46 protein-coding genes, 1 pseudogene and 1 riboswitch (1 of these 48 running past the window's edge) are annotated in these 57,671 nt (G+C 49.2%); of the genes and pseudogenes, 24 read left to right on the top strand and 23 right to left on the bottom strand.

The genetic code is table 11. The features are described from left to right. The 4 genes from BLR73_RS13735 to BLR73_RS13720 form a co-directional block, all read left to right on the top strand. Positions 1 to 1,362, top strand: the 3' portion of a protein-coding gene (locus BLR73_RS13735) for a glycoside hydrolase family 97 protein (RefSeq protein ID WP_091862955.1). 498 nt of this gene lie to the left of the window's left edge; only the last 1,362 of its 1,860 coding nucleotides appear in the window; the start codon falls outside the window, past its left edge; it ends in the stop codon at positions 1,360 to 1,362. A 166-nt stretch (positions 1,363 to 1,528) separates the two neighbouring features. Next, positions 1,529 to 3,019, top strand: coding sequence for a cysteine--tRNA ligase (cysS, locus tag BLR73_RS13730; protein WP_091862952.1), 1,491 nt, complete (start codon positions 1,529 to 1,531; stop codon positions 3,017 to 3,019). Between the two features lie 22 nt (positions 3,020 to 3,041). Further along, positions 3,042 to 3,572: a peroxiredoxin family protein gene (locus BLR73_RS13725; RefSeq protein WP_091862949.1), complete on the top strand. Its 531-nt coding sequence runs from the start codon at positions 3,042 to 3,044 to the stop codon at positions 3,570 to 3,572. A gap of 13 nt (positions 3,573 to 3,585) precedes the next feature. Continuing rightward, entirely contained in the window at positions 3,586 to 3,963 is a 378-nt protein-coding gene (locus BLR73_RS13720; protein ID WP_091862946.1) for a RidA family protein, read from the top strand. Between the two features lies 1 nt (position 3,964). Here BLR73_RS13720 and BLR73_RS13715 read toward each other — a convergent pair whose 3' ends face one another. The 8 genes from BLR73_RS13715 to BLR73_RS13680 are packed head-to-tail and all read right to left on the bottom strand — an operon-like array spanning position 3,965 to position 15,651. Further along, entirely contained in the window at positions 3,965 to 5,899 is a 1,935-nt protein-coding gene (locus BLR73_RS13715) for a TonB-dependent receptor (protein ID WP_176763703.1), read from the bottom strand. 16 nt (positions 5,900 to 5,915) lie between these two features. Then, on the bottom strand, positions 5,916 to 6,875 hold the full coding sequence (locus BLR73_RS13710) for a FixH family protein (RefSeq protein WP_170857884.1): 960 nt from the start codon (positions 6,873 to 6,875) through the stop codon (positions 5,916 to 5,918). Between the two features lie 16 nt (positions 6,876 to 6,891). Beyond that, positions 6,892 to 7,488, bottom strand: coding sequence for a C-GCAxxG-C-C family protein (locus BLR73_RS13705; protein ID WP_049769197.1), 597 nt, complete (start codon positions 7,486 to 7,488; stop codon positions 6,892 to 6,894). Further along, positions 7,488 to 8,723, bottom strand: a complete 1,236-nt coding sequence (locus BLR73_RS13700; RefSeq protein ID WP_091862940.1) for an OsmC family protein — start codon at positions 8,721 to 8,723, stop codon at positions 7,488 to 7,490. The genes BLR73_RS13705 and BLR73_RS13700 overlap by 1 nt, the downstream gene beginning before the upstream one ends. Before the next feature lie 21 nt (positions 8,724 to 8,744). Then, positions 8,745 to 10,013 (bottom strand): OsmC family protein, encoded by a 1,269-nt coding sequence (locus BLR73_RS13695; protein WP_091862937.1) that lies wholly within the window; start codon positions 10,011 to 10,013, stop codon positions 8,745 to 8,747. 21 nt (positions 10,014 to 10,034) lie between these two features. Further along, positions 10,035 to 11,666, bottom strand: a complete 1,632-nt coding sequence (locus tag BLR73_RS13690) for a RagB/SusD family nutrient uptake outer membrane protein (protein WP_091862935.1) — start codon at positions 11,664 to 11,666, stop codon at positions 10,035 to 10,037. Between the two features lie 20 nt (positions 11,667 to 11,686). After that, a complete protein-coding gene (locus tag BLR73_RS13685) occupies positions 11,687 to 14,755 on the bottom strand; it encodes a SusC/RagA family TonB-linked outer membrane protein (protein ID WP_091862932.1) in 3,069 nt (1,022 codons plus the stop codon). Positions 14,756 to 14,772: 17 nt separating this feature from the next. Further along, on the bottom strand, positions 14,773 to 15,651 hold the full coding sequence (locus BLR73_RS13680; RefSeq protein WP_143010967.1) for a hypothetical protein: 879 nt from the start codon (positions 15,649 to 15,651) through the stop codon (positions 14,773 to 14,775). Positions 15,652 to 15,958: 307 nt separating this feature from the next. Between BLR73_RS13680 and BLR73_RS13675 the strand changes: the two genes are divergently transcribed. The 12 genes from BLR73_RS13675 (at position 15,959) to BLR73_RS13620 (ending at position 29,617) form a co-directional block, all read left to right on the top strand. Further along, on the top strand, positions 15,959 to 16,711 hold the full coding sequence (locus BLR73_RS13675; protein ID WP_091863079.1) for a tRNA threonylcarbamoyladenosine dehydratase: 753 nt from the start codon (positions 15,959 to 15,961) through the stop codon (positions 16,709 to 16,711). A 150-nt stretch (positions 16,712 to 16,861) separates the two neighbouring features. Then, positions 16,862 to 17,503 carry a response regulator transcription factor gene (locus BLR73_RS13670; protein WP_091862927.1) on the top strand — a complete coding sequence of 214 codons (642 nt, stop codon included), beginning with the start codon at positions 16,862 to 16,864 and terminating at the stop codon, positions 17,501 to 17,503. 119 nt (positions 17,504 to 17,622) lie between these two features. Continuing rightward, positions 17,623 to 19,377, top strand: coding sequence for a carbohydrate-binding domain-containing protein (locus tag BLR73_RS13665; RefSeq protein ID WP_176763702.1), 1,755 nt, complete (start codon positions 17,623 to 17,625; stop codon positions 19,375 to 19,377). A gap of 54 nt (positions 19,378 to 19,431) precedes the next feature. After that, entirely contained in the window at positions 19,432 to 20,586 is a 1,155-nt protein-coding gene (locus BLR73_RS13660; RefSeq protein WP_091863076.1) for a sensor histidine kinase, read from the top strand. Next, positions 20,583 to 21,302 (top strand): LytR/AlgR family response regulator transcription factor, encoded by a 720-nt coding sequence (locus BLR73_RS13655; protein ID WP_013063659.1) that lies wholly within the window; start codon positions 20,583 to 20,585, stop codon positions 21,300 to 21,302. Before BLR73_RS13660 ends, BLR73_RS13655 begins: the two co-directional genes overlap by 4 nt. Before the next feature lie 111 nt (positions 21,303 to 21,413). Then, positions 21,414 to 22,694 carry an autotransporter outer membrane beta-barrel domain-containing protein gene (locus BLR73_RS13650; RefSeq protein WP_369821153.1) on the top strand — a complete coding sequence of 427 codons (1,281 nt, stop codon included), beginning with the start codon at positions 21,414 to 21,416 and terminating at the stop codon, positions 22,692 to 22,694. A 30-nt stretch (positions 22,695 to 22,724) separates the two neighbouring features. Next, complete coding sequence (locus BLR73_RS13645; RefSeq protein WP_091862922.1) at positions 22,725 to 24,059, top strand: imelysin family protein; 1,335 nt, start codon at positions 22,725 to 22,727, stop codon at positions 24,057 to 24,059. 74 nt (positions 24,060 to 24,133) lie between these two features. Further along, a complete protein-coding gene (locus BLR73_RS13640; RefSeq protein WP_091862919.1) occupies positions 24,134 to 25,846 on the top strand; it encodes a di-heme oxidoredictase family protein in 1,713 nt (570 codons plus the stop codon). Positions 25,847 to 25,876: 30 nt separating this feature from the next. Beyond that, entirely contained in the window at positions 25,877 to 27,037 is a 1,161-nt protein-coding gene (gene ccsA / locus BLR73_RS13635) for a cytochrome c biogenesis protein CcsA (RefSeq protein ID WP_091862916.1), read from the top strand. 139 nt (positions 27,038 to 27,176) lie between these two features. Continuing rightward, positions 27,177 to 27,551, top strand: coding sequence for a DUF2023 family protein (locus tag BLR73_RS13630; RefSeq protein ID WP_028908099.1), 375 nt, complete (start codon positions 27,177 to 27,179; stop codon positions 27,549 to 27,551). Positions 27,552 to 27,575: 24 nt separating this feature from the next. Continuing rightward, a complete protein-coding gene (fldA, locus tag BLR73_RS13625; protein WP_013064475.1) occupies positions 27,576 to 28,070 on the top strand; it encodes a flavodoxin FldA in 495 nt (164 codons plus the stop codon). 158 nt (positions 28,071 to 28,228) lie between these two features. Beyond that, complete coding sequence (locus BLR73_RS13620) at positions 28,229 to 29,617, top strand: DUF1593 domain-containing protein (RefSeq protein ID WP_176763701.1); 1,389 nt, start codon at positions 28,229 to 28,231, stop codon at positions 29,615 to 29,617. Between the two features lie 103 nt (positions 29,618 to 29,720). On the opposite strand, the gene BLR73_RS13615 is transcribed toward BLR73_RS13620, so the two are convergent. Further along, the gene (locus BLR73_RS13615) at positions 29,721 to 30,116 is read right to left on the bottom strand and encodes an NADPH-dependent FMN reductase family protein (protein WP_036908982.1); all 396 of its coding nucleotides are present in this window, start codon (positions 30,114 to 30,116) and stop codon (positions 29,721 to 29,723) included. A gap of 46 nt (positions 30,117 to 30,162) precedes the next feature. Further along, positions 30,163 to 30,348, bottom strand: a riboswitch (cobalamin riboswitch). Positions 30,349 to 30,652: 304 nt separating this feature from the next. Between BLR73_RS13615 and BLR73_RS13610 the strand changes: the two genes are divergently transcribed. From BLR73_RS13610 to BLR73_RS13590, 5 genes are read left to right on the top strand one after another with little or no spacing between them, the layout of a single operon-like run. Further along, entirely contained in the window at positions 30,653 to 33,361 is a 2,709-nt protein-coding gene (locus BLR73_RS13610) for a TonB-dependent receptor plug domain-containing protein (protein ID WP_233456475.1), read from the top strand. Further along, entirely contained in the window at positions 33,358 to 33,738 is a 381-nt protein-coding gene (locus tag BLR73_RS13605) for a hypothetical protein (protein ID WP_091862909.1), read from the top strand. Before BLR73_RS13610 ends, BLR73_RS13605 begins: the two co-directional genes overlap by 4 nt. A 2-nt stretch (positions 33,739 to 33,740) precedes the next feature. Further along, positions 33,741 to 35,240 carry a DUF6850 family outer membrane beta-barrel protein gene (locus BLR73_RS13600; RefSeq protein WP_091862907.1) on the top strand — a complete coding sequence of 500 codons (1,500 nt, stop codon included), beginning with the start codon at positions 33,741 to 33,743 and terminating at the stop codon, positions 35,238 to 35,240. Positions 35,241 to 35,258: 18 nt separating this feature from the next. Further along, positions 35,259 to 36,476: a DUF4876 domain-containing protein gene (locus tag BLR73_RS13595; RefSeq protein ID WP_091862905.1), complete on the top strand. Its 1,218-nt coding sequence runs from the start codon at positions 35,259 to 35,261 to the stop codon at positions 36,474 to 36,476. Positions 36,477 to 36,482: 6 nt separating this feature from the next. Beyond that, the gene (locus tag BLR73_RS13590; RefSeq protein ID WP_091862902.1) at positions 36,483 to 39,290 is read left to right on the top strand and encodes a M16 family metallopeptidase; all 2,808 of its coding nucleotides are present in this window, start codon (positions 36,483 to 36,485) and stop codon (positions 39,288 to 39,290) included. A 47-nt stretch (positions 39,291 to 39,337) separates the two neighbouring features. On the opposite strand, the gene cysK is transcribed toward BLR73_RS13590, so the two are convergent. Further along, the gene (gene cysK, locus BLR73_RS13585; protein ID WP_013064323.1) at positions 39,338 to 40,285 is read right to left on the bottom strand and encodes a cysteine synthase A; all 948 of its coding nucleotides are present in this window, start codon (positions 40,283 to 40,285) and stop codon (positions 39,338 to 39,340) included. 176 nt (positions 40,286 to 40,461) lie between these two features. Beyond that, entirely contained in the window at positions 40,462 to 41,754 is a 1,293-nt protein-coding gene (locus tag BLR73_RS13580) for an O-acetylhomoserine aminocarboxypropyltransferase/cysteine synthase family protein (protein WP_013065213.1), read from the bottom strand. Between the two features lie 178 nt (positions 41,755 to 41,932). Here BLR73_RS13580 and BLR73_RS13575 point away from each other — a divergent pair, with 178 nt between their 5' ends. Then, a complete protein-coding gene (locus BLR73_RS13575; RefSeq protein ID WP_091862900.1) occupies positions 41,933 to 42,400 on the top strand; it encodes an Lrp/AsnC family transcriptional regulator in 468 nt (155 codons plus the stop codon). Between the two features lie 3 nt (positions 42,401 to 42,403). Here BLR73_RS13575 and BLR73_RS13570 read toward each other — a convergent pair whose 3' ends face one another. The 7 genes from BLR73_RS13570 to BLR73_RS13540 all read right to left on the bottom strand — a co-directional run bounded on the left by BLR73_RS13570 (position 42,404) and on the right by BLR73_RS13540 (position 50,518). Then, positions 42,404 to 42,847, bottom strand: coding sequence for a MarR family winged helix-turn-helix transcriptional regulator (locus BLR73_RS13570; RefSeq protein ID WP_036908985.1), 444 nt, complete (start codon positions 42,845 to 42,847; stop codon positions 42,404 to 42,406). A 22-nt stretch (positions 42,848 to 42,869) separates the two neighbouring features. Beyond that, positions 42,870 to 43,415, bottom strand: a complete 546-nt coding sequence (locus BLR73_RS13565; RefSeq protein ID WP_091862897.1) for a glutathione peroxidase — start codon at positions 43,413 to 43,415, stop codon at positions 42,870 to 42,872. A gap of 129 nt (positions 43,416 to 43,544) precedes the next feature. Then, entirely contained in the window at positions 43,545 to 44,162 is a 618-nt protein-coding gene (locus BLR73_RS13560) for a nitroreductase family protein (protein ID WP_052173541.1), read from the bottom strand. Positions 44,163 to 44,171: 9 nt separating this feature from the next. After that, positions 44,172 to 46,799 carry a beta-glucosidase gene (locus BLR73_RS13555; protein ID WP_091862894.1) on the bottom strand — a complete coding sequence of 876 codons (2,628 nt, stop codon included), beginning with the start codon at positions 46,797 to 46,799 and terminating at the stop codon, positions 44,172 to 44,174. A 79-nt stretch (positions 46,800 to 46,878) separates the two neighbouring features. Beyond that, positions 46,879 to 48,234 carry a protoporphyrinogen oxidase gene (gene hemG / locus BLR73_RS13550; RefSeq protein WP_091862891.1) on the bottom strand — a complete coding sequence of 452 codons (1,356 nt, stop codon included), beginning with the start codon at positions 48,232 to 48,234 and terminating at the stop codon, positions 46,879 to 46,881. A 2-nt stretch (positions 48,235 to 48,236) separates the two neighbouring features. Next, a complete protein-coding gene (hemN, locus tag BLR73_RS13545; RefSeq protein WP_091862888.1) occupies positions 48,237 to 49,601 on the bottom strand; it encodes an oxygen-independent coproporphyrinogen III oxidase in 1,365 nt (454 codons plus the stop codon). Positions 49,602 to 49,654: 53 nt separating this feature from the next. Next, positions 49,655 to 50,518, bottom strand: coding sequence for an AraC family transcriptional regulator (locus BLR73_RS13540; protein ID WP_033150429.1), 864 nt, complete (start codon positions 50,516 to 50,518; stop codon positions 49,655 to 49,657). 248 nt (positions 50,519 to 50,766) lie between these two features. On the opposite strand from BLR73_RS13540, the gene BLR73_RS13535 reads away from it, so the two are divergent. After that, positions 50,767 to 51,162 carry an L-rhamnose mutarotase gene (locus tag BLR73_RS13535; RefSeq protein ID WP_013064670.1) on the top strand — a complete coding sequence of 132 codons (396 nt, stop codon included), beginning with the start codon at positions 50,767 to 50,769 and terminating at the stop codon, positions 51,160 to 51,162. Continuing rightward, positions 51,155 to 52,975 (top strand): L-fucose isomerase, encoded by a 1,821-nt coding sequence (locus BLR73_RS13530; RefSeq protein ID WP_091863070.1) that lies wholly within the window; start codon positions 51,155 to 51,157, stop codon positions 52,973 to 52,975. The genes BLR73_RS13535 and BLR73_RS13530 overlap by 8 nt, the downstream gene beginning before the upstream one ends. A 226-nt stretch (positions 52,976 to 53,201) precedes the next feature. Here BLR73_RS13530 and BLR73_RS14430 read toward each other — a convergent pair whose 3' ends face one another. From BLR73_RS14430 to BLR73_RS14650, 5 genes and pseudogenes are all read right to left on the bottom strand, one after another. After that, on the bottom strand, positions 53,202 to 53,303 hold the full coding sequence (locus BLR73_RS14430; RefSeq protein ID WP_176763700.1) for a smalltalk protein: 102 nt from the start codon (positions 53,301 to 53,303) through the stop codon (positions 53,202 to 53,204). Positions 53,304 to 53,376: 73 nt separating this feature from the next. Then, positions 53,377 to 53,901, bottom strand: a complete 525-nt coding sequence (locus BLR73_RS13525; RefSeq protein WP_091862885.1) for an HU family DNA-binding protein — start codon at positions 53,899 to 53,901, stop codon at positions 53,377 to 53,379. A gap of 467 nt (positions 53,902 to 54,368) precedes the next feature. Then, positions 54,369 to 55,814 carry a DKNYY domain-containing protein gene (locus BLR73_RS13520; protein ID WP_091862882.1) on the bottom strand — a complete coding sequence of 482 codons (1,446 nt, stop codon included), beginning with the start codon at positions 55,812 to 55,814 and terminating at the stop codon, positions 54,369 to 54,371. An 18-nt stretch (positions 55,815 to 55,832) separates the two neighbouring features. Next, the gene (locus BLR73_RS13515) at positions 55,833 to 57,467 is read right to left on the bottom strand and encodes a DUF4153 domain-containing protein (RefSeq protein ID WP_143010966.1); all 1,635 of its coding nucleotides are present in this window, start codon (positions 57,465 to 57,467) and stop codon (positions 55,833 to 55,835) included. 90 nt (positions 57,468 to 57,557) lie between these two features. Continuing rightward, positions 57,558 to 57,671 (bottom strand): annotated as a pseudogene (locus BLR73_RS14650) (nucleotidyl transferase AbiEii/AbiGii toxin family protein); the annotation flags it as partial.

The following is a 57,671-nucleotide window of genomic DNA, read 5'->3' as shown; positions in this document are numbered from 1 at the left end:
ATGGCTGGTGTAGTGAAATCCGACGAGGGTTACAACCTGCGCTGGGGATTCCCCACACTGGTTGAGCCACAGGAGGGTGTATTCATGCTGTTATCCGAGGCTAACATCGAGCGTAACCAGGCTGCAGCATGCCTCTACACCGAAGGCGATCTGCTGCATGTAACTCCCGATGTAAACGAGGTAAACCTCAAAGGCAAGTGGCACTCGCCTTGGCGCATCGCTATCATCGGCAGCATGCAGGACCTGATTCAGAGCACCTTGGTAACCGACGTAAGCGAGCCTTGCAAACTAAGCGATACCAGTTGGATTAAACCTGGTGTTGTATCGTGGATCTACTGGGCATACAACCATGGTTCGAACGACTACAACATCATTAAGAAGTACGTGGATATGGCCGTAACCCTGAAGCTGCCTTACGTGCTGATTGATGCCGAGTGGGACCAGATGCAAGATGGCAAGACCATCGAGGATGCCGTGGCCTATGCCAACTCGAAAGGCATCAAGCCCATGATTTGGTATAATTCTTCTGTAGGATGGATTGACGGAGCCCCCACACCTAAGTTCCGCCTGAACAAGCCCGAAGACCGTGAAAAGGAGTTTGCCTGGTGCGAGAAGATTGGCGTAGCAGGCGTGAAGATTGATTTCTTCTCTGGCGACTGTCAGCGCGATATGACTTACTGTATCGACCTGCTGGAGAGTGCCGCCAAGCATCATCTGCTGGTTAACTTCCATGGTGCCACCGTACCTCGTGGATGGCAGCGCACCTACCCCAACCTCATGTCGACCGAGGGTGTGTATGGTGCCGAGTGGTACAACAACGTGCCCACATTTACCAACGTAGCAGCCAGTCATAACACCACACTGCCCTTTACCCGTAACATCATCGGTCCGATGGACTACACACCATGTACCTTCAGCGATTCGCAGCATCCACATATTACCAGCGATGCCCACGAACTGGCTCTGACCGTACTGTACGAGAGTGCCCTGCAGCACCTGGCCGACAAACCCGAGAGCTATCTGGTGCAGCCTCAGCAGGTACAGGATTTCTTCGGAAAGCTGCCCACCACATGGGATGAGACCCGCTACGTGAGCGGTTATCCCGGAGAGAGCGTAGTACTGGCCCGCCGCAGCGGCGAAACCTGGTACGTGGCTGGTATCAACGGTACCGACAACAAGAAGGTGCTTGATGTAGATTTGAGCTTCATCAGTGGCGCCAAGTGCGTACAGACATTTGCCGATGCCGACCCAGCCCAGTATCAACTGTCAGGCAATAAGGGTTGGCTCATCACCAGCGGCAACCAAATACCCAAGCAAATCGCCACCCAACCCCGTGGTGGTTTCGTGCTGGTCATCAAATAAGCAAACGGTTTTGATGCGCAACAAAACTGCTAAAAAAATTACGCGAATTAACACGGATTATGATTCATTTAAAGCAATTTTTCGCTCTTTATATAAAAAATCTGTGTTAATCCGTGTAATCAGTGCCAACTTTTTATTACCTTTGCACCCAAAATTTAAGAGCATTATGGAATCTAAGTTAGTAATTTACAATACTTTGACACGACAGAAGGAGCGTTTCGAGCCCCTTCACGCCCCCAACGTGGGTATGTATGTTTGTGGTCCTACCGTGTATGGCGATCCCCATCTGGGGCACGCACGTCCTGCGATTACTTTCGACCTGGTGTTCCGTTATCTGAAGCACCTGGGTTATAAAGTACGTTATGTACGTAATATTACCGACGTAGGTCACTTGGAGCACGATGCCGACGAGGGTGAGGATAAGATTGCCAAGAAAGCCCGCCTGGAGCAGCTGGAGCCCATGGAGATTGCCCAGTACTACACCAACCGCTATCATGCGGCTATGGATGCACTGAATGTACTGCGCCCCTCTATCGAGCCCCATGCCACTGGTCATATCATCGAGCAGCAGCAACTGGTTCAGCAGATTATCGACAATGGCTTTGCTTACGAGAGCAACGGCTCTATCTACTTTGATATCGAGGCTTACAACAAGAAGTTCCAGTATGGTATTCTTTCAGGTCGTTCGCTCGAGAACGTGAAGGATGCCAGTCGTGAGCTCGACGGTGTAGGCGAGAAGCGCAACCAGGCCGACTTTGCTCTGTGGAAGAAGGCTCAGCCCGAGCACATCATGCGCTGGCCAAGTCCTTGGAGCGACGGATTCCCTGGTTGGCACTGTGAGTGTACTGCTATGGGTCGCAAGTACCTTGGCGAGGAGTTTGATATCCACGGAGGTGGTATGGACCTGGTATTCCCACACCACGAGTGCGAGATTGCACAGGCACAGGCCTCGATGGGTCACCCCGCTGTAAAATACTGGATGCACAACAACATGCTGACCATCAACGGACAGAAGATGGGTAAGTCGTATAACAACTTCATCACCCTCGAGCAGTTCTTCACCGGCAATCACCCATTGCTGAAGAAGGCCTACAGTCCGATGACCATCCGTTTCTTCGTGCTCAGCGCTCACTACCGTGGCACGGTAGATTTCTCGAACGAAGCGCTTGAAGCTGCCGAGAAGGGATTGGAGAAGATGATGAACGCCATTGCCGACTTGGAGCGTATTCAGGTAGCCGACAAGTGCGATGCCGAGACTGAGAAGGTAGTTAAGGCTCTGCGCCAGAAGTGCTACGATGCCATGAACGACGACCTGGCCACCCCACAGGTGATCAGCCATCTGTTCGAAGCTTGCACCGTGGTGAACAAGCTCACCGACCACAAAGCCACCATCTGTGCCGACTGCCTGAAAGAACTTTCAGAAACCATGCACCTCTTTGCCGAGGATATTCTGGGCTTGAAGGCTGAGAAGAGCGGCACCAACGATGAGCGCGAGGCTGCCTTTGGTAAGGTAATGGACATGGTGCTGGAACTGCGTGCTAAGGCCAAGGCCGATAAGGACTGGGCTACCAGCGATAAGATTCGCGATGAACTCGCAGCAGCCGGTTTTGAGGTGAAGGACACCAAGGATGGTGTTACCTGGAAACTGAACAAATAGATAAAACAAACAAGTATCTCTTATGAAGCTCAAAACACTATTGGCAGCCCTGCTCTTAGCGGGGTTTGCCATTAACACAAAAGCGCAAACCACCGACGAAGATCTGGATGCCAAGTATGCCACCAGTCTGGTACAGCCTGGCACTGTGGCTCCCGACTTTACAATGAATACGCCCGACGGCAAACCCTTCAGCCTCAGTTCGCTGAAAGGTAAGACTGTAGTACTTGATTTCTGGGCCTCGTGGTGCCCCGACTGTCGCAAGGATGCGCCTGAGGTAGTTCGCCTGTACAACGAGTACCACTCCGACAAGGTTGAATTCGTTGGCGTATCGATGGACACCAACGTAGAAGCCTGGCAGAAGGCCATCCAGCAGTACGGCATCAGCTATCCCCAGGTGAGCGAGCTGAAGAAGTTTAAGGAAACAGATATTTCTAAATCCTACGGTGTACAGTGGATACCTTCGATAGTAGTTGTATCACCCGAAGGCAAGATCCTGCTCTCAACCGTACAGTACCAGAAGGTAGAGAAACTGCTGAAAGGTATCAACAAATAAACATGATAAAGGTATGAAACAAGTTATCAGCACCCATCAGGCACCAGCTGCCATCGGTCCTTACAGTCAGGCCATCCGTGTAGGCAACCTGCTCTACACCTCAGGTCAGATACCCATCAATCCTGCAACAGGAAGTTTTGTAGAGGGTGGCATCAAGGAGCAGACCCGTCAATCGCTCACCAACATCAAAGCCATTCTTGAAGAAGCAGGCTTAACCATGGCCCATGTGGTGAAGACAACCGTATTTATGGCCGACATGAACGACTTTGCCGACATGAATGCCGTTTATGCCGAGTTCTTTGCTGAGCCATATCCAGCCCGTTCGGCTGTGGCTGTAAAAACACTCCCCAAGGGTGCTTTGGTTGAAATTGAAGTTGTAGCTGCTGAATAAGCTACAACTTCACCGATAGATTAACATAGATATTACGCCCCTTCTGGGGGATATGGTTCCAATCCGAATAGGTTGAATAGTAACGATCGAACAGGTTATCAACACCCACATGGATATTAGCTACAACCGTATGGATGTTAAACTGATAACCGGCACTGATATGCCATACAGCATAGCCTGGTGTAAGACTCTCGCCATACTTATTGCTGTAGTTGCTCTGTTTGCCAACCAGTTCGCCACCCAATTCTCCTTCCCAGTTCTGATGGAACAGTTTCAATGCCGTAAGATAGGTAAAGGGAGCAATCAAAGGCAGATGAGCCCCAGTGCTCTCCTTGCCATAACTGTAACTCACCTTATTGTCCCAACGCAACCAGGAAAGAGGGGTGACACTGAATGTAAACGCAGTATTCACAATCTGCGCATGTTTTAGGTTCTGGTAAACCTTCACACCCGGAGCTCCGATAGTCATGGCCGACAATCGGTTATCGGGTGTACCGATAATGTAGTTATGGAAAAGAAATGCATTCACCTCTAGGCGAGTATCTATCACATCATTCTGCCACGAAGCCGATGTATTCAACTCAACCGCACTTTCATTCTTAAGGTGGGGATTACCAATGTAATCATAACGGTCGAAGGCATTATTCAGGAAGTATCCAAACGACTCGGTAACCGATGGTGCACGATTACCGTATCCTGTTCCAGCAGCCAATCGCCAACCATTTTTCTGCCAGGCATAGCTTACAGACACACGTCCCATAAAAGTACGCTTGCTACGTTCCACACCTGGGAAAAATATTTCCAAGGCGTGGTAGCCTTCATCGCTGTTAATACGTTGCTGCTGCCAAGAGCCTTTTGCCGACAGATGGATACTATGCGTATCAGACAAACGGATATTATCAGACAACGACAAACCGCTGTTGAAAGTACCCACATCAGGCCACGTAAGCATGTACATGGGTTTGGCCCCCTCAACATACATGGTCATATCAGCAAAAAGGGTATTGTAATAGCAATCAAAATTAAGCTGATACTGATGTTTACCCCTTGAGCCCTCGAGCAGACTATAAAGTCCGGCCGTACTGCTTTTACCAGGCATATCCATGTGAATAATCACGTCGGGGCGTGTGCTATCATCCATATTATGGGTGATATGATTATAGTACACCTTGGTTTCCCATCGGTAGAAAAGCCCCGCAAGCTGCTCCCTGCGATAAGAAAGTGACGTGATAAGTCCTGTAGCATCGCTAACATCCATATTCAGGGCCGGATAGCCAACATCGGTGGCACGGTCGAAAATGACCGTACCCTCTACGATGTGGTTTGGGGCTGGACGGAACCCCAGGTTCAGAAACGAATTGACTTTATGGAACTTGGAAAAAGGAACATCCTGATGTTCACCAGCCCTGTAATTATCTGCATCACGATAAAACGCGCCGAAGTTGGCATAGAACGTCTGCGACGAGAACGCAGCATCGGCACCATACACCTGCAGATGGCCGTTGGCTTCATACCCAGTAGTAAGGTTAAACTCCTGAGGAGCAGCATCAAACCCCGACTTACGGAGTTTCAGATCAATACTTCCGCCAATATTACCTGTTGCCTGTGGATTGCCATCAAGGCCCGAATCCAGTCTTACGCGCTGCAGGTTACCACTTTCTACATACGACGTTACAGGATCCATTTTATCGGTACAAGCATAGAATATCTTCATACCATCGATAGTTGTACTCAATCGCTCGGTAGACATATTGTTTACCACCGGTTCCCAGGCATATGCGCCTCGTTTCACCATGGCAACATTGTTCAACTGCAACAGATGCTCCTCTATCGATGCAGTACGACCCTTGCCAGCCACCTTGCGCTTGGAACCGACAGTCGAGGTGATAGTCACCTCGTTAATCGATGCTTCTTTCTCGATACTGTCGGTTGGCAAAGCGGTCAATACATTACTATAATATAACGCTCCAATAAATATTGCTATACCCGCTGTCATTATTCTCTCCTCCTGCTACGATGTTACCTTCTTTGTCCTTTACAACCAGATGAATATCCCACAGGCCTGTCATGGTAAGGTTTAGCTTACCTTCGTATATGCCTGATGGTTGTTTGGTAAGAGCCACATTATCGGGCGAAGAATGATTGCCCATATCGGGCATAGTGGGTATAATTTCGATAGTAAACTCCTGATCAGCCAATGGCCAAGGTTTGGCTTTCTCAGCATTCTGCTGCGATACGTATGCCTGAATAGTGTTTATACCAGTCTGGAAATCATTAGGATTTACCAGCGAGAGGTAATAATTTACATCCTGATATTTGAACGACTTAATCCACTCCTGGCCTGTAGCATTGGCCGAAACCTCGATAACACTACCGGTATGGGCAACTGTTTTATTCTGGGTAGTTGCCTTGTATCCCAGTTCCCAATAGCCCATACTGCTACTACTCATTACGAAAGATATCCACGCGTGCTGTACGGCAGGGAATGTTTCATCGTAAAGGCTGCTCTCTGTAGCCGTTGGTGTTGAGTGCTTCATACCTTTCTCGGTCATGGTCATCACGGGACTTATCTCTGTGACAGAGAAATCACGAACAAAACCTTGATTAGAGATTTTTGTCAGCGCAAAAAACACATCATTATAGCCTGCATGCAGTTTGCCACCTCGCGAGTAAACGCTCAGGGCATATTTCTCATCGATTGTGTCGCGTAGCGATTCAATCTCTTTCAGATAACCGTTGTGCAGGAAAGTATATGCCAGAAATGTCTCTTCGGCATTGCAGCATTCGTCGTCTTCGGTTGGTATATTGATAGGTACTACTGGATCGTCACTACCTCCGCAGGCAGTGAGTGCGAAACCTGAAAACAGCCAAAAAACTATCGCGCTAATTCTTGTAAAAACTCTCTTTTCCATAATCATCATCTCCTTTTTATTTCTTTTCTTCTGTTAACTGCTGCCATGGGGCGATGGTACTTGTGTGGATATCACCCTCACGGTAAAGAACTTCTATCACTTTCTGTATCGCACAGAGATTACATCCGTCGCAGTGACTAAAATGATAACGGGCGTAGATATCACCACACGTAATGGATCCCTGTTGTTTCTTAAACTCATCATATACTTCAGCTGCCAACCGCAAATGTTTCTCCTTATCGCCACTGGCATAAAAACCTAAGGCTGCAATGGCACCGGTAAGTGCACCACAAGTACCTTCACCAAACTTATGCCCGATACCACCAGAGAACGCCTCCGACATGCTTCGAAGTTGTTGCTCGCTTAGTGGACTGCCCAGTGTAGCGGCGATAGAGGTTAGTGAGAGTGCCGAGCACCCATAGTGCTGTCCGTACCGCTGCTCCAGTTGCAGCTTCACTTCTGCTTTCAGCGAGTCGAGCGTCTGATGTCGGCTTACAGCAGGAAAAGCGGCCGGACGAGCTATGCGTAGTGAGTCTGCCTGTGCATTGGTAGCACAAACGGTTACCGGCCAAGTAGCCAAAGCGAGTAAATATGCAGGCTCATACTTCATCATTATTGTCTTTTAAAACTACCACGTACGATGCGATGCTCGAATGTCTGTGTATCCTTAAAGAGGTTGTACATGGGGCAAATCTTCTCAACAGCCTCGATCCACTCTTTCACGGCCTGAGCACTTTCGGGTGTCTTCACATGCAAAGTATAACGCACATTCTGCGGAGCAATCGACACCTTCTCAAAGCCCTTGCGACCTGCTCGTGGATCCCATTCTGCCTCGACGGTCAGCGAGATTGAATCCACGTCGAGTGCGCGTTCTGCTGCCTGTCCCAATGAGATGTGAGTGATACAGGTGCCCAGAATGCCCAGCACACCCTCGATTGAGGTAAAACCGAGATTGGTACCACCCAGATAAGCAGGATTATCGTGCAGAATGAGATACTTATCATTTACGGTAAGCTGACGAACACCATTGGGGAAAACCTTTACCCATGGGCCCTGCTTTGGAGCAAGTGCTTTACGCAAGGCATCTGCGTCAGCCTTTGGATTCTTGGCTTTTGCTGCTTCTGCTTTCGCCTTGCTTGCCTGCAGCGCCTGACGCTTACCCCAGATATACTCGCGAAGTCCAGCCAAGGTGGCGCCTTCAACCTTCTTCTCGCGTGGTGACGACTTCTGATCGATAATCAGTTGAGGTACTACGGCAGCCTTCACCAGAGTAGCCACAGCCGAGTTCTGCTCTGCCAATACTGCCAACTTTTCCAACTCAGCATCCGAGGCAGGTGAATCAATATAGATGGTGTAGAGGAAGTTGCGTGGATACCACACACGATTGGTCTTCACCTTGTCGGGCTGACCGTGGATTTCGATAGTCAGCGAGTCGATATCGATACCCAGCAGCGCAGCCTGATTCAGATAGCTGTCGGCAAGGTCGGAAGCAAATACGGCCTGAGCTGTAGTTGGGGTGTCCACACCCGAATCCTGTCCACCATGTGCATAACCACAGTCGCCAATATAATGAAACTCTCTGATTCGGAGTTCACGCACGCCCGAGCGGTTCTTGGCGGTGACGTTAGCAGTCAGCGTCACAGGCTGCAGGTCGCTGGCAGGAATAGCCTTCCAGGCTTCGAGGGCCACCTTACGCTCCTTCAGGTGGTTACGCAACGAAGGGGCATTCTGTTCCAACTTGGCTTTCTGCTGAGCCGACTTAAAGATGTTGAGAGGCCCCTGTGCGAGTGCACTACTAACCTGCAAAGCAAGGGCTGCTGTAATGATAACAATCTGATTCTTTTTCATAACTCTTTCTATTTTTTATGATTACTTATTCTTTGCTATTACTCTTTTTATACCTCCTTTGATTTCCTGCGCATTGGTTACCAGATTGTAGATGGGGCATCCACGCTCGGTATCGGCAACCAGCTGACGGATCTCAGCCTCACTGCGTGGACTGCTTATCACCACACGCATCTGTATGTCGGTAGGATAAAGTGGCGTTTGCTCATATCCCTTGCGACCGCTGCGTGGGTCGAACTGGGCAGTGAGTGCCACGTTAAGGGTGTCAAGCGGAATCCTATTGCGAGCTGCGGTTCCCTCTGCCACATGGGTAAAACACGAACCAAGCAATCCGATATGACTCTCAACAGCTGTAGGACCAAGGTCGTTACCACCAAAAATCTGTGGATGATCCTGCAACACTCTGTGATGGCGCACTTGAAGTACGGTTACACCTGATGAGGGATTGATGAAAGCACTTGGACCGTCAGGATTCAGATAGCTCTCGCTCTGAGCAGGCGTAAACTCGTTCTTACGAGAGTAAGGATAGTCGTAGGCATAGCCACCAAACTTTGCCTTATCGGGACGCTGACCGCTTTCACGCAATTGCTTGTTAGCCTCGCCTTTACGCGTTTCCCACTCAATGAACTCACGCAAACCTGGCTGATAGGTTGGTGGAATCACCAATTCTTCGGCACTCTTATGCAGTTCAACTGTTGTGTTTACCTTATGCGCACGGATAGAGAACTGATAAAGTGGTGAGTTTTTCTCGGCCAGGACACGTAACTCCTCAAGTTGCTGGTCAGAAGCAGGCGAATCAATAAAGATGGTATAATCCAGTCCCCAGTTCTGCAGCGAATGCCCAGTCTGCTTGATATTGATGGCAAGCGAGTCGATGGCAACGCCCTTGATAGCAGCCTGTGTGACGTAGCTGTCGATGATATCACCGGCAATAGCTGCAATCACATGGTCGGGAGTACCAATTCCCAGGTCGAAGCCACCATTGTTGTAACCACTGTCATTCAGATACTGATGCTCACGTATAATCACATGACGTGTGCCGGCACGCTGCTCTGCTGTGGCAAAAGCTCTGATAGTGATGGGTTGCAATGCTGCAGTAGGGATAGCCCTGAACTGATTGACTGCTGCCTTGCGACGCTTAAGCAGGTCGCGAAATGATGGTGCACTCTTCCAGGCTTTCTGAAAATAGGCCTTATCGGTGATGGCCTTATTCAAACGCTGATCGCTTTGTTGAGCAAGTGCCCCCGTGAGGGTAGCACTTGCAATTACGGCTGACAAAATTAATCTTTTCATATTGCTCTCTCTTTTTTTTGTTTATTCTCTGCCTACATAGGGGTTGGTGGTGATGTCGGAACCATCGTAGCCATAGTTTTGCCAGAGATTGGGGTTAACTACTCGCTGTGCTTGTGGGATGGGGAAACGATAATGCTTGAAATCAATCGTCTGCTTGTTATACTCTGGGAAGTTCTTGGCCAAAGCACTATTCTTAATGGTCTTCACCAGAATCTTCCAGCGCTTCAGGTCGAGCAGATGTTTCTGCTCCAGGGTGAACTCCCATGAGCGCTCCTGAATGATTGCATTCTTAAAGCCATCGTAATCCAGCCCTGCCTGCAGGTCGTGTACCTGTGCTGTGGCGCTGTTAGCCTCTTCGCGGAATGCACGGCGACGCACCTTGTTGAAGGCATCATAGGCCTGTTGATTAGGCTGTCCGTCACGCTCGTTGATAGCTTCGGCCAGTACCAGATACACCTCAGCCAGACGGATCACCTGACGGTTCATAGCACGGTCGGCAGCACTTGTCTCAGGGCTGTCATGGTCGATATACTTGTTATAGCGCGAGAAGCCAGACTCACGGGTACCATCGCCATCAGCATCGAAGTAGAAGTGGAAATAACTCTGTGTAGAAGGACGCCAAAGTGAGTCGGCAAATGATACCTCCTTGCGCTGATCGCCTGGGAGATACGAATTCTCAACAGTGTTATCAGGACCTGGTGCTATATGTGGCAGCGATACACTGTAGCTGGTTGAGAATGAGCAGTGGCACAGGTGGTTATTACCCGAAGCATCGCCATCGCGTGTGCTTGATCCCAAATAGAACTGGATGGCAAATATGCTCTCCTTACCATTTCGGTTCTGGTTGTTCCAGTTGTCGTAGAAATCCTCTTCCAGACTATATTCATTCGAGTCGATCACCTGCTGGGCATACTGAGCCGACTTGCCGAAATACTCCTTGCGCTGCGCATCGGTCAGGTCGTCATCCACCTGAGCCCAGGTCAGGTAAACCTTTGCCAAGGCAGCCAAGGCTGCACCACGCGAGGCTCGACCGATATCACCCAGACTCTGCTTACTGCGTTCAGGCAGTCGGGCTGCAGCATCCTCAAGGTCGGCAACTATCTGCTGATAAACCTCGGTTTCTGAGTTGCGCACAGCATTTGTACCACCATTACTGCTGGTGATGACAGGCACTGGTCCCCACAGCTGCACGGCATAGTTCAGATAGTAAGCACGCAGAAACTTGGCTTCGCCTATCACCTGCGATGCAATCTCGGGTGACACACCTGCAGGATTAGTCTGCAACTTCTCGATGGTATCGTTAGCACGTGCCAGCGAGGCATATACTGCCTGCCACAGGCGCACCAGATAGGAGTTGGTTCCATCCCATGAGAGCAGTCCTAACATGCCACCTCCGCCATTGGGATTCTCGCCGCTCACAGTTGTTTCGGTAGTGAGATCAATAAGATACATATAAGTAGTGGCCAGTTCTATATCCGAAGCATAAACGGCATTAACAAGTGCCTTGGCATCTGCATCGCTCTGAGGAAGATTGCTTTCGGCCAGCTCGCTCAGGTTACCCTGATCCAACGACTCGCACGATGCAAGTGTCAAGCCGAACACCACGCCTGCCAACAGAGATTGCGCTGTATGATATATCTGATTCTTTTTCATTTTTCTTATACCTTTAAAGATTAATACGACAGTTTAACACCAAATGTAAATGTACGAGATGCAGGATAGGTTCCACGATCTACGTAGCCGCTGTACTCAGGATCATAACCACTATAATTGGTTATTGTAAGCAGGTTCTGGGCCGAAGCATAGAGGTAAACACCCAGTTTCTGATTGTTACCCACTTTGGGCTGGAAATTGTAGCCAATCTGAATATTCTTCAGGCGCAGATAACTGGCATCTTCAATAAAGCGGCTATCCAGATAAGCGCTATAGTTATTCTGAGCTACGGCACGTGGGATGGTAGTGCTGGGATTCTCGGCTGTCCAACGGTTCAGCAGCTTGGTGGAAGCATTATAGCTGGCATTGGGCGACTCGAGTGCCTGTTCCATCTGGTTATAAAGCTTATTACCATATGAACCCTGGAAGTTAAGACTCAAGTTCCAGTTCTTATAACGCAGTTGGGTGGCAAATCCGTAGGTGAAATCGGGCTGTGCTGAACCAAGAACCACACGGTCGTTCTCCTGATCTACCACACCATCACCATTCTGATCGACATACTTCACGTCGCCATATTCTACGACCGGTTTGTTGGATGGTGAAGGAACCGACTTCAAATCCTCGGATGTCTGCACGATGCCATCAAACTGCCATCCATAGTAAGTACCGAGTGCTTCGCCTGGACGGATAATGGTCTGGTTGCTGTTGATAATCTCACTCTGTCCGGTACCGATGCTTGTCACCTCATTGTGGTTGTGGGCAATATTGGCACTCACCTGCCATGTCAGGTCCTTGGCCTGCCAAAGGGTGGCATTAACAGCAAACTCAACACCATCATTGGTGACGTTGCCTACGTTTGTAAGCTGACGATCGAAACCTGTAGTCTGCTCAACAGGAATATTCAGCAGCAGGTCGGAAGTTTTCTTGTGATACACATCGAAAACAAAACCCAGTTTACCCTTCAGGATATTAAAGTCGAAACCCAAATCGTACGAGGTGGTGGTTTCCCACTTCAGGTCGTCGTTACCCAGCGCCGAGCGGTAATAGGCTGTATTCTTAGTACCACCAAGGAAATAATGGGTAGCTGCATAAGTTGAGAGGAACGTATAATCGCCAATCTCCTGGTTACCCACAGTACCAATGCTGGCACGCAGTTTCAAGTCTTCAATCCACTTGATGTTCTTCAGGAACTTCTCTTCGTTCACATTCCAGGCAAATCCAAGTGAGGGGAACCAACCCCATTTCTTATTCTTGGCAAAGCGACTCGAACCATCGGCACGCAAGGTGGCTGTAAGATGGTAGCGATCCAACAGCGAGTAGTTGATACGACCGATACCAGAGTAGAGTACCGATGTAACAAAATCGGTCTCGGTAGCGATGAGCTGCGAACCTGACTGAAGACTCTTGTAACTCAGGTTATCATTGGCATAATCGGCAGTACTGCCAAGCAGTCGCTCGCTTTTTTCCTGCTGATAGGTATAACCACCCAACACCTCGAACTCGTGGATATTACCAATTTTCTTGTTCCATGTCAGGGTGACCTCAACCTGGTCGCTCTCCCAGCGCTTTGAACCTACGGCGCCATAGCCATCAGAGTTGAAACCAATCTGTGAGGTGGCTGGACCGAACACACTCTGACGGGTATTCAGGATGTTAACCGAACCCTGTGTACGCAATTTCAGCCCTTTGATGATTTCCCACTGTGCAAAAGCGCTCACCAGCGTATTATCAACACGTGTCTGTGCATCAACCTCGCTCAGGTCGGCAATGGCATTAGGAGTCAGGCCATTGCGCACAAAGTCGCCTGCCTCAAAAGGATTAGCATAGTTGTAAGTGCCATCGGCATTATAAATAGGTACTGCAGGCGATGTACGCAAGGCCAACTCCAATAGGCCGCTCACACCGTTCGACTGTCCGCGGAACGACTGAGAACCGGTCTGAGTGCTCTTTGAGAAGCTCGACTTCAGACCTACGGTTACGTTCTTCAGAATGTCGCGCTCGTAGTTCAAACGTGCCCCCAAGCGGGTAAAGCCAGTGCCGCGAATCACACCATCCTGATTGGTATAGTTGCCCGAAATATGGAAGCGCTCATTATCCGAACCACCACTTACCGATACCTGATGCTGCTGGGTGGTAGCAGTACGGAACAAAGCATCCTGCCAATCGGTGCCCTCGCCCCAAGTCTTAACCAACTCAGGTGTAACACCCGAAGCCTTCTTCTGGGCATCGGTTGCCAACTCCAGATATAACTCGCCCCACTGCTCAGCGTTGAGCACATCCAAACGCTTACGGACCGACGATACGCCAATAGAATAACCGTAATCCACCTTAACCTTACCATGTTTACCACTCTTGGTGGTTACGATTATTACACCATTGGCACCACGCGAACCATAGATAGCCGAGGCCGATACATCCTTCAGCACCTCGATCGACTCGATGTCGGATGGGTTGATTGAGGCCAAAGGATTAAAGTTTGTACCAGCCACGCTATTGCCGGCATTAGTGGCCGAACTACTATTGTACAGCAGTACACCATCAATCACATAAAGGGGCTCGTTACCGGCATTGATAGAGTTACCACCACGGATGCGAATATTGACTGATGCACCTGGCTGACCAGATGATGCAGTAGCATCAAGACCGGCAACGGCACCACCCAGGATGTTATCGAACGAGGTTGAGGTATTAAGCAACTCATCATTCTTTACGGTAGTTACAGCACCAGTAAGCTGCTTACGCTTCTGTACACCATATCCTACTACTACCACCTCGTCCAGACGGTTCGAGTTATCTATCAGGGCTATCTCTACTGGCTCATCGAAATCGTAAACATCTACATCGAGGGCACGATAGCCTACGTATTCTACTTTCAGGGTCAGTGGGGCTTCTACCTTTGTCTCAAGCTTAAAGTTACCATCCACATCGGTCACTACACCTCGTCCCTTATCAGTTTTCACTATCACCGAAGCTCCTATCAACGGCTCACCAGTACGGACATCGGTGATGTGTCCGGTAATCAGGTTCTGCGCAAAGGCCACTAAGGGTCCTATTGCAACAAGCGTTGCAACTAACAATCTTTTTCCCATAAGACTAATACTACTATTTATTTAAGATTCAACAATCCATATTCGTGGTTGTACTTGGTACCCTGTGCCAGCACCCATTCCAAGAACTTGTTCACCTCGTCATCGGCATTGTTCACACTGATGCCGACTTTCTCGATGGCCACTTCCGACTCCTTACTATTCTCGAGTGCTGTAAGCAGTTCGTCGAGTGTGCCGTTATCGCTGAAACTGTTGGCCAAGTCCTTCTTCACGTCAAGACCTACCAGCGAGAGATCATCTTTCAGGTGGCGGCTCTTCAGATCAAAGATATTAGGAAGTGCGTTGAACGACACGCCCAGAGGATCCTTTGCCAAAGCGGTGTTCAAAAACAGGTCGTCGCCTGATATACGCTTGCCACGGAAATTGCTGCTCTCCTCGCCAAAATTGTGAGCGAACGACGAAGCAACCGATGTGGCATTGCTGCCGCTATAAACAGTGATGGTTTCGAAAGCCTTGTTCTTCTTTACTTCCTCGTCAAAATCCTCATTCAGGAAATAAAGCTGCTTTAGTTTCTTGTTGTTCAAGTGTTTACCTTCGAGCAGTCGGGCTGCCTCAGAGCTACGTGCGGTGATAGGCAGCACGGCTGTCTCTCCGAAATAAACAATCTGGCTAAAGTTTTTATCATCAAGTACTACATTCAGGTCGGAATTACCTTGTCCCTTTGCAATCTGGAACTCAACGCCTGGCTGAGTTTTTGCGTATTCTTTAATCCACTTTTCAACCAATGGGCGTGCAAAGCGTGGCGCCTTAATGGTGCGTACGGTTGTATTGTTGGTGCCCTTAACTTCGTTGACATCGTTCACACCGTTACCTTCAGCCCAAATATTGCTGATGCTGATACTGAATAATACTGCTATTGTTAATGCTATCTTTTTCATATTGCTTCTTTTTAATTTTGTTTATACCTATTATATATATACCCTCCTTCATCATCATTGTCATCATCATCTGGCGACAACAAAAGACATCTTGCATACGCATTCGCATTGTTCTTTTCATACCTTTATAACCCTTTAAATAATTAATTAATGTTTCTGGGTGCAAAGGTACGGCGTTTTCTGCATTCCTACAATCCCTACCCTATGGCATTCCATATACCACATTGATGGTATATTGGTATTTTTCGACCTATTTTGTTATTTATTTGCAGGAAATATGTTAATTTTGCAGCCAAAATATAACGATATGGCAACAGATGATGCAATATTCCGTCGCTCCGAACTGCTCTTAGGCCATGAATCTATGGAGCGCATCGCCCAGAAAAGGGTGATTATCTTTGGCGTGGGAGGCGTAGGTTCATGGTGCGCAGAGAGTCTGGTACGTAGTGGTATCAGGCATTTGACGATTGTGGATAGCGACCGTGTTTGTATCACCAACATCAACCGCCAGCTGATGGCTACCACAAAGACCGTCGGTCAGGTAAAGGTAGATGCACTGAAAGAGCGCTTGCTAACAATCAACCCTTCAGTAGAGATTAATGCCCTACAAAAGATTTTCACGGCAGAGAATGCAGATGACTTTGCACTTGATACTTACGATTACATCATAGATGCCATCGATTCGCTGAAAGATAAGGCTGCGCTTATTCTCCTGGCTTGTCGTACTAATGCCAAACTGTTCTCATCAATGGGAGCTGCCTTAAAGCTGGATCCTACACGTATCAAGGTTACAGAGTTCTGGAAGGTACAGGGCGACCCATTGGCACGCGCCATCCGAAAGAAATTCAAGCATCAGGGGCAATTCCCCGAAAAGAAGTTCCAGGTGGTGTATAGCGATGAACTTCTTGAGAATCTTGGTTGTCCACCTGATGATGGTGAGGTGCCATCAACCTTTAACAAGCCACAAACCAATGGTTCGCTGGCGCATATCACTGCCATCTTCGGCTTTACTATTGCAGGTCTGGTTATTAAAGATATCACATCAACACCATCGCTTTAGAATAATATTCTAATATATAAGGTATAATATGCCATATTATAGAATATCAATCCAAATATTACTCACTCAAAGATATATTATCTAAATATCGCCAGATATTTGGAGGTTATATCTATTCTTTGTATCTTTGCACCCAAAATCTGAACAGTTATGGCAAAGTATATAATAGCAGATAACCAGGAGATAACAAGGTTCGCGCTCGAAAGTCTGCTCAAGCAGAACGACGAGAACCAGATATACCGAGCATCCGACAAAACAAGTCTGGTTGCCCAGCTAAAGGAGCACGAGCATGCTGTGGTTATACTCGACTATACCCTGTTTGATTTTGCCGACGAAGACCAGTTGCTGATTATAAGCGAACGCTTTGCCCTCTCGCAATGGCTGCTCATCAGCGATGAGCTGACGCCTCAATTCCTGCGTCGTGTTATCTACTCATCGCATCAGTTCAGTATTGTTTTTAAAGACGGACCGATGAAGGACGTGCGCGATGCCCTGCACGCTGTAAGTCACCATCAGCGTTTTATCAGTCAGCGTGCGCTCGAGGTCATCATCAGTCAGCAGCAGGATGAAGAGAAGCCCGACATCCTGACGGCCACCGAGGCTGAGATCGTGAAAGCCATCGCTCAGGGCAAGACCACCAAGGAGATAGCCGAGGAGCGTTTCTCCAGCATCCACACCATCACCACCCATCGCAAGAATATCTTCCGCAAATTAGGCATCAACACAGCCCACGAGCTCATCAAGTACGCCATCCGTGCCGGCTTGATTGACCCTTCGGAGTTCTACATCTAATCCGCAATTTAGTTGATTGTTTTACTGCGTTCGTTGAATAAATTAGCACGATAGGTTTTATCATGCTACCTTTGCACACCAAATAATTCACTAAAACGCATTAAAACATGAAAAAAGCAATGACCAGAATGATGCAGGTGGCATCGGTAGCACTTTTGATAAGCTGTTCGGCCGGCGACCCATTCAGCGATTACACTAACAGTTGGGGAGATAACTGGGGCAACGACACTCCCAGCGAGAATAGCAGCGGCAGTTCGACCACCACTGGCGATCTAACCACATTTACCGTAAACATCGACCAGACATCGGCCGAACCAACTGATGCGGCTACAGAGTACATGCCCGACGAGGAAGACGCTCTGGAAAACAGTACTTTTACCACCGAGGTTGCCATCGATATGGCCAGCCCCACAGCTAAGACCGAGAACGGCGTAGAGATAACCGTGAACGGCGGACATATCACAGCCAATCACGGCTCTACCAAAAACATCTGCTACGTACTGAGCGGCACTACCAGCAATGGTTCGTTTACCGTAGTAGGCGATAAGAAGTACGAGATTAAGCTGAATGGTGTAAATATCACCAACCCCGACTCGGCAGCCCTGAATCTGCTGAGCGGCAAGCGCGCCTATATCGTATTAGCCGACGGCACCAGCAATACGCTGACCGACGGTACGAGTGGCAGCCAAAAGGGGGCACTCTACTGCAAGGGAAAACTACTGTTTAACGGCAGCGGACAGCTAAGTGTTGTCGGCAATACCAACAATGCCATCCACTCGGCCGACTACATTGTATTTCGCAAAGGCAACAACATCTACGCCAAATCAACCGCCAACCACGGCATCAAAGCCAACGACGGTGTGTTTATCAACGGCGGTATCATCAACGTAGAGGTAACGGCGGCAGCAGCCAAAGGTATTAACTGCGAGAGTAACATCGTGGTTAACGGCGGTCGCACCACCGTGATTACCACTGGCGACGGCACCTACGACACCGACGATCAGGAGGCCAAAGGGGCTGCCGGCATCAAGGCTGACTCTACCTTCACCATCAACGCTGGCGAGCTGTGGCTCAAGAGCACTGGCAGCGGCGGCAAAGGCATCAACGTAGATATGGATGCCAACTTTAATGGCGGCAGCGTGTATGTAGTAACCGAAGGCGGACAGTTTAAGAGCAACAACGACACCTCATCGCCTAAGGGTATCAAGGTGGATGGTGATATCAACATCAGCGGCGGCACCATCTGGGTGCGCACCAGCGGCTATAACGGCGAGGGCATCGAGACCAAGAGCCAGCTGAATATCAGCGGTGGCGAGGTGGCCTGCTATGCCTACGACGATGCCATCAACTCGAAAGGCGACATGACCATCACTGGCGGCTATGTGTATGCACAGGGCAAGAACAACGACGGACTGGATGCCAACGGCAATATCTACCTGAAAGGCGGACTGGTGTATGCCATCTGTTCGGGACAGCCCGAGGTGGCTATCGACGCCAACACCGAAGGCGGCAAGAAACTCTATCTCACCGGCGGCACCATCGTGGCCGTAGGCGGACTGGAGAGCGGCAGCAGTCTTACACAGTCGTGCTACCAGTCGTCGTCATGGAGCAAGAACACCTGGTACACCATGACCGTTGGCGAGAACACCTTCTCGTTCCGCACCCCATCCAGTGGCGGTTCCGGGCTTGTAGTATCAGCAGCCACTACCCCCACCCTGCAGTCGGGCACATCGGTTAGCGGTGGTAGCAGTTTCTTTGGCGGCTTAGGCATTGCAGGCGGTACCATATCGGGTGGAAGCAGCGTTTCGCTCTCAAGCTATACCGGCGGTAGCAGCATGGGCGGAGGCGGCGGTTGGCCTGGCGGTTGGCACTGACACAATAAATCGCAAATTTTCACGTTATTAATAGTAGTAATTGGAATGTATTGGATGAAAAATCAGTCGAGACAAGAAAACCTGATATACTTAGTAGTGTGGAGTTTGCTCTTTGCAACTCCGCTACTAAGTCTGTATCTACGTACCATGAGCGATGATAACCTCAGCTTTCAATGGGGTGAAGTATTCTTTATCTGGGGCAAGTTCATTATATTTTTATTGCTGTTTCTGTTTCACAATTTCCTGCTGGCACCCTTGCTCATCCAGCGGCATAAGCGCACCCTATACTTATCGGCCATCACCATTGTGGTTACAGGATTTGTGTTCGTTCAGATGAATACTCATCCACGGCCTTTCCCTGAAAGAGAAAAACGCGAATTCTTTAACGGCCCACGCCAAGAACGCGATGACCGCAGAATGGATCGCGACGACCGCAGAATGCCACCAGAATTTCGTGACCGAAAGCCCCATCCGCCATTCATGCGCAAAGAGGGACCGGGCAAAGGACTTCACGACATCATTGCCACCGTCATACTCGTGCTGATGTTTGGTGCCAACCTTGGTTCCAAGCTCTACTTCCGCACCCGTAGCGACCAGCGCAAACTGCACGAACTGGAAAAGCAGAATCTGGAGCAGCAGCTGGAATATCTGAAATATCAGATAAACCCACACTTCTTTATGAACACGCTCAACAATATCCATGCCCTGGTGGATATCGATCCAGCCAAGGCACAGGACACCATCCTTGAGCTGTCGAAGATGATGCGCTTTGTGCTTTACGAAGGCGATAAGAGCGGTGTGCCTTTGAATCGCGAACTGGAGTTTATACGTACTTACATCACACTGATGCAGCTACGTTATACCGACAAGGTGAAGATTAATCTCGACCTGCCTACCCAGGTGCCCGATAAAACCATACCACCACTTATGTTGGTATCGTTTATCGAGAATGCCTTTAAGCATGGCGTGAGCTACCAGCACGAATCGTTTATCGATATTAAGGTAGAGCTTATCGAGCCACTGCCTCAGGTAACCCACCTGCACTTTACCTGTAAGAACTCCAAGGCCGAACGTCCCAATGAAATGAAAGGTGGTGTAGGTTTAGTGAACGTTAAGAAGCGACTGGACTTGTTGTACGACAAGAACTACACGCTGAGCATCAAAGATGATACTGATACCTATTTTGTAGAACTAATATTACCACTATGATACGTTGTTTAGCTATCGACGATGAGCCATTGGCTCTGGGGCAACTGGTTTCCTATATTAATAAGGTGCCATTTCTGCAACTGGCAGCTCAATGCCAGAGTGCCTTAGAAGCCCGCAAGTTTTTAGAGAACGATACAGTTGATGCCATCTTCTGCGATATCAACATGCCCGACCTGAATGGTATGGACTTTGTGAAATCGCTGGCCGTTCCGCCGCTGATTGTATTCACCACAGCCTACTCAGAGTATGCGGTTGAGGGATTTAAGGTGAATGCTGTTGACTATCTGCTCAAGCCTTTTGGCTTGCAGGACCTGCAGCGTGCCGCCAACCGGATTAAGGACCGACTAACCGAATCGGTAGCTGCAGCCAAGCCTGCTACAGATAGCGACGACTCGCTCTTCCTGAAGACCGACTACCGCATTGTAAAGGTGAGCATCCCTGATATCAGGTATGTAGAGGCCATGAGCGAATACTTGAAAGTGTGGATAGAAGGCGAGGCGAAACCCATCATCACACTCCTATCCATGAAGAAGATGCAAGAGCATCTGCCCAACAACTTTATGCGTATTCACCGCTCTTATATCATCAACCTGAACAAGATTCAGGAGGTAAATAAGAACCGCGTGATTATGGATAGCGATACCTATTTACCGATAGGCGATTTGTATAAAGATGCATTTCAAGCTTATCTAGATACCAAGTTTTTAGGAAAATAAAGGTGGCCGCACGTGCGGTCACTTTCTTTTTTCACACTTTTTAGGTATTGTAACATTGCCTTAATCGCCGTACCTTTGCACCCGGATTTGTTTAAGAGACTAAATTCGGTTATGAAAAGGTTTATATATACATTAATGATGATGGCGATCTGCTTAACAAGCAGCGCACAGAAGAACAATGCAGATAGCACCAAAAACTCACGTTTGAGCGTTGGTGGCTATGGCGAAGCAAACTTTACACGAAATTATTACAGCGACCACGTGAGTCGCTACAGTCAACCCGAGGAACATAAGAATGATCCTAGTCACGGACGTCTCGACATTCCCCATGCAGTGATTTATCTGGGTTACGACTTTGGCAAAGGCTGGAGTTTTGGTACCGAGATAGAGTTTGAGCATGGCGGCGCAGGTATTGCCTACGAGAAGGAAGACGAAGAAGGCGGTGAATGGGAACAGGAAACCGAGAAAGGCGGCGAGGTGGAGCTGGAGCAGTTCTGGCTGCAGAAGTCGTTTGCCCCTTGGGCTAACATCCGTGCCGGACATATCGTAGTGCCCGTAGGTTTGAACAATGCCCACCACGAGCCACTGAGCTACTTCACCGTATATCGCCCCGAAGGCGAGAACACCATCATGCCCAGCACCTGGCATCAGACAGGCGTATCGTTCTGGGGACGTGCAGGCAAGTTCCGCTACGAGGCTCAGTTCCTAGGCGGCTTGAATGCCGACCAGTTCACCAACGTAGGTTGGATTCACAAAGGTCACAAGTCGCCTATGGAGTTTGATGTTGCCAACAAATATGCAGCAGCCCTGCGTATCGACAACTACTCGATTCCCGGCTTGCGTATCGGTCTGAGCGGCTACTACGGTCACAGCATCGGCAACACCTACCCTAACGATGCCAATGGTACAGGCGCCACCTATCAGGGTAAGGTAGCCATCGGTGCCATCGACTTCACCTATAATGCCCACAACTGGATTGTTCGCGGTCAGGCCGACTATGGCTACCTGGGCAACGCCAGCGAGCTGAAATACATGTACAACCGCCTGAACTCGAAATCTCCTTTCAAGCACTCTGCGTTTGTAAGCGGCAATGCTTATGCGATGGGTATTGAGGCCGGTTACGACATCTTCTCGCAGATTCAGTGCATGCGCCAACAGGGCAAACGCCTGTATCTGTTCGGACGTTACGAGGCCTACAACCCTTATGCCAGCGACACCAAGGGCGTAAGCTACGACTACACAGCCGTTAAGCGCATGGCAGTGGGTCTGAACTATCACCCCATCAAGCAGATTGTGATCAAGGCCGAGTACTCTAAGCGCTTCTTAAAGAGCAAATACAACAACGAGCCATCGGTTAACATCGGTGTCGCTTACGAAGGATTCTTCCTCTAAAATCGAAATTTCCACATAATTATTATAGCAATGAAGAAAATTACTTATGCAATGTCGGTCCTCATGATGGGACTCTCGTTCACTGCCTGCAGTGAAAGTAACAACAACAATGAAGAGAACGGTAACGAGTTCAACGTTATCAACACTACACCATTGGTAGATGAGGACAGCTATCCCCAGAACACCACCGCTGCAAACTACAACAGCAAGGCTTTCGGTCAGGACGCTATCGACAACTGTTTGTCGCTGATTTCAGAGCTTGAAAATGCCAATACCACCATCGCTACAGCAAAACTGAGCGAGGCTCAAGAGGCTTACCTGCGCAAGGTACTCGAGACTCTGGTTGGTAACGTCATCGTTCCTACCTATACACAGTTGGCTGATGATGTTGAGGATTTGGAGAAGACTCTGAACGGTCTGACCGTAAACAGCATTACACAGGCCCAGATTGACAAGGCTTGTGCCGACTTTAAGCAGGCCCGCCAGAACTGGGAGCGCTCTGAGGCATTCCTGATGGGTGCCGCCAGCGATTTCGATATCGACCCAACTATCGATTCATGGCCTTTGAACCGCAGTCTGCTGCTCAACTACTTTAACAATGGCATGAACGACGAGATGCTGGAGGATGCCACCATCCTGGGCTTCCACGCTTTGGAGTTCATCCTGTTCCGTAACGGTCAGAACCGTAAGGTAGCCGAGTTGCAGGGTAACGATACCTACACTAACTTCGAGAAGATTACTGGTGCCCAGGAGCTGGCTTACGCTCAGACTATCTGCACCCTGCTTAAGCAGCGTTGCTTCCAGTTGCAGGTTGCCTGGGAGGGCGAGACAGCAGCTAATGCCGCTCGTGTAGCAGTAGTTAAGGCCGCAGGTCTGGATATGACTACCGCCGCAGGTCTCTCTTATGGCGAGAACCTGAAGCAGGCTGGTGTAAGTGGCAGCAAGAGCACCTTCCCCACACTGAAGGATGCCATTGCTCAGGTACTGATTAACGACGAGGGCTCATGTTTGGCTATCTGTAACGAGGTAGGTACAGCCAAGATTGCCAACCCATTCTCTGCAGGCGACATCGCCTATGTTGAGTCGCCTTATAGCTACAACTCAATCACCGACTTCCGCGATAACATCCGCAGTATCCGTAACGTATGGCTGGGTTCAACCGACAAGAAGGCTAACGAGTACAGCTTCCACACCTTCTTTGCCAGCGTAAAGAGCGATAAGGTGAACACCGCTGTAGAAAGCAACTACGTGGGTGCTATCGAGGGTATCAGCAACATGCCAACACCATTCGTTAAGTATTGCAGCGTGGTATGGGGCAAGAACTTCGACGATCCCGACAACTGGGACTCTACATCTGGAGAGTAATACACCTGAACATTAATTAAACAAATACACTAATGGAGAAAATATCGAAACTAACATGTGTTGTATGTTTCGGAATGCTGTCGGCCGCAGGGCTGACAGCATGTTCCGATAATAACGACTTCGCAGATCTGGGACCTCTGACACCTGAAGAACAAGCATTCGGAAAAGCTACTGGCAACTTTACTGCCGAGGAATGGTACCCCGGCGGCGAGCTCGGCACCACCGAGAAGGCCAGCTATTCGGCCATCACGCCTGCTGCTATTGCCGCTGGCATGGAGGAAGACTTCAATACGGGTGAAGGTTTCTTTGAGAAGCTCTACACCTTTGAGCAGGAGCCACGTAAAGGCTTAGGTCCTGCATGGGTGCGCAACTCGTGTATCGCCTGCCACCCCAGCTATGGTCATGGCAAGCGACAGACCGAATATCGTGCCAACCAGATTGGCAACGGCTATCTGCTGGTGATTTATCATCCTGATACCAACGGTTACATCACCGAGGTTACAGGTATGCCTCAGACACAGGCCATGTCGCCCTTTAAGGCACCTATCGACGAGAGCCAGATTACTATCGATTGGAAGAATGTGACAGCCATGGAGAGCGGACTGCCCATGAAGTTTGAGGATGGCGAGGAATATGCCCTCATCTACCCCGAGGTAACCATCCCTCAGACCGCCTTCAACACCAACCCACTGCCTACTAACTACGAGGTGCGCCTGGAGTCAACCATCGGCGTATATGGTACTGGTTTGCTCGATGCCATCAGCGATGAGGATATCGAGGCACAGTGGTTGGCCGAATCAAAGCATGCCACCATGAATCCTGCCATGTGGGATCAGGAGGCTGGCACCTTCAAGTCATCAGCCTACTATTCGGCAGCTTATAACGATCTGGGCACATTCCGTGGCTCTCATGGTCCGATTAAGCGTTTCACCTATGCCATGACTCGTGGTTCGCTGCAGGATGGTGCTGGTTCTAACGCTATCTGGAATATCACCAACGTCACCCGTAGCGACCGTCACTTCCTCTACACCACCCCAGCATGGGCAAAGGCACAGAGCGAGGACAAGGAGGTGATCAGCTATATCAAGGAGCACGGTGAATCACCACTCAGCATTCTGCACCCCTACTATGCCGATGGTACCGACGAGGGTATTGCTGCCCGTGTGAACGAGATTCTGAGTTGCTCGTCGATTGCCAAGAAGGAGACCTTCGACAAGTACCTGTTTAACGGTGCACCTTACAATGGCAAGGAAGAGATGAGCGACAAGCAGTACTATCAGTTTATGGTATGGCATCGTGCCCTGGCTGTTCCTGCAGCCCGCAACCTGAACGATGAAGCCGTACAGCGCGGTAAGGATCTGTTCTCGCAGATTGGCTGTGCCCGCTGCCACCGTCCTTCATGGAAGACTGGCAACGACGATATGTGGGTAGATGCCAGCATTAAGGCTTATGCCAAGAGCATTGGTAAGGATGCCAACAAAATGTTGCCCCGCTATCCTAACCAAACCATCTGGCCTTACACCGACATGGTTCAGCATCGCCTGATGATGAAGAACGACATCCGCACAGGCTGGTGCCGCACCACACCATTGTGGGGCCGCGGACTGTCGCAGTTGCTTACAGGTGCTAACGATCGTCTGCACGACTGCCGTGCCCGCAGTGTACTTGAGGCTATCATGTGGCATGGTTATTCAAAGCAGTCGGATGCTTACGGACCAACAGAGAAATTCTATCATCTGCCTAAGGCCGATAGAGATGCTGTGATAAAATTCATCGAGTCAATATAATAATCGCACGCCATTTACGTTTTATTATATATGAAGCGAAGTATAATCATTCTATACATCGTGGTGGTTGCTGTACTGGCAGCCGCCACGGTTTTTGAGAAATATCAGGGTACAGAGTATGTATCCGACCATATCTATGGTGCCTGGTGGTTCTCGGCCTTATGGGCTTTGTTAGTAGCCGTCAGCATATTCTGGCTCATCAAGCGTAAGGTGCGTCGCCCATCGGTAATGGTGCTACACCTGTCGTTTGTAGTTATCCTGGCAGGTGCCCTGCTCACGCATCTCACAGCAATCAGAGGTGTGGTGCCGCTGCGCAAAGGCGTGGACACCAACACATTCCTAACACGCGACATGCATCTGCACCAGATGCCATTCACCATCCGTCTGGAGCAGTTTGATGTGAAGTTCTATCAAGGCACCCAAATGCCATCCGACTATATCTCGCAGGTGACGATCGACGGCAAGCCGTTTACGATATCAATGAATCAGATTGCCAGTCACAAAAACGTACGCCTGTATCAGATGGACTACGATGCAGATATGCAGGGTAGTATTCTGTCGCTGAATTACGATCCATGGGGCATCCCCGTAACCTACTGTGGTTACGCCTTGCTGTTTGTATCGCTCATCTGGATACTCATCGATCCTAAGGGCAGGTTCCGCGAACAGCTTGCCTTGCTGCGTAATCATCGCCGACAACTGAATATCTTTGCAGCTGGCATCGCGGCATGCTTCTTATTCCTGATGTATCACTTCTTGAATAAGTACTCGCCTGAGAACCACCCCATGCCTGTACTCAACTCGCGCCTGCTGCCCGTACATATTGCAACCATCATGCTGGCTTATACCCTGTTGTTGTTTGCCTGCCTCAGCAGTCTGGTGGGACTCATTTCAGCCAAATATCGACAGGGCATGCAGCACCTGTCGCAGATGCTGCTTTACCCTGCGCTCACTTTCTTAGGCTTTGGTATCTTTATCGGTGCCATCTGGGCCAACATCTCGTGGGGAAACTACTGGTCGTGGGACCCCAAAGAAACCTGGGCACTCATCACCCTGATGATTTACGGCATCCCCGCCCATCGTAGCATCAAACTTAATCACAACGTGTATATGGTTCTGGCATTCCTCACCATCCTCATGACTTACTTTGGTGTAAACTACTTCTTAGGTGGTATGCATTCGTATGCTTAAGGATACACCAATACCTATTTTATATTAGTTCTTTTTATTGAACACCGAAAGGTGCGCGATGCTTAAAACACTCGGTTTTAGGTATTGCGCACTTTATTTTTTCGCCGTACCTTTGCACCGTCGAATTAAAAGTATAACAATGAGAACAGAAAGAAACATCCCAACGGAACTCAAAGTACTGATGAACCACATCTACGAGCTGAATAAAGGCGTGCGCCAGATGGTACTGTTTACCTGCAATAAAAAGTATGGTAACCAGGCTGTTGAACGATTGGAAAGCCAAGGCATACCCTACGTGCTGCAGCCTGCAGGTCAGCAGAACCTGAACGTTTACTTTGGGCGTCGCGAATGTCTGGATGCCATCCGACTCATTGTTACCCGTCCGTTGAACCAACTTACACCTGAAGAGGATTTTATTCTTGGTGCTATGTTGGGGTACGACATCTGTGCCCAGTGCGAGCGCTATTGCAAACGTAAAGGACAATGCGACGGAAACTGCAAATGTAAGAATTAAACCACATAATGATAATATAAAGTAATGAATTCAACTATTGTAATTTATGGTTCCTCTACAGGAACATGCGAGGCCATCGCAGAGAAGATAGCCTCGAAGCTGGGTTGCGAAGCCTTGAATGTACAGGATCTTTCGGCCGAAACCGTTGCCGCCAACCAGAATCTGATCTTAGGTACCTCTACCTGGGGAGCTGGCGAACTGCAGGACGATTGGTACGACGGTTTGAAGACTTTGCAGGGTGCCGACCTGAGCGGAAAAACTATCGCCATCTTTGGTTGTGGCGACTGTTCTACCTATAGTGATACATTTGTAGGTGGTATGGGTGAGCTCTATAACGGCATCAAAGACAGCGGTGCCAACTTTATTGGTAGCGTTGAAACCGATGGTTACACTTTCGACGATTCTGAAGCAGTTATCGACGGAAAGTTTATTGGCCTGCCTCTCGACGACATCAATGAGGACGACCAGACCGATACACGTATCGATGCCTGGTTGGCAGCTATTACTCCAAGTCTTTAATCACAGGTGTAAATTTATAAATAAGTATTTGTTTAGTTAGGGTAAAGGTGGCTAGTCGAGACGACCAGCCACCTTTCTTTTTGCAATAAAAAAGACTAATAACAGACCATTATCCGATTTTTTTCGTATCTTTGCGGCACAAATTAACAATCATGATAATGCTAAGAATAATTATTTGCCTGCTGGCTATGATGGGAGCTCTTTCGCTCCAAGCTGAAAACAAAGAATTAAAACCACGACTTGTGGTGTGTACAGACATTGCACCTGCTGATGTGGAACCCGACGATATGGAGTCGATGGTACGACTGATGGCCTATGCCGACCAATTTGAAATAGAAGCATTGATTACATCAGTAGGTTGGAACTGCGATCCCTATCCTACAGAATGGGCACAGTATCTGCAACGGGTAATTGAGGCTTACAGACAGGATGTGCCGAAGCTGATGCAACGTTCGAAGCAGAAGAATTTCTTAGCATTTGATAAAGAAAGAAAACAACAGTACATAGGATACTGGCCAAGTGCCGACTATTTGAAGAGCCGTGCGGTAATGGGTAGTATTCACGGTGGCATCAAATCCATTGGTGCTGATAACGATTCACCTGGTAGCGAACTGCTGATACAACTTGCCGACGAAGACGACCCACGACCAATCTATGTAGCTGCCTGGGGTGGTGCCAACACATTGGCACAAGCCATCTGGCGAGTTAAGCAAACACGTTCTGCTGAGGCCTTAAAGCAGTTTTTGCATAAGTTTCGCATCTATACCATTACCGACCAAGACATGCATTACAATATGCGTATGAACCGTAGTTACAGTTCGCACATGTGGCTACGTAAGGAGTTTGCCGACGATTTGCAGTTTGTGTGGGATGAAGGCACATGGCAGGAGCAGTGCGAACTTGGCAAACGCCACTGGCAACAGCATAAGGACTACATACAAGGCCGAGGTGCGTTAGGCAGCGAGTATCCTACCTACAAATGGGGAGTTGAAGGCGATACGCCTAGTTTTCTGTATGTCATGCCCAATGGTTTGAACAATCCCGACGATCCACATCAAGCCGGTTGGGCAGGCTATCATGAGCATGGACTCTGTGCCGACTCGATTACCACCGCTTGGACCAGTTGGCAGGAGCCGCTGCGTAGCATCAGTATAGAGTATAAGCAGCGTTTCTACCCCGACGAGCTTAACGATTTCATGGCACGTATGCAGTGGGCTGCCGAGGGGCATGGCAATCATAATCCTCGAGTTATCATAAACAACAACACAGGTATTTTGCCCATTCATATCACAGCTAAAGCGGGTGATACAATACGCCTTGATGCCTCATCATCGCAGGATAGTGATGGCGACAACCTGCAATTCTTATGGTGGCAGCAGCCTGAGATAGGGCAAACAAAAGTGACCATCTCCCAGTCAACCCAGAAGACAGTCACCATACATATCCCTGCAGATACTGCAAACGACACGATTCACATTATTTGCGAAGTACACGACGACGGTCCCTTTCATCTGGTAGCCTATCGCCGCATCATTATTTCTATATAGCCACTAAACTTTGTGGTTATAGTGTCTGATAAGACACGCTACACCAATGGTTGCGAGCAAAAATTCCAAAGCTACTACTAAAATGTATACCATAGTAATTTGATTATAAATTAGGTGAAACAGAACATATCCAATTTTCGAGATTGCATTGGGGCGTTTCAGCATATAGCTGTTCGCCAACAATGTGCGCATGGCGTTCACGCAGTTCATGGCAAATTTTATCTGCATCATGATTCAGTTTGTTACCTAATGCCACTAACACGGCAAAGTTCTTTCCACTTAGGCTAGCACCACGCAACGTTTGACAAGCCCACTGCCAATGGGGAGTCATACTTCCATCAGCCATAAACTCTAATGCAAGAACAAAACTCTGGCAGTTTTCTATCTGCCTGTTGTTAATACTCTGTACGCTGATAGTTTCAGCGCCAAGCTTGTCGGCTATTTCTTCTGCAATAGCCTGACAACTGTCGTATACCACGACGATTGATTCATGTTTCATACCCACAAAAATTAAGTTGCGCCTCACGCCCTTACATCGAGAGCATTTAGCAAATACCGAAAAAGGCTGGTCTTCAGACTTTCCTCCACTCCCAAGCGCCTTCTCACCCAAATGGGCAATGGCATTGATGCTTAGGAGCCATAATGGAGTTCACTGCTGCGGGACAGTCGGAGATTCTCACTCACATTCCCAATTAATCGCGGCTAAGCGAACCTTTACGGGCGAAGGTCGAGGCTATGCCTCAACGTTCACGTTAAGTCGAGGCGTAGCCTCAACTTTCACATAGACTCATTCTTGAATCACGTTGCAAATATACAACATTATTCTTATACGCCAAACAAAAAATCAAAAATAATTTGTTTTATACAAAAAAAGGCCCCAGGCCTTCTATCCGTTAGCGAGGAATCGTTATCGAACAAGGCCATAAGACCACAAGAACAAAATACTAGTTTTTAAGTATTGCACACCCTACCAATAAGTATTATCTTTGCATTTGAATAAAATGATGTATTTGAATGCAAAGATGTTTCTTTTTGATGATAGCAGTAGTGATACTGCAAAGTATTAATGCTCAGGGCGTTTTAAAAGGTCTGGTAACTGATAAGGATACACACGAACCTATTATTGGAGCTACAATTACAGATGCCGTAAAGCGTAAGCCACTTACAGTGACTAACGCTGATGGTTGCTTTGTCATACCTAAAAAAGGGGATGCGCAACATTCTGCGCAACAAATCAAGATAACCTACATAGGTTATAAACCACTGACAGTAAAAGCTACTGCCAATGGCCACTACGAACTAGAGGCCGAGATTAGTAAGTTGGGCGAAGTGGTAGTAACGGCTCAAGAGAGTCGTGGCCTTACCAGTGCCTCGAAGATTGAAAAGCACGCGATGGAACACCTGCAGCCATCAAGCTTTGCCGATTTACTGGAACTGTTACCAGGTGGCAGCAGCAAAGATCCCGTACTGAGCGCAAACAACAACATCCGACTACGCGAAGCCAGTCCACAGGGCACAAACTATGCCACCTCGTCGTTGGGCACCAGTTTTCTGGTAGATGGTGCACGCATATCTACCAACGCTAACATGCAGCAGGTAAGTGGCGCTTGGGAGAGCGCCTCAACCAATCGCGAGAACACCAACGCAGGTGTTGACATGCGAACCATCTCGACCGACGACATCGAGAGTGTAGAGATTATACGAGGCATCCCCTCGGTAGAATATGGCGACCTGACCAGCGGACTGGTAAAGATAGAGCGCCGTCGTGGTGGACACGACCTCCAGGCACGACTGAAATCGGATATGGGTTCTAAGTTGTTCTATCTGGCCAAAGCCTTTGAGTGGACCAACCATACAACGCTAAACCTGAGTGCCGACTATCTGGACTCGAAAGCCGACCCACGTAATTCCTTAAACAACTACAGTCGCCTTACCCTCTCGGCACGTATGGGTCATACCTGGCAACGCGCCCATCACGACCTGCTGCTAACAACAAATGTAGACTACACTGGCTCGTTCGACGGCGAGAAGCAAGATCCCGACTTGAACAAAGGCGCTATCGACATCTATAAGTCGGACTACAATCGCATCGCCACATCGGCCAAACTGCAACTCCAGATGCATCGTCCCGTATGGCTGAAGAGCGCCGAGCTGATGGCAGCCGCCTCGTACGAGCACAACACGATAGAACGCACCAAAACGGTAAGTCTGCAGAGTATGACTGGTGCCGTACTGAATACCGACGAAGGCGAATACGATGCCCTGATACTGCCATATTCCTACGAAGCCTCACAGCAAGTAGATGGCAAGCCACTAAACGTGTTCATAAAGCTAAATGCCCGTTTGCAGATTCCAAGTCGTAAGATAGCCAATACCCTGTTGATAGGTGCCGACTGGAATATGGACAAGAACTACGGACATGGACAGGTGTTCGATCCTGAGCGCCCCGTTTATCCTACGGCACAGATACGCATGCGCAGTCTGAGTGAGAAGCCAGCTAACCACACCCTATCACTCTATGCCGAGGAGAAAGCTACGCTGCCCTTAGGCAGTTGCCAGCTGGAACTGATGGCTGGCGTACGCGCTCTGCAAATGCTGAACCTGCCTGCCGACTACACGATGCATAGCCACTGGTATCTGGATCCACGAGCCAATGTCGGGTTCACATTTCCACGTTTCATTTTGTTTGGTCAGCCCTCGTTTGTGCGAATCTCTGGCGGTATCGGACAGCACACCAAGATGCCTACCATCGATCAGCTGTTCCCCGATCCTGCCTATATCGATCTATTGCAGCTGAAGTACTATAATATTGATCCTCAGAAAAGTCGAATCAATCAGGTAACGTATATCATTCCTGGCACCAACGCAACTCTAGCGGCAGCACGCAACCTGAAGTGGGAGTTGACTGGCGATTTGAACATAGGCGGCAACCGCTTAACGGCAACCTATTTCAAAGAGAACATGACATCAGGTTTCCGCAGCGAAACCAACTTCGAGGCCTATGCTTATAAAAAGTACGATGCCAGTGGTGTTGATGCCTCAACATTAACAGCACCGCCAACACTCGACGATATGCCCTACGAACAACTGACAGAGCTTTGCGCCTACACACATTACGCCAACGGCAGTCAGACCAAGAAGGAAGGTATAGAACTCACGTTCGCCTCTAAGCGTATCCCACGACTCTACACGCGTCTTACCATCACCGGTGCCTGGTTCCGCACCACCTATCGTAACTCGCAACTCATCATGGAGCGCCCCAGTGTGGTAGTTGGCAACAGCCGACTGCAGTATGTGGGACTGTACAAAGATCAGGAAGGCATTGTAAACGAGATGGCTAACACCAATTTTATGTTTGATACCGACGTGCCTAAGCTGCGACTAGGCTTCTCTGTTTCGGCCCAATGCCAATGGTACACCTCTACACAGCGCGATGCTATCAGTAGCGAACCTGATGCTTATATGGATTCGCAAGGCATTATCCACGAGTGGACTGAAGCATGTGCTCAGGATGCCTACCTGAAATGGCTGGTGCGTACATCAACCAACTACACTAAGAGCACCGTACCGTTTGCGATGAATCTGAACCTGAAGATTACCAAAAAACTGCTGAACGACAGACTGAAGTTAGCTTTGTTCTGCAACCGTATCTGGGACTACTCACCCAGCTACGAGAGCTACGGCAAGACCATTCGTAGACATACAAAACCCTATTTCGGACTTGAGATGAATGTAAAGATATGAAGAAACTGTTGATGATACTTACATGCTGTATGACATTGGCATTAACAGCCTGTCATCAGGACAACGACGATTATATAACGTTGGCTACTATCCAACTGGATGGTGGCAGCGACGTGACTATTGAGCGTGTACAGGCAATGGCCCACATCACCAATCTGAACACGAAACACGTAGTGAGCACAGCCGACTTCACTGGTGACCAGGTGCAGATAGAACTGCTGCGCGGTGCCTATCAGGTCAGCATCGAAGGCGTGTTGAGCTATACCGACCAGACCGGCAACAAACACATCCGTTCGTTTCGTGCCGTAAGCGACTATGTAGAGTTGGTAGGAACAGGAACCAGCAAGGCAACCATCAACATTATATACCTGGATTAAACATGAAGAAGATTATCTATACCATATTGGCGCTGCTATGCGCACTGCTGCCTGCAGAGGCTGCCACTACCGATACGGCCTATGTGGAGCGCCACTCGCTATGGCGACAAACCTATAGCGAAGCACTGCAAAACCCTGCACTGATGGCGCATGCCTATCTGAAACCCTTTACTGAGTTGAGCTTGCAATGCGACTATCGCCATCAAAGCGAGGCATTCCAAGTTGAACAGGGCACAGGCTACTTGAAGCCCGAACTGGCAGCCCAATCGTACATCCGTCTCACCCCCTCATCGGTTGTATGGGGCCAGGCATCGTATGGTAATGGCAAGCAGTATCATCAGGTATATAATAATGTGGCCGATTTCGACCTACTCTATCCCGATGTGATTGCCGACAGTCTGGGAGGCGATACCCACCGCGAGCGATATTATTTTGCTGGTGGCTATGCTGTTGAGAAAGGGAACTGGCAATTAGGCGGCGAACTGAAGTTTCGTGCCGAACAGGATTATCGTACTTACGATCCACGTATGCGTAGCATCGTTTCCGACCTGACACTGAAGGCTGGAGCTGCCCGCCAAATTGGCAACTATCATCTTGGCTTGGCACTCGAAGGAAATATCTACCGTCAGACTGCCGATATCGATTTCTATGGCGAACAAAACGGAATGGGCGAGCTGCAGATGACAGGATTAGGTACTAACTATACCCGTTTTTCAGGTTCTAACCGCGACATTTTCTACGATGGTAAAGGTGGAGCAATAGCCCTCGATCTGCAGCCTCGTAGCGCAAATGGCTGGATGGTTCATCTCAGCCATGCATTACACCAGTACGAGCGTCTGTTGGATGAGTATAACTCGTTACCGCTTACTACCCTTTATCGCCAGCAGAACCGCTTGACGGTAGGTTGGCGCAAGCAATCGGATACTAACGAAAAGGCCCTGATATTACATGCCGATTACGACAAACGTGCCAGCGATGAGCATGTGGCAGGCACATCGTCGGGACAGGAATATCCCATACTTACCCAGCTTACTATGTATCGTCAGCATCGCTGGGATGTGGGCGCTACTGCCCTTTACGGCTATCGTGCCTGGCACCTGCAACTACGTGCCGGCTATCTGAGCCATCGTGAGCAATACGCCTATGTAGAACGCAAGATGAACTACAGTCGTGTGTATGGTGAGCTCACAGCGCAATGGCTCAAAGCCGTCAACGAATCATTGCGTTTGAACATCTATGCCAAAGGTGGTTATGCCGCCAATATCGACAGTAAGATTGTTATGCCCTATGCCAATATGGCGGCCAGCATCAAGGCCTATATCAATCACAATTACCGATATCAGAAGGCCAGCTACGCCCAGGCCCAGAGCGGTATCCGTGCAGATTATCAACCCGCTACATGGTCGGTTGACTTATATGGCCAGTTGGCAACAGCCTGGCAGTTCTGCAGCGAAGGCGAGCATGAGGCCAATCTGCACGTATCGTTAGGAATTATGTTTTAATTATTAAATAGCTAAGAAATGAAAAAGAATGTATTTTTGAGCATGATGCTCATGGCTGCAAGCACGGTATTCGTAGCATGTAGCAGCGACGACGCTCCTTACGTTGTTGAGAACGGTACAGTAACTATCGAGATGCCTATCAACGTAAGTAATGTAGTGCTGAACAGTTTTGAGGGTACAGCCACCAACGTACAGAGTGGCGAAGTAACCACACTGGCTACTCCTGTAAAGGACGGCGACAACTATGTAATCACCATCCCCAGTCTGACTGAGGGAAAGTACAACCTCACCGCCAAAGGAAATATCTCGTTTGTAAAGGATGGTGTGACTGGAACTACCGATTTCGAGGTATCTTCGAACGATGTTGCGCTGAACGAGACCTCAACAACAGCCAAGCTGGTAGTCAGCTCGTTCAAAGCCGAAGGTGGATTCGTTTTCTCCGAGATATGTACCACCGGTACCCTGAAGCCAGATAACAAGAATTACAACTACGATGCTTACTTCGTAATCACCAACAATAGCGACGTAGTGCTTTATGCCGACAGCATAGCCCTCATCGAGTCGCAGTACCAGAGTGCCAGCTCAGGCAATCAGCCTTGGAGCCCAGATGTACGTCCATACGCCATCCCTGCCGGTGCAGTGTTCATGATTCCTGGTAGCGGCAAGGACCACCCTGTAAAGCCCGGCGAGAGCATTGTAATTGCCAACAACGCCATGGATCATCGTACCGTTAACGAGAACTCGTACGACCTGACAGGTGCCGATTTCGAGGTATATCTCGACAATGGTGGCAACAGCATGGATACCGATTACGATGCGCCTAATCTGGAGTATATCTGGTGCTATACCAATACCATCTGGTTGCCTTCTGTACAGCAGAACCGCAGCTATGCCATCGCCCGCATGAAGGAGAATAAAGAAACCTTCCTGGCTAACCATAGCGAGACACCAACCTACACTGCAACAACCGGAAAGGTAATGGAGAGCAAGCAGGTACAGATTCCTAACGAGTGGGTACTCGATGCCGTAAACCTGGGTACTGAGGACGATTTCGGTTGGTTTGTTATTTCCGAGACACTGGATGCTGGTTGGGTAGCTGGCCGCGCCAACTCAAAGGACACCACCCAGCGTGGAACTTCTATCAAGCGTAAGCAGGACTCTACAGGCAAGTATATCGACACCAACAATTCTACAAACGACATGGAGGCTCGTCAGGTGCCTTCGATGAAAAAGTAATTAACAATGAAGAAATTATATTCTCTTTTCGCTCTGGCGCTGCTGTCGGTATCGGCAGTGGCCCAGAGCCTGCCACAGGACCCTACCATCCGTAAGGGCAAACTGAAGAATGGCATGACCTACTATATCCGTCATAATGCTAAGGAGGCAGGTCTGGCCGATTTCTATATTGCCCAGCGTGTAGGTTCCATACTGGAGGAGCCCCGCCAGCGCGGACTGGCTCACTTCCTCGAGCATATGGCCTTTAACGGTACCAAGAACTTCCCAGGCAAAGGTAAGAAGTTGGGTATTGTTCCCTGGTGCGAGACCATCGGTGTAAAGTTCGGCGCCAACCTGAATGCCTACACCTCTATCGACCAGACAGTGTATCACATCGGTTCTGCTCCCTTGAAACGCGAGGGCATCATCGACTCTTGTCTGCTGGTGCTGCACGACTGGAGCCACTACCTGCTGTTGGAGGATGCAGAGATTGATAAGGAGCGTGGCGTTATCCACGAGGAGTGGCGTACACGCCGTGCCGGCATGGCCGTACAGCGCCTGATGGAGCAGGCAATGCCAAAGATTTACAAAGGCACCAAGTACGAGGACTGTATGCCTATCGGTTCGATGGATATCGTGGATAACTTCCCCTATCAGGACCTGCGCGACTACTATCAGAAATGGTACCGTCCCGATCTGCAGGCCATCATCGTTGTAGGTGATATCGACGTGAACAAGATGGAGAAGAAAATCAAGAAGATCTTCGCTCCTATCCCCATGCCAAAGAAGGCTGCCCAGCGTATCTACTACCCTGTAGATGATAACGAAAAGATGATTGTTGACATCGAGAAGGATAAGGAGCAGCCCATTGCCCTGTGTCATATCTACCAGAAGCGCGAAGCCACTCCTGATAGCGAGAAGAACAGCGAGAAATACCTGCGCGACGACTATATCGACGGACTCATCAGCAGCATGCTGAACGACCGTCTGGTAGAGTTGCGCCAGTTGCCTGTGCCACCATTCCAGAGTGCCACCGGTCGTGCTTCCGAGTTCTTCCTCAGCCGCACCAAGGATGCCTTCTCGTTAAGCATCAGCTGTAAGCAGGACAACATCTTAGGTGGTATCATCAGTGCTGTAGGTGTGGCAGAGCGTGCCCGTCAGCACGGCTTTACCCAGAGTGAGCTGGAGCGTGCCAAGAAGCTGCGCCTGAATGCTGCCGAGCGCCGTGCCAAGATGCAGGGCGACTACCGTAACTCGCATTACGTAAATGTATGTGTTGATAACTTCCTGGAGGGTGAGCCCATGCTCAGTGCCGACTTTAAGTTAGAGAATACCAAGAAACTGGATCGTGAGGTAACACTGGCCGAGGTGAACGCTGCCGTAAAGGAGCTCATCACCGACAAGAATCAGGTAGTAGTAATGTACGCACCCGATAAGGAGGGCTTTGAAATACCATCAGAACAGCAGATTGAGCAGGTTATCCTGGCAGCTCAGCAGCAGGCTTATGCACCTTATGCAGAGCAGCAGCTGGCCGGATCACTGATGAACAATCTGCCAAAGGCTGGCACCATCGTAAGCGAGAAGCCCTACCGTCACGGTTTTACCGAACTCACCCTGAGCAACGGCATGAAGGTATATACCAAGAAGACCGATTACGAGGCCGATGCCGTTTCTATGCGCATGTATGGCGAAGGTGGCACCTCGCTCTATGGCGATGAGGACATCCCCAACTTCTCGATGATTACCAGTGGTGCTACCGAAGGTGGCGTAGGTCAGTTCGATGCCGTTACCCTGCGCAAGATGCTCACTGGTAAGAGTGTGCGTGTTAGCCCTTCTGTTGGCACCAAGGGACAGAGCATCAGCGGTAGTGCTTCGTTGAAGGATATGGAGACCATGTTCCAGCTCTCGTATCTCTACTTCACCCAGCCACGCCGCGATGAGGCAGCTTTTGCCAGTCTGATGAACCGTCAGCGTGCGTTCCTGGCCAACCGTAATGCCTCACCTAAGGTAGATTACAACGACTCTATCCGTGCCGTGCTCTATGGCCATCATCCCCGTGTGGCTCCCGTGGTACAGTCAACACTCGATAAGATCAGCTACGACCGCATCCTTGAGATTTACAAGGAGCGATTCAGCGATGCCGCTAATTTCAAGACCGTGATTATCGGAAACTTCGACGAACAGCAGTTACGCCAGTACCTCTGTCAGTATCTGGCCGCCCTGCCTGCTACTGGCAAGCACGAACAGACCAACCAGGCCAACGTACCACAGATTGTGGATGGACAGCAGGTGGTAAAGTTCACCAAAAAGATGGCTACACCATTGGCTAATGTCAGCATCTACCTGACCGCAGATGTAGATTTCACCCCAAAGAGCGATCTCGAGCTCGACTTCCTGAAGCGTTGTCTTTCTATCGCCTATACCGACTCTGTTCGTGAGGAGAAGGGCGGTACTTATGGTGTAAGTGTAGATTTCGACCTGGATAAGGACGAGCATCCTAATGCCACCTTGAAGATTGCCTACAATGCCGATCCCAGTCGCTATGACGAGTTGAATCCAATCATCTACCAGCAGCTGCAGAACATCGCCAACAACGGTCCTGCTGCCACATCGCTGAAGAAGGTGAAGGAGTATCTCACCAAGCAGTATGCCCAGATGGCTATCACCAACGATTACTGGAGTTACATTATCTGGCACGAGCTGGACGATGATACCGACTTCGACCGCGACTACTGCAAACTGGTTAACGAGGTAACCGCTGCCGACGTACAGCGTATGGCCCAGAAGATTCTGGCAGCCAAACGCCGCATCGAAATAACAATGCTATCGGAATAAAAAAAATGGGTGACCAAACGGTCACCCACTTTTTATTAACAAACAACTTAAAGTGGATAATCTTCGAATGCATAAAGCACTGTCGAGAGATAGCGCTCGCCAGTATCAGGCAGCAGCACTACTATCTTCTTACCCTTATTCTCAGGACGCTTAGCCACCTCGGTAGCAGCATAGAGGGCTGCACCTGCCGAGATACCTACCAGCAGACCTTCCTGCTGAGCAATCTCACGACCTGTACGGATAGCAGCGTCGTTCTCTACATCAAACACCTCGTCGATAACAGTTGCATCGTAGGTCTTGGGAATGAAACCTGCACCGATACCCTGAATCTTGTGAGGACCGCTCTGACCGCCGTTCAGTACAGGGCTCGACTTGGGCTCTACAGCAATAATTTTCACGTTTGGATTCTGCTCCTTCAGATACTTACCTGTACCGCTGATAGTACCACCAGTACCAACACCGCCGATAAAGATATCGACCTGTCCATCGGTGTCGCGCCAGATCTCAGGACCTGTGGTAGCATAGTGCTTTGCAGGGTTAGCAGCGTTCTCAAACTGCTGCAGAATCACAGCACCAGGGATAGAGTCGCGCAGTTCCTCAGCAGCGCGGATGGCGCCTGGCATGCCGTCTTTACCAGAAGTGAGTCGTACCTCGGCACCATAGGCTTTCACAAGGTTTCGGCGCTCTACACTCATGGTTTCAGGCATGGTAAGGATCAAATGGTAGCCCTTGACGGCTGATACCAGTGCCAGTCCTACGCCCGTGTTTCCAGAGGTTGGTTCGATAATGGTTGCACCTGGCTTCAAGATACCCTTGGCCTCTGCGTCTTCAATCATCGCCAGTGCGATACGATCTTTTACGCTACCACCAGGATTAAAGAATTCTACCTTGGCAATAACAGGAGTCTCCAGACCCTTTGCCTGTGAAAACTTGTTGAGCTCAAGAAGTGGAGTGTTGCCGACGAGCTCTGTCAGCTGTTTTGCGATTTTACTCATAATCCTTACCTTTTTTATAAAATTAATAACAAATAAATCTCTCTCTTCAATATGATTTTTATCACACTGCAAAGGTACGACGTTTTTTGCAGTCTCACAATCCCTCTTGTGTGGCATTCTATATACCAAACGTTTGGTATATTGTTGAAAAACGGGGATTTTACTCCCCGTTCCCGTTAAATTTGGTCAAAAGCCTGCGACAAGTCGGCAATAATGTCGTCGATATGTTCAGTACCGATACTCAAGCGGATGGTTGATGGCGTGATGTGCTGCTCGGCCAGCTCCTCAGGACTCAGCTGTGAGTGAGTGGTGGTATATGGGTGGATAACCAGACTCTTCACATCGGCCACGTTAGCCAGCAGTGAGAAAATCTGCAGGGCATCGATAAACTTCCAGGCCTCTTCCTGTCCGCCCTTAATCTCAAAGGTGAAGATTGAGGCACCACCCTGTGGGAAGTACTTATTGTACAATGCGTGGTCGTGATGACTTGCCAATGCTGGGTGATTAACCTTAGCCACCTTTGGATGGTTGGCCAGGAAGTCAACAACCTTCAGTGCATTCTCCACGTGGCGCTCTACACGCAGACTCAGTGTCTCAACACCCTGCAGCAGGATAAAGGCATTGAATGGCGACAGTGTAGCACCGGTATCGCGCAGAATCACGGCACGGATACGAGTCACGTAAGCGGCAGCACCTACTGCATCGGCAAATACGATACCATGGTACGATGGATCGGGCTTAGCCAGTGTGGGGAATTTTTCGGGATTAGCCTTCCAGTCGAACTTACCACCATCTACAATCACACCACCCAGTGAGGTTCCGTGTCCACCCAGGAACTTAGTGGCCGAGTGTACTACGATGTCGGCACCATGCTCCAATGGACGGATCAGGTATGGGGTACCGAAGGTGTTATCAACGATGAATGGGATGCCATACTTGTGAGCAACAGCAGCCACACCCTCAAGGTCGAGCACATCGCTGTTAGGGTTGCCGAAGGTCTCGGCATATACTACCTTTGTGTTGGGCTTGATGGCAGCCTCGAGCGCAGCCAGATCGTTTACATTCACGATGGTATTGGTAATGCCCTGGGTAGCCAGTGTATGGGTAATGAGGTTGTAAGAACCACCATACAGGTTATCAGCAGCTACGATATGGTCACCTGCCTGCACAATGTTCTGCAGAGCGTAAGTAATAGCGGCTGCACCACTGGCAACTGCAAGACCTGCTACTCCACCTTCGAGTGCTGCCACACGATCCTCGAACACACCTTGTGTAGAGTTGGTCAGTCGACCGTAGATATTACCAGCATCGCGAAGTCCGAAACGATCGGCAGCATGCTTTGAGTTGTGGAACACATAGCTTGTGGTCTGATAGATGGGCACGGCACGTGCATCAGTAGCGGGGTCGGCCTGTTCCTGGCCTACATGCAGTTGCAAAGTCTCGAAACGATAATTCTTACTTGTACTCATAACTTTATTCCTTTCTTTTTATTTGATTAAACTTTCTGGGTGCAAAGGTAATAGGTTTAGAAAAATCTACCAAATTTCTTGTTTAATTCAGAAAATATACCTAATTTTGCAGTCGAGAAAGAAAATCTTTCCGTTTAAGAGCTTAAAATAGTATCCAAACAGAATAAAACTCTAAGTTATGGCAGATATCCTGGACGAAACCGACTTGCAGATACTGAAAACACTGCAAAAAAACGCCAAATTGACCACCAAAGAGCTGGCCGATGCCGTTCATTTAACACCAACCCCCGTCTTTGAGCGTCAGAAACGACTCGAAAGACAGGGGTATATTAAAAAGTATGTGGCTATTCTCGATCCCGAGAAATTGGGTCAGGGCTTGCAGGTTTTCTGCAAGGTTAAACTCAAGCAAATTAACCACGAGATTGCCGACTCATTTGTTCGTCGCATCCAGCGCATACCTGAGGTTACCGAATGCTACAACACCTCGGGTGCCTACGACTACCTTTTAAAGGTACGCGCGCGCGATATGAAACAATACCAGGAATTCGTGCTCAACAAACTGGGCGAGATAGAAAGCCTGGCCTCTATCGAGAGCACCTTTGTGATGAGCGAGGTGAAACAAAATTACGGTATCCACATCGGCTGAATATTATTTTTGTCGTAATGTGTTGATGATGGTGTCCAGTTCACCAGCCAACCGCTCATAGTCGTCAAGCTGGAACGGACAAGCACTCAGTTCACGACCCATACCGGCGGGAATAACCTGATAAGCCTGCTCTTCCATCGCCTTACCTTTCTCGGTAAGCGATACTATCTGCTGGCGCTTATCCTCCTTTCCGCGCTGTCGGGTCACTATGCCCAGTTTCTCCATACGCTGCAGCAGCGGCGTAACGGTGTTTGTTTCCAGCAGCAGTCGGCGTGCAATGTCGTTCACAGGTTGGGCGTCCTGCTCCCACAGCACCATCATTACCAGATACTGCGGATAGGTAATACCCAGCTCATTCAGCAGTGGCGTATAAGCCTGAGTTATTAAACGTGTAGCCGTATACAAACGGAAGCAGACTTGATTATCGAGTCGTAATTCTTCGTGCATATTTTTTATTTTTAATTTTCAATTAACCAAGCATGGCCTCAATGTCCTTCTCAAAGTCAGCGGGCTCGGTAGTAGGTGCATAGCGCTTAATGGTATCACCGTCTTTCGAAATCAGGAACTTGGTGAAATTCCACTTAATATCGCTGTCCTTCTCTACGCTCTTGCTGATGGTTTTGAAGAGAGCCTTGGCAGCCTTGGCCTTTAAACCTTTATACTCCTCGGTGGGAGCCTGTGTCTTCAGATACTCAAAAATAGGATCGGCAGCAGCACCATTCACGTCAATCTTCTTCATAATCTGGAAGGTAACGCCGTAGTTCAACTGGCAGAACTCGCTAATCTCGCTGTCGGTACCTGGATCCTGCTCCTTAAACTGGTTGCAGGGGAAACCGATAACCACCAGTCCCAGATCCTTATACTTCTGGTTCAACGCCTCCAATCCTTCGAACTGAGGGGTGAATCCACACTTGCTGGCTGTGTTAACTACCAGCAGCACCTTTCCCTGGAACTCAGAGAAATCAATCTCCTTACCTTTGCTCGTCAGAGCCTTGAAATCATAAATCTTACTCATATCATTATTACAATTATATCGTTTGCGATGCAAAGGTAAGCATAATTATTTATATCGCAAGCGATTTAGTAAAAACTTTAAGAGAGTTTAACTATATATCGCTTGCGATACGTATTTAAAAGTCCTTGATTAGAAGAACTTTACGATATCATCCAGATCGCGTCTGTCGGGGTGTGTGGGCTCTTCGTTTCTGTAGCCCAAGGCAATTACAGCCATCACAGTCTCGTCCTCGGGGATGTCAAACAGCGCTCTCAGTTGGTCGGCATCGCGCATACCCATAATCAGGGTATCGAATCCCATGGCGCGTGCTTTCAATATCAGGTAGCAGTTGCTCAGTCCGTTATCGTAGGCACCCCAGCCTTCGCCTACCTCGTTGGTAGCCTGTCCCTGGAAATAGCCCGATTTCCCGCGCTCAAAGGTCGACACAATCAGTACTGGTGCATCGGCCACGCGATCCTTGTTGGCGCCAATCATCTCCATGGCGGCCTTCAGTTTCTCCTCGCCGATAGCCACATAATACTTCGAAGGCTGCTGGTTAGCCCACGATGGAGCCTCCTGGGTAGCCTTGAGCAGTTCGCGTACTTCGGCCTCCGAGATTTTCTTCGCTGGGTCGTAGCTGCGTACGCTTCTACGGGTGGTTAAAACTTCGTCGAACGATACCGACGTCTCTGTGTTGGTGTTGTCATTATGGCAACTGGTTAAAGCAAGCAGCACTGTGGCTGCACCTATTAAAAACTTTTTTGTCATTGGTTGTTGTTATTTAATGTTGACTATTATTTTCTTCAGATCTTTGTCGGCACTCGAGTTGCCCACCATCACCTCGTACTTGCCAGGCACTACGCGCATGGTGTTGGTTTTCACATCCCAACCCTCGAAACTCTTACGTGGCAGTTCTATACTGATGGTCTTTGCCTCTGCTGCATTCAGGGTTACCTGCTGATAGGCACGCAGCGATTTCTTTGGACCTTCCTTGTCAGCCAGACAACGGATATACACCTGTACAGTTTCTGTACCGGCTGTAGTGCCCATATTCTTTACGCGCACCTGTACCTTATTATTTTTATAGATAGGTTTGGCTATATCGAAAGTGGTGTAGCCCAGACCGAAACCGAATGGGAACAGCGGCTCGCCTTCGTAATAACGGTACGTACGATTCTTCATGGTGTAATCCAGGAAATCGGGCAACTCGTCGGTACTCTTATAGAAGGTAACCGGCAGTTTTCCACTGGGGGCTACCATACCAAACAGTGTAGTAGCCAAGGCAGCACCACCCTGCTCGCCACCATACCACCACTGCAGGATAGCATCACATGTTTCCAGTTCCGGAGCCAGTGCCATGGCCGATCCCGAACAGTTTACAAAAATCACCTTCTTGCCAGCCTTATGCAGCAAAGCCAACAAGTCGCGCTGTGCCTGTGGCAGTTCTATGCTGGTGCGGTCGCCCCCCCTAAAGCCAGGCTCGTTCACACGCATCTCCTCACCCTCCAGGTTAGGCGATATACCACCTACAAATATAATGGTCCGGGTATTGCCTATCTGAGCCAACAGCTCCTCGGCTGTTGGGTTCACACGCCTCTTGATATCGAAGTTCAAGGCACCGTAACCCGTTTCCTGTACATAATCAATCTGAATGCGGTAGTGCTGTCCGGCTTTTACGGCTATCTCCTTCTTACCGCTCTGAATACGCTGACGTGGATTCCAGATGTTCACCAATGTATCGCTATTCACTATCAGGCGCAAGCGGTCGTCGCCGCTAATCTCAAAGCTCAGTGTCTCATCGGCTGTCGGCACCAGTGTACCGTCCAGTCGTGCCGAGCAATTCTCCAGGTTCACGCCAGGTGCAAACACCGTGTTACCGCCATTACTCAGCTGTACGGGCTGCTTACGGTTCACCACCGTTACAGGTGCGCCCTGCATCTCGGTATTATTCCAGTAAGCTATCTGTATGCCGCTATTACCTAACGGATCTTTTATCTGATTGAAGCGACTCTCGAACACCTCGTTTCGTGTCAGCCCGCAGCCTTGAATAAAACGTACCGTGGCATCGGGCGAAAGCGTCTTCGCCATACGGGTGATACCATCCAGTGCCGTCACGGTGTGTGTTGGATAGCCGGCATAGTTACCCCACATCATCACCGAATCGTTGGCATTCGGACCCATCACCACAATATCCTTGTTAGAGCCTGCGCCAGCATTTAACGGATTGCCTAAAGGCAGCACCTTATTTTTATTCTGCAGCAGCACAATGCTCTTCAGTGCCATTTTCAGGGCCAGATCCTTATGTGCCGGCGAAGCCACTACTGTCTCTGGTATCTTGGTCCATGCATTCAGGTCGTCGCTATCCATATCGCCCAACTCAAAACGGGCTATCAACAGTCTGCGCAGACTGCGATCAATATCGGCTTCCTTCACATCTCCACGACGCACAGCCTCAGGCAGATGCTTGTACTCCGAACCGCACTCCACGTCGGTACCAGCCAACACGGCTTTGGCACTGGCTTCGGCCCCATCCTTGGCCACATTATGCCAACGAGGCAGGAAATCACGAATGGCACCACAGTCGCTGGTAATCAGTCCGTCAAAGCCCCATTCGTCACGCAGTATCTGCTGCTCGTAACGGGTCTGCGCACAACAGGCCTGACCGTCGATACGCTGATAGGCACACATCACCTCGGCCACTTTTCCTTCCTGCACTAGTGCCTTAAAGGCAGGCAGATAGGTCTCCCACAAATCACGTTCAGGCAGATTCTCGATATTAAACTCATGACGGTTCCACTCCGGACCGCTATGCACGGCAAAATGCTTGGCACATGCCAGCAGTTTACGATATTTGCTTACGCCCAGGGCCTCGCCGTTGTAGCCTACACCCTGCAAGCCACGCACCACAGCCAGTCCCATCTTAGCCGTCAGGTAAGGGTCCTCGCCATAGGTTTCCTGTCCGCGGCCCCAACGGGGATCACGGAATATATTGATGTTCGGAGTCCAGAACGATAAACTCTGATAGCGTTTGATATCCCCTGTACGCTTGGCTTGCCGGGCTTTTACACGCGCCTCGTCGCTCACAGCCGTAAACACCTGGTGCAACAGCGCATCGTCCCACGAAGCCGCCATAGCCATGGTGATGGGGAATACAGTAGCAAAGCCGTTACGACCGATGCCGTGCAGCGCCTCGTTCCACCACTGGAACTGAGGAATACCCAAACGGGGGATGGCAGGCGATGTATCCATCATCAGACTCACCTTCTCATCGAGCGTCAGTCGGCTCAACAGGTCATCAGCTCGCTGTGCTGCTGACAGGTTCGCATTCTGATACGGCAAACCTTGCGCATCCATCGCTGTAGCGCAGAAACCCACGAATAGGGACATCATCAAAAGTCTCTTCATAACCACTGTTTTTGTTATAGTGGCCACAAAGATAGTAATAATTCTTTAACGCCGCATCATTTGGGCGTTGATTTTAATCTTATTTTTGAAATAATCGGGCGATAGTAGCTGCCTGCTGAATGCGGTTACCCATGCCGATACCGTCGCGCAGATTACCGGCTATAATCAGTCCGGGGTACTGCTGCTGGATAGCCTCCACCGCCTTAAAACGCTCGCCACTATCCACGCCATACTGCGGGATGGCATGCTCATGACGGAAGATACGTATCATGTCGGGCTCTACATTCATAGGATATTTCAACATGCTGTGGAAAGCCTCACGCACCATCGAGCGTATCTCGGCATCACTCTTCTGCAGATAGTCGGTATGTCGGGCGCCACCCATAAAGTATGAGTACAGGGCACCACCCTCGGGCGCACGCTGCACAAAGCAGGCCGATGGGAACAAGATACCCAGCACCTTCTTCTGCTCCTTGCTGGGCACCAAACCGCCAAAGGCCGCATAGTCGATACCGCCTGTGTTCTTAATGCCTACGCACACCTGTATGATAGGTGCATAGTAAAGCTTGCTGATAGGCGCCATCTGCTCCTGCGCCACAAAGGGTAGCAACGACGACAAGGCATAGGCACCCACAGTGGTAATCACATGGTTGCAGTGTATCTCCTCGGTACCGTTGTTATAGCGTATCAGCCATTTGTGCTCGCCATCGGGCATCACCGTTATCGCCTGCGCACCAGTTACAATGTCGATGCCCTCAGCCAGTGCCTCTACCAGATTCTGCAAACCGCCAAAGGCCGAGAACACCTTCTTGGTAGCCAAGCGGTCGCGCTCGCTCTTAGGCTCCTTGGCCTTAGCAATGGCACCACGCACAAAACTGCCGTAGTTAGCCTCTAGGTTATAAAGTTTAGGCAGCGCATAGCGGGTAGTCAGCTTCATCGGATCACCGGCATACACACCCGACACAAACGGATCAACGGCATACTCGTAGAATGAGCGGCCCAGTCGGCGCTGTGCCAGTGCACCTACAGGTTCATCAGGGTCGGTACCCTTCTTACGCCAGGGCTCACCCAGTATACGGAACTTATCCTTCAGTGTAAACAAGGGGGTACTGATAGCTGCTGGCAAACTGGCAGGCAAAGCATGAAACTCACTGCCTTTCCATATCAGTCGGCGCTTCGACGATTCACGGGCTGTCTCCATCTGGCAGCGTCCCTCCAGATCACGGAACAACTCGGTAACCTCGGGAAACGATACCACGCCAGTGTTAGGACCACTCTCGAACGTAAATCCATCCTCGTTGTGCGTAGCTATCTGGCCACCTATGCGGTTCTGCTTTTCAAGCACCAGCACATCGCGGCCCATCTTCTTCAGGTTAAAGGCAGTGCTCAGTCCAGTCAGTCCGGCACCTATCACTACTATATCACGTTTTTGCATTGTTATATCGGTTTTGAGAATTGTTTGTCGTTATGAGCCATCAGTGGGTCGAGTGCAGCAGCCACGCAGCGCACAAACGGGCGCCCACAGGTGTTCACCTCAATATGATCGTCGTCAAAGCGTAACAGTCCGTCGGCCTGCATCTCGCTGAATGTGGTTTCGCTGTAGCCACAGGCCTCGCGCACCTCAGCGGCACTCACACCCAGGTGTGCAGCCACGTCGCTCCAGTTCAGGGTGTAGTTACACATCAGCGTCTCAACCACCTGGCGCACCAGCTTTTCCTGAGGGGTAAGATGATAGCCGCGTGAAATGTAGAGCTGACCGCTGTTCAGGGTTTCGATATACGTGTTGATATCGCGACCGTTCTGGGCGTAGCAGTCGTCCAGCTGACTGATACCCGTTACACCAAAGGCATACACCTGCGCCGTAGTACGACGTGTGCAGTAGCCCTGGAAATTACGGTGCAGCTGTCCCTTGCCAAGCGCCACAGCCAGTTCGTCATCGGGCAGCACAAAATGGTCCAGACCTATGGGCTGATAGCCGGCCGCTGTCAGCACCTCTGTAGCCGCCTCATACATGCCGTTCTTCTCCTGGTTGGCAGGCAGTCCCACCTTATCCAGTATCTGCTGTCGTGGGAACAGCTTTGGCAGATGTGCATACGAGAAAGTAGCCAGTCGGTCAGGTCGCCATGCAGCCGCCTGCTCGATGGTATTACGGAACGAGTCGATAGTTTGCAGGGGCAATCCATACAGGAAGTCGAGATTCACCGTTGCCCCACTCTCGTGCAGCATCTCAAGAATCTCACCCACAGGCATCATCGACTCACGTCGGTTCACCACCTTCAGCACTTCGGGGCGCAAGTCCTGCACACCCAGACTATAGCGTGTAAAACCGCATGCAGTAAGCTGCTGCCAGTCGTTGGCATCCAGATAACCGGGATGGCACTCGATGGCAATCTCGGGGCGCTCAATGGTAGGCGCTATCGATAACAGGTGCTCGTTCAGCTCCTTAATCATGGCAATGGGCAATGCCGTAGGACTGCCGCCGCCATAGTGTATCTGCGAAATCTGTCGACCATTGCTGATATGCTTAGCCACCAGGTCGATCTCCTTGTGCAGAGCCTCAACATACGCCTTTACCACCTCGGGCTTGGCCTGAGGATACGAGTTGCAGCCGCAGTAATGGCACAAGTGCCTGCAAAAGGGAATATGCAGGTAGAATGATATCTGGTTCTGTCGGGCCTCGTTACTCTGATCAACCATCATCAGATAGTCGGCCTCGGTAAAGTTACTAAAGTAATTTGCCGGTGGATAGCTGGTGTATCTCGGTACCGGACGGTTATACTTCTCTATAATGTCTGTTTGCATGGGTGCAAAGGTACTACATTCCGCCGGCCCTCACAATCCCTATTTATATGGATTTACAGTTTAAAATGACTTTTACGGTATTGCTGGGGCGTCATACCCGAGTTTTTCTTGAAAATGCGGTTAAAGTACGAGTAGTCGTCGTAGCCTAACGCGTCGGCTATACGGTTCACGGCCATGTTGGTGGTTACCAGTGTCAGCTCGGCCTTCTCCAGCTTGCGCTTGGTAATAAAGGCATTGGGTGTTTCGCCTGTTTCGTGCTTAAACACGCGTATGAAATGATCCTTCGACATGCAGGCCTTTTCGGCCAGCTGTTCTATGTCGAGCCTTTCGCCGATGTGCTTGCGTATATAGGCCAGCGTCAGATGTATACGGTCGTCCTTCACATCGGCCTTAGGCGTGGCATACTTCAGGAATCGCGACATCAGGATGTACAGGATACCACGACTCTCTACCTTATCGCAGAACGGACGGCGCTGGTTCAGTTCCAGGTTACTAATCAGCGTCTGGTGGTTGTCGTACGCTTCAGGGTCCGACTGCTGAAGCTTCAGGAATGGGTTGATAAAGCACAGTCGCCTTACCAGTTCCAGATCGCCCGGAGCCGCCTTTACCTCCACGGGATAGTCCCATTGGTCCAGTATGCTCATATCGCTGTGCATATCCTCGTATATATGTATATAATAATGTGAGAACGGTGCATCGCAGATATAGCTATGCATGGTATAGGCTGGTATAAAATACAGATGGTTAGGTATCAGCGTGTAAACACCCGACGGCATCTCAACCTGCGCCGTACCATCGGTAACGTAATACAAGCGCGCAAACGGACTGCGCACATTTTTCCAGTTCCAGTCGGCCATGTGGTCGGCCAGTCCTACGTTCAGGGTCAGTAAGTGAAGTTTGTCTATAGGATAGTTCATAACCAAGTGTTTATAGTGTTTCGTTTACAAAGTAACAACATTTATTTTAAATATACAACAAATTTCAAGTTTTTTTCAGTGCCGATTCGAAAACTAACTATAAAATATCGATAAAGTGCTATAAATCTGAAACAAAATTAACTTTTTTACCATTCTGCCGTCGATTTTCTCTAAAAAAACGCGTTTGTTGATTGGTGTATTTAAAATTATTCCTTAACTTTGCGCCGACAAAAAAGAAAACTACGATAATGGACGAGAAAATTTCAGGTTACAAATGCAAGACTTACAGCATGCCCGTAAAAAGGTATTGCCAAACCATGGATCTTAAAAACGATCCTGAGCTGATAGCCAAGTACAAGGAGGCGCACGACCGCCTGCATGCCTGGCCCGAAATCTTAGCAGGTATCCGTGAGGTGGGCATCCTCGAGATGGAACTCTACATCCTGGATAACCGTTTGTTCATGATTGTAGAAACCCCACTGGATTTTGATTGGGACAGCGCCATGGCCCGACTGGCCACCCTGCCCCGCCAGGCCGAATGGGAAGATTACGTAGCCATGTTCCAGGCCTGCAAGCCAGGCAGTACTTCCGACGAGAAGTGGCGCATGATGGACCGCATGTTTTATCTTTATGATCATGAATAACTATCCTAAAATTGGTATTCGCCCCACCATCGACGGTCGTCAAGGGGGCGTTCGCGAAAGCCTCGAACAAAAAACAATGGCTTTAGCAAAGGCTGTAGCCCAGCTCATCAGTTCAAACTTGCGTAATGGCGACGGCTCGCCTGTTGAGTGCGTGATTGCCGACACTACCATCGGTCGTGTGGCCGAGAGTGCTGCCTGCGCCCAGAAGTTCGAACGTGAGGGTGTTGGTGCCACCATCACCGTTACATCGTGCTGGTGCTACGGTTCAGAAACCATGGACATGAATCCCCACTACCCCAAGGCTGTTTGGGGCTTTAACGGCACCGAGCGTCCAGGCGCTGTGTATCTGGCTGCCGTACTGGCCGCCCACGCCCAGAAGGGACTGCCTGCCTTTGGCATCTATGGACACGATGTACAGGACCTCGGCGACAACACCATCCCCGCCGATGTAGCCGAGAAACTGCTGCGCTTTGCACGTGCCGCACAGGCCGTAGCCACCATGAAGGGCAAGAGCTACCTCTCATTAGGTAATACCTGCATGGGTATTGCCGGCAGTATCGTTAACGCCGATTTCCTGCAGCAGTATCTGGGCATGCGCACCGAGTACGTATCACTGGTCGAGATTCTGCGCCGTGTTGATTTCGGCATCTTCGATCCCGATGAGTTCAACAAGGCCATGCAGTGGGTAGAGAAATACTGCAAGCCCCAGGAGGGCCACGATTATAACGAGGACCGCCCCCTGTTCCCCGGCACACCTATGACCACCTTCAACGGTAAAGGCAAGGGCAAGAACCGCCAGGAAAAGGATGCCGACTGGGAGTTCACCGTTAAGACCATGATGATTATCCGCGACCTGATGCACGGCAACCCACGCCTGCTGGAGATGGGCTATAAGGAAGAGGCACTGGGCCACAACGCCATCTTTGGCGGTGTACAGGGCCAGCGCCAGTGGACCGATTACAAGCCCAACTTCGACTTCCCTGAGTCGATGCTCTGTACCTCGTTCGACTGGAACGGCCGTCGCGAAGCCGATGTGCTGGCCACCGAGAACGATTTCCTCAACGGCATGTCGATGCTGTTCGGCCACCTGCTCACCAACCGTGGTGTGATGTTTTCCGACATCCGCACCTACTGGAGCCCCGAGGCTGTAGAGCGTGTGGCAGGCCATCGCCCTGAGGGACAGGCTGCTGGTGGATTCATCCACCTTATCAACAGCGGTGCCACCACACTCGATGCCACAGGCGCCATGACAGATGCTAACGGAAAGCCCACCATGAAGGAGTTCTGGAATATGACCGATGCCGACGTAGAGGCCTGCCTGAAGGCTACCAGCTGGATGCCAGCCGATCGCGACTACTTCCGTGGTGGCGGCTACAGTTCGCACTTCGTTACCAAGGGTGGCATGCCCATGACCATGATTCGCATAAATATGGTACAAGGCTTAGGTCCTGTGCTGCAGCTGGCCGAAGGCTGGACTGTAGAACTGGATGCCGAAACCCACAACATACTCGACAAGCGTACCGATCCCACCTGGCCTACCACCTGGTTTGTGCCACGACTCGACGCTACCAAGGATTGCTTTAAGGATGTGTACAGCGTGATGAACTGCTGGGGCGCCAACCACGGTGCCATCGCCTACGGCCATATCGGTGCCGACCTGCTCACACTCTGCTCTATCCTGCGCATACCCGTATGCATGCACAACATAGCCGACAAGGACATCTTCCGTCCTGCTGCCTGGAATGCCTTTGGCATGGACAAGGAGGGCGCCGACTACCGTGCCTGCAAGAATTTTGGTCCGATATATAAATAACAATTCTTACTTACGTTTACTAACAATTAATGACAACAAGAGAACTACTATTTACGTTCATGGCAGTCGGCGCCTCGCTGACTGCCTTTGCACAAGATTACGAGGTACCCGTATAACGAAATAAACCTGCTAACAACTAAATTCGCCCTTATAAAAGGGCAAACGGTGCAGCTCGTGAGAGTTGCACCGCTTTCATTTCACACGATTTCTTCGACGAGCGAAGCGCTTACGCGATTTGAGCGCCTGCGGCAGTTGCACCTACCGCACCTAACAAGGCGGTGATTACTGCCACCACGATCTTCGCAATCGTCCTCCAGTTCTTCATCATAATTCCTCCTTTCTTAATTTTTACATTATTACATTTTTACATTTTAATAAGGCTGGGGCCGAAGCCCCAAACCTTAATCCCCGATGGGCTCGTGGCTGCCACCGCCGTTACCACCGTTGCTTGGCTGGGTGCTGCCACCATTGCCACCACCATTGCTACCGCTGTTAGCGGGCTTAGTGGTGTCGACATCGTTCTTTGGCGCCTCCTGCACACTGCAACCAGTGATGAAGGTCTTCTGACGCAGACCACTGCCATCGGTCTTTACCTCGGGCTGAAACAGCACGTGCAAGCCCTTGATGTTCTTGCTGATGCTGAAGTCAGCAGCGCTGTCAGCGCCCTCACCACGGATACCGATCTTAAACGATCCAAAGCCATTCAGCTTCACACGCTTAGAATCCTGTAACTGGTCGGCCATCGTCTCGATGAGCTCAGAGATCACAGCCACGATATCCGCCTTTTTCAAGGTACAGTTACGCTGCATGATGGTGGCCAGCTGCTCCGTATCCACGGTCTGGGTAATCACGGCACGTGGGTACCACTTGCCATAGCCCTTGGCTTTAGGTGATGTCACCTTCGACAATCTGTAAAATACAGACATATTGCTCCTCCTTTCTTTACTCGGGATTCACATCCCTACTGTGTTAAATACTCTGACTTATCGTCAGGCTCAGGACTTTCCTGAACACGTTGCAAAGGTACTACTTTTTTCGCCCTATTCCAAAGTTTTTGCCTTTTGGCAGTTAGCCAAAATCATGCTGGGTTCCCCAGCCTTTGTACTATTCTTCATTCCTCCAAATAATTATGCGGAAAAATGATGTTTCAGATAAATTTCCTATATTTGCAGCCGAGATTTGAACATTTTGTAACGGAGATTTGAACATTTTGTAATCAAGAATTGAACATTAAACCGATGGTATACCATTCAAAGAATTCTTCCATATGAAAATAGAGGATTTGTTATAGCAAGACTATGTTTAAATAAAAATCGCGGGGCGGTCCCCCGAGCTGTCAGGAACCTGTCCCATGGCAGATCAGAATAGGTCACTTTCGCCTTTAATCAGCTGATCACTCGCTGTCCACATGGCACTTGCCTTGACGTAGTTTTTCAAGGCGTGGATTCGGAGTGCCTTGATAATAACGATTCTTGTCGAAGGCAAATGAGCAGGAGTTTACATAATCATAACCACAAATAAATGTAGCTATATCAACTCCTGTAATCAATGAGTCTCGATAATACACATGGTCACCGTCACATGAATAACAGGCATCCTTGTTGTTATTCGATACATGATTCTCTGATACATAATGAGACGGGAATATCCTGAATGTCAAAGGGTTGGCTCCTGTCAAAAGGCGATTCTCGTAATAAACTCTATTCCTGTCAGCATACCAGTCACGATAACGCTCAACCCGATGAATAGTTGCAAAGTCACAATCAGCAGGCATAGCCATAAGTTCTGAATTATATACAGTAGTGCCATCAGTGTGGAATGCTTCGTTCAATCCCTCATTCATATTCTTATGTCTTAACGATTTAAGGTCTCGTATAGACGTGCCACTAGCCTGATAATATACGCGATTCTTGTCTTGTGCAAAGTGTTGTTCGCCCTCCAATACTCTGAAAGTTTTCGGATCAGCCCCTTCAACTATTTGATTCTCGTAGTAAACACATTTAGAATCCTTAGCATAGCGGAAGCTTAGAGCTTTAAATGTTGCATAATCGCCGATAGGAATATTATTTTCCCCAATGCTAGCATCTAATCCTAGATAATAGACATTCTTGCAATCTATAGCCCAACTGCCATCTATTTCCTTAAAACTGCTCACGTCTGCTACGTGAAGTGGAGATGTGCCATGGTAGTAATCATGGGCATCGTGTGCAAGAGAGAGAGAAAAACTAAAATCGTTTTTGTTTTCGGGAGCAACAAATGTTGCAGGATCAGCACCTGGGATAGTATCGTTATTATACCATACATATCTATTGTCTGCAGAATAGTTTTCGTTTAATACACGGAAAGACGAAGGGTCTGCCAAATTTAGAATTTCATTGTGATAATATACATGGTTTACGTCTTTTGAATATGCTTCATTTAGACGTACGAATGTTGACGAGTCGTAACCTTCTGGTTTCTCAGCAGCAAATTCGCTCGAAGCAATTTTGATAAATAAAGATATAACAACAATAGGAATCAATGGACATAAGAAGAACAGCCAAGAAGCCTTCAAACGCCTGAACGCCCACAAACAAAACCTCATTAATGGAAACAGGTAGATGGGATAAAGTAATATGGTGAAAAATATACCATAACGGCAGGTCTCATCAACTGTCGAGCGGAATGGTGCATCAAAGAGGAATAGTGAACCAAAGAATAATAAAGGCCATATCAAAAGCGATATAACCATGAGCCAGAAGAATATCTTCTGAAGAACCGTTGGCTGCCCTCCCAAAATGCGAGCTATCAGTCCACGATCTTTAATCGCCTCCTCCAAGTTTTTATTATCTTTTGTCATACAATTCTGGTAGGTTTATTATTTCTGCTTTCTGAACAACTGGAGACCGTAGTACCTGACATCGGTAATGACACTATCTCTGATACAAATGCCTTCAAGTATTAGCATCAGTGAGTCGTTGCGATAGGTAAGCAGTGGTTCTGGATGGCGCAGAAGCGATCTGTCCTGACTGACAATCTTTTGGATAGGATATTCGAGTACGGTGTCCTTATTCAGGGTGACAATGACCGTCGTGTCATTATAGTTGCATTGGTAAGCTTTTGAGGGTAGCATAATTGTGTATTCGCCTAACTCAACAGAATTTCTCCTGCTATACGAGTCGTAATCACTATAATCGCGATCCTTTGCCTTGGCATAGCTGAAGCTATACTCCGAATGCGACCATTTGCCGTATTTAGCTTCGAACTCCTTGTCGCCGATTCCATCGCGTACATACTTGATAACACTGCTTACATCCTTATATCGCTCGCACATCATACTGTCTTGCTTGATACTCCAGGTGTCAATATCGTCGTTCAGCTTGCCCGTCTTGGCGTCAGTAAGTTTCAGTTCGCTGATAAGCTCAGTGAGTCGCTGCTTCTGGCAATGCAGACCAATGCTTTTGGCAGATATACCAGGAATGTAAGTAAAGAGGATGATAGCTGCGCCGAAGATGAGCGCCATAAGTTGATAACGACGAGTGCGCTTGTGGAGCAGCATCAGCACAAATAGCGTCATCAGCACACCTGCCACCATCAGATAGAAACGACTCTCGGTGAAACTATACAGACGGATACGGTAGATAGAGCCAATCCAGTACATGATGAGTGGAGGGATGGCAATAAAAGAGAATCGATTGTAAAACCAGTCGTAATATCGATGACTGAGTATGGACTGGGCCACACGACCTATCAATGCCACCGTAATAAATCCCATCACCATCCAAGCTACCCCACCCTTGGGCAAATCCCACACGAATACAATCTTTATGAAATAGGTATACAGAATGACGGTATAGATAATGACAGCTGGCGAGAGGATGAAATTGAGGATGATTCGCAGTATCTTGAAGGGCTCTTCAACAACATCCTCGTTCTGCCGAACCAGTGTACAGCATATTTGCGAAGCCAGCACCAAGAATACGAACTGGGCGATATGCTCGTAGAAATATTGGGGCTCGTCGATGCCAAAAATATAGAAGAAAGATGCACAAATAGCCAACACCGCCATATAAAGGAGACCTGATATGAGCAGACCGAAAAATATCTGTGTAGCCATATGCAGCGCATGAGCCGCAAACGAGCGGTTGTCCAATTCTCTATTGCCGATAATGAGCAGAATGGCAGCCAAGACATAAGTAAACGTGAACCCGTATGTCCAGAGGAACGGCTTCAAGTCGAGCATCATCAGGGGCAGGAATATGAAGAACGAGCCATAGTAAGCCCAACGATTAACGCGATGGAGCCACAATGTCAACGCCATTAGCGGAACAAAGAACCAGAGAATGTCACCATTTACTGCACTTTCATACTCTGCCGTCTTCTCATTCCATACGTGCGTCTCAGTATTCCAAACGGCAATGATAAAGAATGCTAATCCCAAGACGAACTCTACAGGGAATCCGCGTGGACTAAGCAACAACTGCTGCAATAATGATTTCAGTTTTGTACTCATATACAATGTTAGGTTATTATCAGTTTTTTAAATTCTGCCGACAAAGATACTGACTTATTTCTATTCCGCCAAATATTTTGCGAGAAATTATCACTTAAACACTATCATGTCGGCCAGTTGCAGGAAGTAATCGTTGCTCCAGATGTCGAGTTCGCGCTTGTCGATGATGTAAGGGATAACATCGGCTTTTACTACATCAATGTC

This window comes from Prevotella sp. khp1 (assembly GCF_900102205.1).
Lineage (GTDB): Bacteria > Bacteroidota > Bacteroidia > Bacteroidales > Bacteroidaceae > Prevotella > Prevotella ruminicola.
Note: the sequence above shows the minus strand (reverse complement) of the source record. Positions and strands in the feature narration are given on the sequence as shown.

Bases quoted from the DNA above. Each gene is read 5' to 3' on its own strand.
- cysS (WP_091862952.1), top strand. From the start codon at position 1,529: ATGGAATCTAAGTTAGTAATTTACAATACTTTGACACGACAGAAGGAG.
- BLR73_RS13725 (WP_091862949.1), top strand. From the start codon at position 3,042: ATGAAGCTCAAAACACTATTGGCAGCCCTGCTCTTAGCGGGGTTTGCC.
- BLR73_RS13720 (WP_091862946.1), top strand. From the start codon at position 3,586: ATGAAACAAGTTATCAGCACCCATCAGGCACCAGCTGCCATCGGTCCT.
- BLR73_RS13710 (WP_170857884.1), bottom strand. From the start codon at position 6,875: ATGGAAAAGAGAGTTTTTACAAGAATTAGCGCGATAGTTTTTTGGCTG.
- BLR73_RS13705 (WP_049769197.1), bottom strand. From the start codon at position 7,488: ATGATGAAGTATGAGCCTGCATATTTACTCGCTTTGGCTACTTGGCCG.
- BLR73_RS13700 (WP_091862940.1), bottom strand. From the start codon at position 8,723: ATGAAAAAGAATCAGATTGTTATCATTACAGCAGCCCTTGCTTTGCAG.
- BLR73_RS13695 (WP_091862937.1), bottom strand. From the start codon at position 10,013: ATGAAAAGATTAATTTTGTCAGCCGTAATTGCAAGTGCTACCCTCACG.
- BLR73_RS13690 (WP_091862935.1), bottom strand. From the start codon at position 11,666: ATGAAAAAGAATCAGATATATCATACAGCGCAATCTCTGTTGGCAGGC.
- BLR73_RS13685 (WP_091862932.1), bottom strand. From the start codon at position 14,755: ATGGGAAAAAGATTGTTAGTTGCAACGCTTGTTGCAATAGGACCCTTA.
- BLR73_RS13680 (WP_143010967.1), bottom strand. From the start codon at position 15,651: ATGAAAAAGATAGCATTAACAATAGCAGTATTATTCAGTATCAGCATC.
- BLR73_RS13675 (WP_091863079.1), top strand. From the start codon at position 15,959: ATGGCAACAGATGATGCAATATTCCGTCGCTCCGAACTGCTCTTAGGC.
- BLR73_RS13670 (WP_091862927.1), top strand. From the start codon at position 16,862: ATGGCAAAGTATATAATAGCAGATAACCAGGAGATAACAAGGTTCGCG.
- BLR73_RS13665 (WP_176763702.1), top strand. From the start codon at position 17,623: ATGACCAGAATGATGCAGGTGGCATCGGTAGCACTTTTGATAAGCTGT.
- BLR73_RS13660 (WP_091863076.1), top strand. From the start codon at position 19,432: ATGAAAAATCAGTCGAGACAAGAAAACCTGATATACTTAGTAGTGTGG.
- BLR73_RS13655 (WP_013063659.1), top strand. From the start codon at position 20,583: ATGATACGTTGTTTAGCTATCGACGATGAGCCATTGGCTCTGGGGCAA.
- BLR73_RS13650 (WP_369821153.1), top strand. From the start codon at position 21,414: ATGAAAAGGTTTATATATACATTAATGATGATGGCGATCTGCTTAACA.
- BLR73_RS13645 (WP_091862922.1), top strand. From the start codon at position 22,725: ATGAAGAAAATTACTTATGCAATGTCGGTCCTCATGATGGGACTCTCG.
- BLR73_RS13640 (WP_091862919.1), top strand. From the start codon at position 24,134: ATGCTGTCGGCCGCAGGGCTGACAGCATGTTCCGATAATAACGACTTC.
- ccsA (WP_091862916.1), top strand. From the start codon at position 25,877: ATGAAGCGAAGTATAATCATTCTATACATCGTGGTGGTTGCTGTACTG.
- BLR73_RS13630 (WP_028908099.1), top strand. From the start codon at position 27,177: ATGAGAACAGAAAGAAACATCCCAACGGAACTCAAAGTACTGATGAAC.
- fldA (WP_013064475.1), top strand. From the start codon at position 27,576: ATGAATTCAACTATTGTAATTTATGGTTCCTCTACAGGAACATGCGAG.
- BLR73_RS13620 (WP_176763701.1), top strand. From the start codon at position 28,229: ATGCTAAGAATAATTATTTGCCTGCTGGCTATGATGGGAGCTCTTTCG.
- BLR73_RS13615 (WP_036908982.1), bottom strand. From the start codon at position 30,116: ATGAAACATGAATCAATCGTCGTGGTATACGACAGTTGTCAGGCTATT.
- BLR73_RS13610 (WP_233456475.1), top strand. From the start codon at position 30,653: ATGATAGCAGTAGTGATACTGCAAAGTATTAATGCTCAGGGCGTTTTA.
- BLR73_RS13605 (WP_091862909.1), top strand. From the start codon at position 33,358: ATGAAGAAACTGTTGATGATACTTACATGCTGTATGACATTGGCATTA.
- BLR73_RS13600 (WP_091862907.1), top strand. From the start codon at position 33,741: ATGAAGAAGATTATCTATACCATATTGGCGCTGCTATGCGCACTGCTG.
- BLR73_RS13595 (WP_091862905.1), top strand. From the start codon at position 35,259: ATGAAAAAGAATGTATTTTTGAGCATGATGCTCATGGCTGCAAGCACG.
- BLR73_RS13590 (WP_091862902.1), top strand. From the start codon at position 36,483: ATGAAGAAATTATATTCTCTTTTCGCTCTGGCGCTGCTGTCGGTATCG.
- cysK (WP_013064323.1), bottom strand. From the start codon at position 40,285: ATGAGTAAAATCGCAAAACAGCTGACAGAGCTCGTCGGCAACACTCCA.
- BLR73_RS13580 (WP_013065213.1), bottom strand. From the start codon at position 41,754: ATGAGTACAAGTAAGAATTATCGTTTCGAGACTTTGCAACTGCATGTA.
- BLR73_RS13575 (WP_091862900.1), top strand. From the start codon at position 41,933: ATGGCAGATATCCTGGACGAAACCGACTTGCAGATACTGAAAACACTG.
- BLR73_RS13570 (WP_036908985.1), bottom strand. From the start codon at position 42,847: ATGCACGAAGAATTACGACTCGATAATCAAGTCTGCTTCCGTTTGTAT.
- BLR73_RS13565 (WP_091862897.1), bottom strand. From the start codon at position 43,415: ATGAGTAAGATTTATGATTTCAAGGCTCTGACGAGCAAAGGTAAGGAG.
- BLR73_RS13560 (WP_052173541.1), bottom strand. From the start codon at position 44,162: ATGACAAAAAAGTTTTTAATAGGTGCAGCCACAGTGCTGCTTGCTTTA.
- BLR73_RS13555 (WP_091862894.1), bottom strand. From the start codon at position 46,799: ATGAAGAGACTTTTGATGATGTCCCTATTCGTGGGTTTCTGCGCTACA.
- hemG (WP_091862891.1), bottom strand. From the start codon at position 48,234: ATGCAAAAACGTGATATAGTAGTGATAGGTGCCGGACTGACTGGACTG.
- hemN (WP_091862888.1), bottom strand. From the start codon at position 49,601: ATGCAAACAGACATTATAGAGAAGTATAACCGTCCGGTACCGAGATAC.
- BLR73_RS13540 (WP_033150429.1), bottom strand. From the start codon at position 50,518: ATGAACTATCCTATAGACAAACTTCACTTACTGACCCTGAACGTAGGA.
- BLR73_RS13535 (WP_013064670.1), top strand. From the start codon at position 50,767: ATGGACGAGAAAATTTCAGGTTACAAATGCAAGACTTACAGCATGCCC.
- BLR73_RS13530 (WP_091863070.1), top strand. From the start codon at position 51,155: ATGAATAACTATCCTAAAATTGGTATTCGCCCCACCATCGACGGTCGT.
- BLR73_RS14430 (WP_176763700.1), bottom strand. From the start codon at position 53,303: ATGATGAAGAACTGGAGGACGATTGCGAAGATCGTGGTGGCAGTAATC.
- BLR73_RS13525 (WP_091862885.1), bottom strand. From the start codon at position 53,901: ATGTCTGTATTTTACAGATTGTCGAAGGTGACATCACCTAAAGCCAAG.
- BLR73_RS13520 (WP_091862882.1), bottom strand. From the start codon at position 55,814: ATGACAAAAGATAATAAAAACTTGGAGGAGGCGATTAAAGATCGTGGA.
- BLR73_RS13515 (WP_143010966.1), bottom strand. From the start codon at position 57,467: ATGAGTACAAAACTGAAATCATTATTGCAGCAGTTGTTGCTTAGTCCA.